Origin of the sequence: Pseudaeromonas sharmana, from assembly GCF_042649925.1 — a bacterium.
Taxonomy (GTDB): domain Bacteria; phylum Pseudomonadota; class Gammaproteobacteria; order Enterobacterales; family Aeromonadaceae; genus Pseudaeromonas; species Pseudaeromonas sharmana.
On record NZ_JBHSAF010000003.1, the window covers coordinates 168,870 to 212,674 of the forward strand.

At 57.1% G+C, this 43,805-nt stretch carries 46 protein-coding genes and 1 riboswitch (1 of these 47 only partly in view); of the genes, 25 read left to right on the forward strand and 21 right to left on the reverse strand.

Translation table 11 applies throughout. The features are described from left to right. From waaA to rfaD, 5 genes are all read right to left on the reverse strand, one after another. On the reverse strand, positions 1–294 hold the start of the coding sequence (gene waaA, locus ACFOSS_RS05685) for a lipid IV(A) 3-deoxy-D-manno-octulosonic acid transferase (protein ID WP_377151222.1). The gene continues 972 nt to the left of window position 1, outside the view; the window shows 294 of its 1,266 coding nt (coding positions 1–294); it begins with the start codon at positions 292–294; its stop codon lies off the left edge, out of view. Between the two features lie 77 nt (positions 295–371). Then, positions 372–1,418, reverse strand: a complete 1,047-nt coding sequence (waaF, locus tag ACFOSS_RS05690; RefSeq protein ID WP_377151169.1) for a lipopolysaccharide heptosyltransferase II — start codon at positions 1,416–1,418, stop codon at positions 372–374. Then, positions 1,415–2,509, reverse strand: coding sequence for a glycosyltransferase family 9 protein (locus tag ACFOSS_RS05695; protein ID WP_377151170.1), 1,095 nt, complete (start codon positions 2,507–2,509; stop codon positions 1,415–1,417). Before ACFOSS_RS05695 ends, waaF begins: the two co-directional genes overlap by 4 nt. A gap of 14 nt (positions 2,510–2,523) precedes the next feature. Continuing rightward, positions 2,524–3,573, reverse strand: a complete 1,050-nt coding sequence (locus tag ACFOSS_RS05700) for a polysaccharide pyruvyl transferase family protein (RefSeq protein WP_377151171.1) — start codon at positions 3,571–3,573, stop codon at positions 2,524–2,526. A gap of 74 nt (positions 3,574–3,647) precedes the next feature. Then, positions 3,648–4,604, reverse strand: coding sequence for an ADP-glyceromanno-heptose 6-epimerase (rfaD, locus tag ACFOSS_RS05705; RefSeq protein ID WP_377151173.1), 957 nt, complete (start codon positions 4,602–4,604; stop codon positions 3,648–3,650). Positions 4,605–4,877: 273 nt separating this feature from the next. On the opposite strand from rfaD, the gene ACFOSS_RS05710 reads away from it, so the two are divergent. After that, entirely contained in the window at positions 4,878–5,555 is a 678-nt protein-coding gene (locus ACFOSS_RS05710; RefSeq protein WP_377151175.1) for a TetR/AcrR family transcriptional regulator, read from the forward strand. 82 nt (positions 5,556–5,637) lie between these two features. Here the strand turns inward: ACFOSS_RS05710 and ACFOSS_RS05715 are convergent, their stop codons facing one another. Beyond that, positions 5,638–6,648 (reverse strand): substrate-binding domain-containing protein, encoded by a 1,011-nt coding sequence (locus tag ACFOSS_RS05715; RefSeq protein WP_377151177.1) that lies wholly within the window; start codon positions 6,646–6,648, stop codon positions 5,638–5,640. 438 nt (positions 6,649–7,086) lie between these two features. On the opposite strand from ACFOSS_RS05715, the gene ACFOSS_RS05720 reads away from it, so the two are divergent. The 7 genes from ACFOSS_RS05720 to glpG all read left to right on the forward strand — a co-directional run bounded on the left by ACFOSS_RS05720 (position 7,087) and on the right by glpG (position 13,240). Then, entirely contained in the window at positions 7,087–8,205 is a 1,119-nt protein-coding gene (locus ACFOSS_RS05720) for a branched-chain amino acid ABC transporter substrate-binding protein (RefSeq protein WP_377151178.1), read from the forward strand. A 105-nt stretch (positions 8,206–8,310) separates the two neighbouring features. Beyond that, on the forward strand, positions 8,311–9,234 hold the full coding sequence (gene livH, locus ACFOSS_RS05725) for a high-affinity branched-chain amino acid ABC transporter permease LivH (protein WP_377151179.1): 924 nt from the start codon (positions 8,311–8,313) through the stop codon (positions 9,232–9,234). Beyond that, on the forward strand, positions 9,231–10,481 hold the full coding sequence (gene livM, locus ACFOSS_RS05730; RefSeq protein WP_377151180.1) for a high-affinity branched-chain amino acid ABC transporter permease LivM: 1,251 nt from the start codon (positions 9,231–9,233) through the stop codon (positions 10,479–10,481). Before livH ends, livM begins: the two co-directional genes overlap by 4 nt. After that, the gene (gene livG, locus ACFOSS_RS05735; RefSeq protein ID WP_377151181.1) at positions 10,478–11,242 is read left to right on the forward strand and encodes a high-affinity branched-chain amino acid ABC transporter ATP-binding protein LivG; all 765 of its coding nucleotides are present in this window, start codon (positions 10,478–10,480) and stop codon (positions 11,240–11,242) included. The genes livM and livG overlap by 4 nt, the downstream gene beginning before the upstream one ends. 8 nt (positions 11,243–11,250) lie before the next feature. After that, entirely contained in the window at positions 11,251–11,955 is a 705-nt protein-coding gene (locus ACFOSS_RS05740) for an ABC transporter ATP-binding protein (RefSeq protein WP_377151182.1), read from the forward strand. Between the two features lie 128 nt (positions 11,956–12,083). Further along, entirely contained in the window at positions 12,084–12,407 is a 324-nt protein-coding gene (glpE, locus tag ACFOSS_RS05745; RefSeq protein WP_377151183.1) for a thiosulfate sulfurtransferase GlpE, read from the forward strand. Then, positions 12,404–13,240: a rhomboid family intramembrane serine protease GlpG gene (gene glpG / locus ACFOSS_RS05750; protein ID WP_377151184.1), complete on the forward strand. Its 837-nt coding sequence runs from the start codon at positions 12,404–12,406 to the stop codon at positions 13,238–13,240. Before glpE ends, glpG begins: the two co-directional genes overlap by 4 nt. A 5-nt stretch (positions 13,241–13,245) precedes the next feature. On the opposite strand, the gene ACFOSS_RS05755 is transcribed toward glpG, so the two are convergent. Next, positions 13,246–13,674, reverse strand: coding sequence for a flagellar basal body-associated FliL family protein (locus tag ACFOSS_RS05755; RefSeq protein ID WP_377151185.1), 429 nt, complete (start codon positions 13,672–13,674; stop codon positions 13,246–13,248). A gap of 96 nt (positions 13,675–13,770) precedes the next feature. On the opposite strand from ACFOSS_RS05755, the gene ACFOSS_RS05760 reads away from it, so the two are divergent. Then, complete coding sequence (locus tag ACFOSS_RS05760; protein ID WP_377151186.1) at positions 13,771–14,358, forward strand: chorismate--pyruvate lyase family protein; 588 nt, start codon at positions 13,771–13,773, stop codon at positions 14,356–14,358. 1 nt (position 14,359) lies between these two features. Further along, the gene (gene ubiA / locus ACFOSS_RS05765; protein WP_377151187.1) at positions 14,360–15,226 is read left to right on the forward strand and encodes a 4-hydroxybenzoate octaprenyltransferase; all 867 of its coding nucleotides are present in this window, start codon (positions 14,360–14,362) and stop codon (positions 15,224–15,226) included. A 107-nt stretch (positions 15,227–15,333) separates the two neighbouring features. Here ubiA and plsB read toward each other — a convergent pair whose 3' ends face one another. Beyond that, positions 15,334–17,763 carry a glycerol-3-phosphate 1-O-acyltransferase PlsB gene (gene plsB, locus ACFOSS_RS05770; protein ID WP_377151188.1) on the reverse strand — a complete coding sequence of 810 codons (2,430 nt, stop codon included), beginning with the start codon at positions 17,761–17,763 and terminating at the stop codon, positions 15,334–15,336. A gap of 158 nt (positions 17,764–17,921) precedes the next feature. Between plsB and lexA the strand changes: the two genes are divergently transcribed. Then, positions 17,922–18,548 carry a transcriptional repressor LexA gene (lexA, locus tag ACFOSS_RS05775; RefSeq protein WP_377151189.1) on the forward strand — a complete coding sequence of 209 codons (627 nt, stop codon included), beginning with the start codon at positions 17,922–17,924 and terminating at the stop codon, positions 18,546–18,548. A 21-nt stretch (positions 18,549–18,569) separates the two neighbouring features. Here lexA and trmL read toward each other — a convergent pair whose 3' ends face one another. Then, the gene (gene trmL / locus ACFOSS_RS05780) at positions 18,570–19,034 is read right to left on the reverse strand and encodes a tRNA (uridine(34)/cytosine(34)/5-carboxymethylaminomethyluridine(34)-2'-O)-methyltransferase TrmL (protein WP_377151190.1); all 465 of its coding nucleotides are present in this window, start codon (positions 19,032–19,034) and stop codon (positions 18,570–18,572) included. Positions 19,035–19,198: 164 nt separating this feature from the next. On the opposite strand from trmL, the gene fieF reads away from it, so the two are divergent. The 4 genes from fieF to ACFOSS_RS05800 all read left to right on the forward strand — a co-directional run bounded on the left by fieF (position 19,199) and on the right by ACFOSS_RS05800 (position 22,589). Beyond that, positions 19,199–20,122 carry a cation efflux pump FieF gene (gene fieF, locus ACFOSS_RS05785; protein ID WP_377151191.1) on the forward strand — a complete coding sequence of 308 codons (924 nt, stop codon included), beginning with the start codon at positions 19,199–19,201 and terminating at the stop codon, positions 20,120–20,122. A gap of 3 nt (positions 20,123–20,125) precedes the next feature. Further along, positions 20,126–20,905, forward strand: coding sequence for a serine O-acetyltransferase (cysE, locus tag ACFOSS_RS05790; protein ID WP_377151192.1), 780 nt, complete (start codon positions 20,126–20,128; stop codon positions 20,903–20,905). A 64-nt stretch (positions 20,906–20,969) separates the two neighbouring features. Beyond that, the gene (locus tag ACFOSS_RS05795; RefSeq protein ID WP_377151193.1) at positions 20,970–22,241 is read left to right on the forward strand and encodes a hypothetical protein; all 1,272 of its coding nucleotides are present in this window, start codon (positions 20,970–20,972) and stop codon (positions 22,239–22,241) included. A 138-nt stretch (positions 22,242–22,379) separates the two neighbouring features. Then, on the forward strand, positions 22,380–22,589 hold the full coding sequence (locus tag ACFOSS_RS05800; RefSeq protein WP_377151223.1) for a cell division protein ZapB: 210 nt from the start codon (positions 22,380–22,382) through the stop codon (positions 22,587–22,589). Between the two features lie 66 nt (positions 22,590–22,655). Here ACFOSS_RS05800 and rraA read toward each other — a convergent pair whose 3' ends face one another. The 5 genes from rraA to argS all read right to left on the reverse strand — a co-directional run bounded on the left by rraA (position 22,656) and on the right by argS (position 28,151). Then, positions 22,656–23,141 (reverse strand): ribonuclease E activity regulator RraA, encoded by a 486-nt coding sequence (gene rraA / locus ACFOSS_RS05805; RefSeq protein ID WP_377151194.1) that lies wholly within the window; start codon positions 23,139–23,141, stop codon positions 22,656–22,658. Positions 23,142–23,261: 120 nt separating this feature from the next. Further along, entirely contained in the window at positions 23,262–24,587 is a 1,326-nt protein-coding gene (hslU, locus tag ACFOSS_RS05810; RefSeq protein WP_377151195.1) for an HslU--HslV peptidase ATPase subunit, read from the reverse strand. A gap of 32 nt (positions 24,588–24,619) precedes the next feature. Continuing rightward, positions 24,620–25,153, reverse strand: coding sequence for an ATP-dependent protease subunit HslV (gene hslV, locus ACFOSS_RS05815; protein WP_377151196.1), 534 nt, complete (start codon positions 25,151–25,153; stop codon positions 24,620–24,622). Between the two features lie 483 nt (positions 25,154–25,636). Further along, positions 25,637–26,407, reverse strand: coding sequence for an SPOR domain-containing protein (locus ACFOSS_RS05820; protein WP_377151197.1), 771 nt, complete (start codon positions 26,405–26,407; stop codon positions 25,637–25,639). A 1-nt stretch (position 26,408) separates the two neighbouring features. After that, positions 26,409–28,151: an arginine--tRNA ligase gene (argS, locus tag ACFOSS_RS05825; protein ID WP_377151198.1), complete on the reverse strand. Its 1,743-nt coding sequence runs from the start codon at positions 28,149–28,151 to the stop codon at positions 26,409–26,411. A gap of 206 nt (positions 28,152–28,357) precedes the next feature. Between argS and ACFOSS_RS05830 the strand changes: the two genes are divergently transcribed. The 3 genes from ACFOSS_RS05830 (at position 28,358) to ACFOSS_RS05840 (ending at position 30,368) form a co-directional block, all read left to right on the forward strand. Then, a complete protein-coding gene (locus tag ACFOSS_RS05830) occupies positions 28,358–28,933 on the forward strand; it encodes an LON peptidase substrate-binding domain-containing protein (protein ID WP_377151199.1) in 576 nt (191 codons plus the stop codon). A gap of 174 nt (positions 28,934–29,107) precedes the next feature. Next, positions 29,108–29,698 (forward strand): sigma-70 family RNA polymerase sigma factor, encoded by a 591-nt coding sequence (locus tag ACFOSS_RS05835; protein ID WP_377151224.1) that lies wholly within the window; start codon positions 29,108–29,110, stop codon positions 29,696–29,698. Further along, entirely contained in the window at positions 29,691–30,368 is a 678-nt protein-coding gene (locus ACFOSS_RS05840; RefSeq protein ID WP_377151200.1) for a ChrR family anti-sigma-E factor, read from the forward strand. The genes ACFOSS_RS05835 and ACFOSS_RS05840 overlap by 8 nt, the downstream gene beginning before the upstream one ends. 162 nt (positions 30,369–30,530) lie before the next feature. Here the strand turns inward: ACFOSS_RS05840 and priA are convergent, their stop codons facing one another. Continuing rightward, positions 30,531–32,738: a primosomal protein N' gene (priA, locus tag ACFOSS_RS05845; RefSeq protein ID WP_377151201.1), complete on the reverse strand. Its 2,208-nt coding sequence runs from the start codon at positions 32,736–32,738 to the stop codon at positions 30,531–30,533. 145 nt (positions 32,739–32,883) lie between these two features. Between priA and rpmE the strand changes: the two genes are divergently transcribed. Next, positions 32,884–33,096: a 50S ribosomal protein L31 gene (gene rpmE, locus ACFOSS_RS05850; protein WP_377151202.1), complete on the forward strand. Its 213-nt coding sequence runs from the start codon at positions 32,884–32,886 to the stop codon at positions 33,094–33,096. Between the two features lie 55 nt (positions 33,097–33,151). Here the strand turns inward: rpmE and ACFOSS_RS05855 are convergent, their stop codons facing one another. Next, complete coding sequence (locus ACFOSS_RS05855; protein ID WP_377151204.1) at positions 33,152–33,772, reverse strand: tRNA-uridine aminocarboxypropyltransferase; 621 nt, start codon at positions 33,770–33,772, stop codon at positions 33,152–33,154. A 130-nt stretch (positions 33,773–33,902) separates the two neighbouring features. On the opposite strand from ACFOSS_RS05855, the gene ACFOSS_RS05860 reads away from it, so the two are divergent. Continuing rightward, positions 33,903–35,141: a malic enzyme-like NAD(P)-binding protein gene (locus ACFOSS_RS05860; protein ID WP_377151205.1), complete on the forward strand. Its 1,239-nt coding sequence runs from the start codon at positions 33,903–33,905 to the stop codon at positions 35,139–35,141. Positions 35,142–35,189: 48 nt separating this feature from the next. Here the strand turns inward: ACFOSS_RS05860 and bfr (ACFOSS_RS05865) are convergent, their stop codons facing one another. After that, on the reverse strand, positions 35,190–35,657 hold the full coding sequence (gene bfr / locus ACFOSS_RS05865; RefSeq protein WP_377151206.1) for a bacterioferritin: 468 nt from the start codon (positions 35,655–35,657) through the stop codon (positions 35,190–35,192). A gap of 10 nt (positions 35,658–35,667) precedes the next feature. Continuing rightward, the gene (gene bfr / locus ACFOSS_RS05870) at positions 35,668–36,135 is read right to left on the reverse strand and encodes a bacterioferritin (RefSeq protein ID WP_377151207.1); all 468 of its coding nucleotides are present in this window, start codon (positions 36,133–36,135) and stop codon (positions 35,668–35,670) included. A 189-nt stretch (positions 36,136–36,324) separates the two neighbouring features. Between bfr (ACFOSS_RS05870) and ACFOSS_RS05875 the strand changes: the two genes are divergently transcribed. Continuing rightward, entirely contained in the window at positions 36,325–36,558 is a 234-nt protein-coding gene (locus ACFOSS_RS05875; protein WP_377151208.1) for a (2Fe-2S)-binding protein, read from the forward strand. Positions 36,559–36,623: 65 nt separating this feature from the next. Here ACFOSS_RS05875 and trmA read toward each other — a convergent pair whose 3' ends face one another. Further along, positions 36,624–37,733: a tRNA (uridine(54)-C5)-methyltransferase TrmA gene (gene trmA / locus ACFOSS_RS05880; RefSeq protein WP_377151209.1), complete on the reverse strand. Its 1,110-nt coding sequence runs from the start codon at positions 37,731–37,733 to the stop codon at positions 36,624–36,626. A gap of 131 nt (positions 37,734–37,864) precedes the next feature. On the opposite strand from trmA, the gene ACFOSS_RS05885 reads away from it, so the two are divergent. The 4 genes from ACFOSS_RS05885 (at position 37,865) to murI (ending at position 42,909) form a co-directional block, all read left to right on the forward strand. After that, positions 37,865–39,259: a DUF5610 domain-containing protein gene (locus ACFOSS_RS05885; protein WP_377151210.1), complete on the forward strand. Its 1,395-nt coding sequence runs from the start codon at positions 37,865–37,867 to the stop codon at positions 39,257–39,259. 70 nt (positions 39,260–39,329) lie between these two features. Continuing rightward, on the forward strand, positions 39,330–39,875 hold the full coding sequence (locus ACFOSS_RS05890; protein ID WP_377151211.1) for an ATP--cob(I)alamin adenosyltransferase: 546 nt from the start codon (positions 39,330–39,332) through the stop codon (positions 39,873–39,875). Between the two features lie 22 nt (positions 39,876–39,897). Next, positions 39,898–40,093: riboswitch (cobalamin riboswitch) on the forward strand. Positions 40,094–40,141: 48 nt separating this feature from the next. Next, entirely contained in the window at positions 40,142–42,010 is a 1,869-nt protein-coding gene (locus tag ACFOSS_RS05895; protein WP_377151212.1) for a TonB-dependent receptor domain-containing protein, read from the forward strand. Positions 42,011–42,090: 80 nt separating this feature from the next. Then, on the forward strand, positions 42,091–42,909 hold the full coding sequence (murI, locus tag ACFOSS_RS05900; RefSeq protein ID WP_377151213.1) for a glutamate racemase: 819 nt from the start codon (positions 42,091–42,093) through the stop codon (positions 42,907–42,909). 13 nt (positions 42,910–42,922) lie between these two features. Here the strand turns inward: murI and ACFOSS_RS05905 are convergent, their stop codons facing one another. Beyond that, positions 42,923–43,462 (reverse strand): RNA recognition motif domain-containing protein, encoded by a 540-nt coding sequence (locus ACFOSS_RS05905; RefSeq protein WP_377151214.1) that lies wholly within the window; start codon positions 43,460–43,462, stop codon positions 42,923–42,925. A 145-nt stretch (positions 43,463–43,607) separates the two neighbouring features. Then, the coding region (locus tag ACFOSS_RS05910) for a hypothetical protein (RefSeq protein WP_377151216.1) at positions 43,608–43,805 on the reverse strand (198 nt) is incomplete at its 5' end.

Genomic DNA, 43,805 nt, shown 5'->3' on the forward strand with positions numbered 1-43,805 from the left:
CAGCCGCGCAATCTGGTCTGCACCCGTGCGCGTGGTGGTGGTCACCAGGATCGGGCGCTCCGGTTGCTCGGCTTTCAACTGACGGATCAGCGGCATCGCGGCCAGCGATTCGCCGACGCTGACGGTATGAAACCAGACCGGTGATTGCGTGGCGGGTAGCGGCGGGATCCAGCCCAGCAACTCGCGCCAGCGCCGTCCATAGCCCGGCTTGCCGCGTTGTGGCCGGAATGTCACGAACAGTACCAGCGGCGAAGCCAGATAGATCAGTAGCGTGTAGAGCAGGCGATAGAGCATGGCAGTGGCTTTGAAAGAAGGATGGCCGGCAGTATCGGCCATCCGCGAGCCAGACTCAAGCCATCCGGGCACCGGGCTTACGCCCCTGTGGTCATATCAGGACAGAGGCGCATCACTGCCTGCCAGACCCGGTCCGGAGCCAGTTCGGTCAGGCATTTGAGATGTCCAAGTGGACATTGACGCTTGAAGCAGGGACGACAACCGATATCGGTGAACAAGGATTCGACCTTGTGGCTCAACGGTGGGGTGTATTCCGTGGAGGTCGAGCCGTAAACGGCAACTAATGGGGTGCCAACCGCTGCCGTGATGTGCATCAATCCGGAGTCGTTACAGACGGCCACATCACAGGCGGCCAACAGGTCGATGGCCTCGGCTAATGACGTTTCGCCGGCGAGAATATGGCAACGGGCCTGCGTCGGCGCAGGCAAGAGGGCGCGGATGGTTGCGGCGACCTCTTTATCTTTGGCCGAGCCCATCAGCCAGACGTCGCCACCCTGTTCGAGCCAGCGCGTTGCAATCGCGGCGTAGTGCTGTTCCGGCCAGCGTTTGGCCGGGCCGAATTCGGCTCCCGGACAGAGGCCGAGTACCCGTCGCGTCCGATCTAGCTGCAGACGCTGGCATGCTGCCTGCTGCTGGGCTGTGTCGACAGACAATTGCGGATACGGAATCGGTGGCAGTGCGGAGGCGGACGTCATGCGCGCCTTGTCAAAGGCCAGCGCCATATAGCGTTGGACCATCAGCGGGAAATCGCGCTTGTTGCTGCGCAGATCATTCAACAGACCATAACGGCTCTCACCTTTCCAACCTCGGCGGCATGGGATGCCGGCAAACAGCGGAATCAATGCGGATTTGAGCGAGTTGGGCTGCACTATGGCCAGTGCATACTCCTCGTGCGCCAGGGTGCGGCCCAGCTTCCAGCGTTGAGCAAGCGCGAGGGCACCATGGCCAATCGGCATCAGGATGGTGCGATCGACTTCCGGCATCCGCGCTAGCAGCGGCAGACACCAGGCGGGAGCCATCACATGCAGTTGCGCGGCCGGATGCTGCTGTTTCAGTAGCCGGTACAGACTCTGCGACATCACCATGTCGCCGACCCAGGCCGGGCCGATAACCAGGATTTTCATGCTGTTTTCTCATCTATGCCTGTGGTGCGCTGCCACCACAGGGGAAGGCGTTGTGCCAGCTCGTCCCAGGGCAGGGTATTGATATCCTGAGGCTCGGTTGCCTGGGAGATTAGTACCTCTGCCGCGGCATGGCGGGGTCCCCAATCCTGCAAGTTTTCGGTGTCCGGGTTGTAGAGGCCAAAAACGGGTTTGTTTAGACCTACGCCGATATGCACCGTAGCCGTATCAACTGAAATCAATGCCTTGGCTTGCCGTATCTGGGCGATAGCGTCGGCGATATGCTGGCTATCCGGATAGCAAAACAGCCTGGAGTTATGCGCATCGGCGACGAGGGACAGGACTTCGTCACGGCTGTCCGGGGCAAACAACAGACAGCAATCGACCTCCGGTATTTGGGTAAGGATCAGGTCGATCAGCCGTTGTAGATTCTCTCGGGTCAGGCGTCTGGATTTGCCACTCCCGTAGCCATTTACGGCAATCACCGGTCTGTGTGTCGGCCAGAATGCAGTCACCGCCTGTTCATGTGTCGGCAAACAGGGCACTCGATAATCGGTGGTGCATGCTGTGACACCGAGGGCCACCGCCAGCTGGCGGAACTTGTCAACGAAGTGCATCCCCTGACAGCGCTTGCCCAGCTTGATATCGATGGCCTGCAAGTGATCATCTAGCCCGGCAACATGCTGGGTTCTAACCTTGCTCAGGAAAAACAGGTCTTTCATCTTCAGCTGTTTGCTGAAGTGAACCAGACACTCAATCGAACCCAGATCCCGCGCCAGTGTTGCTAACTGGCGATAGCCAGCCCGCTTCGGACATTCGTATACGTGATCAGCGCCGAGATGATCGCGAAATAGCCAGGCCATGGCCGGCGTGGTGATGACGTCCACCTGAATGCCGGGGCGAGCCTGGCGCAGAGCATCGAAGATCCAGGACGAGACGATAGCGTCTCCGAACTTAGCATCCCAGCGCACCAGCACGACGCGGCCCGGCGTTCCACGAGAGGCGCGAACCGGTTGGTCGAACAGCCAGATACCCAGCTGTCTACGCCACAGATCGCGACGGTGTTGCAGGGCATGGGATATTGCTTTCATCATCTCGGCATTCCGCTTCAGATGCCTGCTGCGCCGAAGCGCTCAAGGTATACCGCCTCGGTGGCTGCCTTGTGCTCGAGCAGCTGTTGGCTGAATTCGGAAATGTTCTCCAGACGCTCCCGGATCAGGTTGTCCAGAGTGGACAGCGCTTCGCCGACCGGAACCATGGCAGCACGGAACCCCTTGACGGTAGAGGCGCGCGGGTCATGAGCAATCATGATGCCTGGCGTCCCCTGCGATGCGCTCATGCCGATGCCGTGTACACGATGGCCGATGACGAGATCGTAGCGACCGAAGATATCCAGGTAATCTCGGGAATCGAAAGAGTAGCGCAGGGTTTGCCCCGGGAAGTCCTGCTGGAACGGGCTCAACTCATCGATGTAATGGGCAACAAACTCGATCTCATACTGATTGCCATACTGCTGCAGTATGTGGTTATAAATCCGCATCAGATAGTCGTGTGTCGCGTCTGACACGTTATTGCAGGCCACGGCAGATTTAGTGCCGTAGATTAAACCGATGCGCTTGACCTGCTTGACGACCCGTTGCTCGCGGCTGGAAAACAGCGCCGGACATGGTATCTGGTGCACCGGCAGCGGTGACAGGCTCAAGCGGGTGTCTTCGTCGCGACAGGTGATCAACTTTGCCGCTTTGAATACGCGCATCTCATCGGCGGTGAAGTGAGTTTCATCGAAGGTAAAGCGGCCGCTGGTACCGATGCCTAGAAACAGCGTTGGCAGCTGATACTCAAGAATCGAACGGTACAGCTTGTTCATGCGCAGGCCACGCCACTCCGGCGAACCGGCAAAGACCACCATATCGGCATAATCCATCGGCAGCCGATCTTTAACCGAGTTATCGAGGAATTTCTCGATGAAGTCGCGCCCGAGCAGGTTGTCGATCTTCTTGACGAAATCATGCCGTCTGGCCCGGCGGATTTGCGGGTTACGGTTGTAGATGACAGGGTTGAAATCGCCGAGGTGCTTGCGCAGCAGGTTCATACACCCCATCAGAATAAATTCATCACCTGGGTTCCACTGGCGGGTCGTTGAAAAAACAATGTTCATAGGTTTGGCTTCATCGCAGTAATTAAAGGGTCTGCTGGCGGCGTCCAGCTGGTTGTGCCGCCATCAGAAGAGGATCAAGGCTTGTTCAGCCATTCCATGTATTCCGCGACACCGTCGGCGACGGAACGGAACTGCACATCGCATCCGGTGGCTCTGAGTTTGGTCAAGTCGGCCTGGGTGTAGCTCTGGTAACGGCCCTTGAGGTGATCCGGAAACGGAATGAATTCGACCTGGCCATGCCCGTGATGTTTGACCACGGCTTCGGCCACGTTCAGGAAGGGTTCGGCACGCCCGGTACCACAGTTGTAGATCCCCGATTTGCCGGCGTTCTTCCAGAACCAGATATTGACCTTGCAGACGTCTTCGACATAGACGAAATCCCGCATCTGGCCGCCATTGCCAAAGCCATCACAGCCCTCGAACAATTTCGGATTCTGTCCGTCCTTCATCTGGTTATTCAGGTGGAAGGCCACGCTGGCCATGCTGCCCTTGTGTTGTTCACGCGGGCCGTAAACGTTGAAATATTTGAGACCGACGATCTGGCTGTTGGTGGTCGGCAGCAGACGACGTACGTATTCGTCAAACAGGAACTTGGAATATCCATAGACGTTCAACGGCTGCTCGAAACGGCGATCCTCGATGAAGTTGTCGTTGCGGCCACCGTAAGTCGCCGCGGATGAGGCATAGATGAACGGGATGCCGCGCGCCACGCAAAAGTGCAGCAGGCTCTTGGAGTACTCGTAGTTGACCTCCATGACAAACTTGCCGTTCCACTCTGTGGTGGCTGAGCAGGCGCCTTCATGGAAGATCACCTCTATTTCGTCCCACTCCTCGAAGGCATCACCGGCCATGACACGGGCGATGAACTCGTCCTTGTCGATGTAGTCGGCAATATCGAGGTCGACAAGGTTGGCGAACTTGGTGCCATCGGTCAGGTCATCTACCACCACAATATTCTTGTGACCGGCCTGATTGAGAAGTTTGATGAGATTGCTGCCGATGAAGCCGGCTCCACCCGTGACGATGATCATAAGCTGTTGCCTCGTAGTACGTCATGACGACCTGAATTGTTGAGCGCGAGTTTACCATGGCGATATCGCTACCGCGAAACCGGCAACCGTTCGCGTGCGATTTATTCAAGTTTTATTCAAGATCGCAGCGGTATTGCCGTGCGGTGCTAATATGAAAAGAGCAAGTTACCTAATAACAACTTGCGCAATAAAAAGAGCCGCTTAGAGCTCGCACAGCACAGTTTGTGGCTTGTTCTCCGGGGAGAACGCTAGCCTTTATTCATAAGGGTGAATATGAAAACTAAAGATAAGATCATCCATGCGGCGATCGAACTGTTCAACCTGCAGGGTGAACAGAACGTGACCACCAATCACATTGCGGCTCATTTGGGGATGAGTCCTGGCAACCTCTATTATCACTTCCGGAATAAAGAGGACATCATCCAGGCGATTTTCGATCGTTATGCTGAGCAACTGAATCTGTTGTTTGGCCTGGATGACAACAGCGGTAGCGAAAGCGTCGGTGGCTTGCGTACCAGTATGCGTTACATGGAGGCCGTAGTCGGCTTGATGTGGCAGTTCCGTTTCATCTACGAGAATCTGCCTGACATCCTGAGTCGCGATGTCGTTATGGCGGAGAAATACCGCCAGATTCAGGAGCCGGTCTACGGGCTGATGACTCGCCATCTGCTGGGTCTGCGGGCACAGGGTATTCTGCTGGCCAATGATGAGGATCTGGACGCGCTGTTGCATCTGATGAAACAGGTGCTGATTTTCTGGCCGGCCTATCTGCACACCCTGACGCCGGGAGGCAACATTACCAAGGCGATGGTTTATGGCGTGGTGCCGCGGGTTTTCTTTATGTTTCGGCCGTATATGGCGCCTGAGGCACTCGATGAACTCAGACAGTTGGAACAGTACTTTCAAGACAAGGCCAGCCAGAGCCGTGTCAAAGAGGGCGTTGATGCCTGACAGCTAAGAGACTGGTTTAAAAACAGCAAGACAAAGGGCGGCCCGAGAGCCGCCCTTTATTGTGTCTGGATCCCGCACCAGCTCAGTTTTGTCGCGGTGCGGCGACCGAATGTCGAATGATCAATTCCGGTTGTACGTCGACGGCTTCGGCCGTCTGCTCCTTGTTGCGGATGCGGCTGACCAGGAGTTCAACCGCGTGGGCCCCAAGCTCGGCTTTGGGGTGACGAATGGTTGTCAGCGGTGGACTGGAGAAGCGTGCCATTTCGACATCGTCATAGCCGACCATGGAGATATCCTCCGGCACCTTCAGACCGGCCTGAGTCGCCGCACAGATGGCACCGATCGCCATGGGATCATCAAACGCGAAGACGGCGGTGGGACGAGTCGGGCGCGCGATCAGGCGTTGCATGGCGTCAAAGCCGCTCTGCATCTCGTAATCCCCTTCGAGGATATTCTCCGCGGCCAGTTCGAGCCCCGCTTCGGCCAACGCATCGCGAACGCCATCCAGGCGGAGCTGAGTGGTTTGTTTGGCCAGTTGCCCAGTGATACAGGCTATCTGCCGGTGGCCTTGCTCCACCAGATATTTCCCTGCCAGATAGGCTCCAGTACGCACATTGTCATTGATGACATTGGCAAAGTCACAGCGCCCGCCCCAATCCATCACGACCTGTGGCACATGCTGGTAACTGCGTAGCAATGCCTGGATCTCGTCATCCATATCGGTACAGATCACCAAGAGCCCATCGACGCGCTTTTCCATCAACATGCGTAGATAGTGCCGCTGACGCTCCAGCTGGTTTTCGGTATTGCATAAGATCAGGCTGTAGCCCTGATTGAAGCAATAATCTTCAACGCCTTTGACCACTTCGGCAAAGAAGGGATTGGCGCTGGCCGTGACCAGCAAGCCTATGGTCCGCGTGTTGTTGACCTTCAGGCTCCGTGCGACCGAGTTGGGGGCATAGTTCAGCGCGTTGACGGCTTCCAGTACATTGCGCGTCGCCTCTTCGCTGACACGTCGTGTGTGGTTCAATACGTGTGAAACAGTCGAGATGGAAACCCCGGCGCGGGCCGCGACATCTTTGATGGTAGCCATCAGGCATCTCCGGTATGAAAAGGGTTGCAGAAATTAGCAGATATTGTACCGGAAAGTTGAGAGATAATTCTCATGCTTCCCTCTGCCGATGAATATAGGTGAAAAACCCTGAGCTGGTGCCATACGGGCGGATATCCCACCCCGCGTTCCTGCTCAGAAAATGACGGCTTGTGGCAGATTAATATCCTGCCTTTTGTCCTTTTTGTTTCAGAATAATCTGGCGTTATTTTTATTTGTTTGGTTATTACTTCTGATATTGTCGAATTTGTCAGATTTATTACTATGGTAATTACCTGAATTATAAAAGAAAATTTTCAACTCCCTCTCTTGTGTGCCTCCCGTCGCAATGATAGAAAACGCTGTAAGGGTCACTGAATCACAGCAGACTCTACCAAAAAAGCGCAAAGCACATAATCGACAAGAATCAGAGGGAAGAACATGAGTAAATGGACAAAGAATGTGCTGGCGGCCGCCGTGGCTGTTGGCTTGTCAACCGTCGCCGCTCAGGCGTTTGCCGAAGAGACCATCAAAATCGCGATCGCCGGTCCGCAGACTGGCCCGGTGGCGCAATATGGTGATATGGAGTTTGCCGGTGGCAAGCTGGCGGTGGAAGAGATCAACAAGGCCGGTGGTATCGATGGCAAGAAAATCGAAGCCGTGCTCTATGATGACGCCTGTGATCCGAAACAGGCCGTCGCGGTAGCGAACAAGATCGTCAACGATGGCGTCAAGTTTGTCGTTGGCCACCTCTGCTCTGACAGCACCCTGGCTGCATCCGATGTCTACGAGGATGAAGGCATTCTGATGATTACCCCGGCCTCGACCAGCCCCAAGGTCAGTGACCGCGGTTATGAGATGGTGATGCGTACCATCGGCCTGGATAGCGACCAAGGCCCAACGGCAGCCCGTTATGTCATCGATGCCGTCAAGCCGAAGACCGTCGCCATCATTCACGACAAGAAGCAGTACGGTGAAGGCATCGCGACCAGCGTGCGTGACGAGCTGAAGAAGGCAGGGGTCAATGTAGTCTCGTTCGAAGGGATCACCACTGGCGATAAAGACTTCTCTGCGCAGATTGCCAAGCTGAAGAAAGATAACGTCGATTTCGTCTACTACGGTGGTTATCACCCTGAGCTGGGGCTGATCCTGCGTCAGGCCGCCGAGAAGGGCCTCAAGGCCAAGTTCATGGGTCCGGAAGGGGTAGGCAACAAGGATATCTCCGCGATTGCTGGCCCGGCCTCCGAAGGCCTGCTGGTGACCCTGCCGAAGCGTTATGATCAGGAAGCGGCAAATGCCAAGCTGGTCGAGGCACTGAAAGCGAACAAGCAGGATCCGTCCGGTCCGTTCATTTGGACCACCTATGCCGCCGTGCAGTCTCTGGTCGCCGGTATCAAGCAGGCGGGTGATGATCCTGCCGCTGTTGCCAAGGCCCTGAAGGCGGGCTCAACGCCAACGGTCATGGGCGATCTGCAATGGGATACCAAGGGTGACCTGAAGGGCTTCGAATTCGGGGTCTTCCAATGGCACAAGGATGGTTCCTCTTCCACGCTGAAGTAATCGCGTTTGCGTCATCGGTGAAGGGGCGGCAGTTGGCTGCCCCTTCATTTATCGTCCCGGTTTAATGGGGCGCACCTGAATCCATCGGGTGCACAGGAATTCGCTATGTCTGAACAATTTTTTTATTTTATCCAGCAACTGCTCAATGGCCTGACCATTGGCAGTACCTATGCGCTGATCGCCATCGGCTACACCATGGTCTACGGTATCATCGGCATGATTAACTTCGCGCACGGCGAAATTTACATGATTGGCTCCTATGTGGCCTTCATGGTGATGGCTGTGCTAATGATGATGGGCCTCGACAGTGCCGTCCTGCTGATGGGCTCGGCGTTTGTGGTGTCGATCATCATCACCAGTTGCTTCGGGTGGACGATAGAGCGTGTCGCCTATCGTCCACTGCGTGGCAGCAACCGTCTGATCCCGCTGATCTCCGCGATCGGGATGTCGATCTTCCTGCAAAACGTGGTGCGTTTTGCCCAGGGCTCGCGAGACATCGCCATGCCGGCGATCATCAGTGGCGGTTTTGAGTTTGGCCCCGAGCAATTCTCGGCCAGCCTCTCATGGATGCAGATCATCATCTTCGCCGTGACGTTCATCTCCATGTATGGTCTGACCCAGTTCATCAGCCGTTCCCGGATGGGACGTGCCTGCCGAGCCTGTGCCGAGGACATCAAGATGGCCAACCTGCTGGGCATCAACACCAATAATGTCATCGCCCTGACTTTCGTCATCGGTGCGGCGCTGGCCTCGGTCGCCGGGGTTTTGCTGGGAATGTACTACGGCGTGATTAACCCCTCCATCGGTTTCATGGCGGGTTTGAAGGCGTTCACGGCGGCCGTCCTTGGGGGCATCGGCTCGATTCCTGGCGCCATGATTGGCGGCTTGATCCTCGGAGTGACCGAAGCCCTGACCTCTGGCTATCTGAGCTCGGAGTATAAGGACGTGGTCGCCTTCGCACTGCTGCTGGGCATACTGTTGTTCATGCCGACCGGAATCCTCGGTCGCCCGGAAGTGGAGAAGGTATGATGCATTTCAAACCAGCCTGTATTGCTGCGGGATTGACCCTGCTGCTGACGTTGTGGCTGTTCGGCTTCCAGATGCAGGCCGAAGGCATAGGCTTGACAGTGGTCAGTCAGTTGCAGCACAACGGCGTCGCCATCTTCACTGGCACTGCCATCGTCTTTTTCTTCCAGTTGTTTCGCGATCAGATCCTGGGATTGTTTGCGGGAATCGGTGCTCGCACTCCCAAGCTGGTGCTGCCGAGCAAGAGTAACAAACCGATGCTATATCGCATCGGCTCACTGATTATGCTGTTGTTGCTGATCGCACTGCCGTTTGTCGCCAGCCGCAGCGTTGTCGACCTGGCTACGCTGACGCTGATCTATGTGATGCTGGGTTTGGGGCTGAACGTGCAGGTCGGTCTGGCCGGTCTGCTCGATCTGGGCTATGTCGGCTTCTATGCTGTCGGTGCTTACAGCTATGCACTGCTGAACCAGTACTTCGGCCTCGGGTTCTGGGAAGCGCTGCCGTTGGCGGGTCTGTTGGCCGCAGGTTTTGGTTTCCTGCTTGGATTCCCGGTCCTGCGTCTGCGCGGGGACTATCTGGCGATCGTCACGCTCGGCTTTGGTGAAGTGATCCGCATCTTGCTGAACAATCTCAACACCATCACCGGCGGCCCGAACGGTATCTCCGGGATTCCCAAGCCGACGCTGTTTGGCCTTGAATTTGCGCGCAAGGCCGACGAAGGGGGACAAACATTCCACCAATTCTTCGGTATCAAGTATGTGGCGGATCATAAAGTGATCTTTCTCTACCTGATGGCGGTGATGCTGGTGCTGTTGACGCTGTTCATCATCAACCGTTTGTTGCGCATGCCGCTGGGGCGAGCCTGGGAAGCGTTGCGTGAGGATGAGATCGCCTGTCGTTCGCTGGGGCTGAATCCAACCTTTATCAAGCTCAGTGCCTTTGCCATCGGCGCCGCCTTTGCCGGGTTCGCCGGCAGCTTCTTCGCCGCTCGGCAGGGCTTTATCAGTCCGGAGTCGTTCACCTTCATCGAGTCGGCCATCATCCTGGCAATCGTCGTGTTGGGGGGGATGGGGTCCCAGTTCGGGATCGTGCTGGCAGCGATCGTCATGACGGTATTGCCGGAAGTGGCCCGCGAGTTCAATGAGTACCGCATGGTGATGTTCGGGTTGTTGATGGTGCTGATGATGCTGTGGCGGCCACAGGGTCTGTTGCCGATGACGCGTCAGCACATGGAGTTGCGTAAATGAGCAAGATGTTGGAAGTCTCAGACCTCACCATGCGTTTCGGCGGCCTGGTGGCGGTCAATAAGGTGGCCCTGGAGGTCGAGGAGAAGCAGATCGTCTCGATCATCGGCCCGAATGGCGCCGGGAAGACGACGGTATTCAACTGCCTGACCGGTTTTTATCGTCCTACTGAAGGGGTTATCCGTTACGCCGGCGAGGAGATTCAGGGCCTGCCGGGGCATGAGATTGCCCGTAAAGGCGTCGTCCGGACCTTCCAGCACGTGCGTCTGTTCAAGGAGATGACGGCGCTGGAGAACCTGCTGGTGGCCCAGCATCGCCATATGCATGGTGGTTTTTTGCAGGGGATTGTCAAGACGCCGGCATTTCGTCGTGCGGAGGCCGAGGCGCTGGACCGCGCTGCCTACTGGCTGGATCGGATTGGCTTGACCGAACTGGCCAACCGCCCGGCAACCGGGCTGGCCTATGGCCAGCAACGTCGTCTCGAGATTGCACGTTGCATGTGTACCCAGCCCAAGCTGCTGATGCTGGATGAACCGGCTGCAGGTCTGAACCCGAAGGAGACGCACGATCTCGACGATCTGATCCGTCAGTTGCGCGATGAGTTTGGTGTCTCAGTGCTGCTGATTGAACACGACATGAAGCTGGTCATGGAGATTTCCGACCATATCTATGTTGTCAACCAGGGCTGTCCGCTGGCCGATGGCAAGCCGGATGAGGTCAAGAGCAACCCGGCCGTCATCAAGGCCTACCTGGGCGAGTTTTGAGGTATCCGATGCTGGAATTCAAGAATGTCTCCACCTTTTACGGCAAGATTCAGGCGTTGCACGACGTCAGTCTGCATATCAATCAAGGTGAGATAGTGACACTGATCGGCGCCAATGGCGCCGGCAAGACGACGCTGCTGATGACTTTGTGTGGTGATCCGAAACCGCAGAGTGGCCAGATCCTGTTCGAAGGGCAGGATATCTCGTCATGGCACACCTCGAAGATCATGCGCGGCGATATTGCCATCGTGCCGGAAGGGCGCCGGATCTTCAGTCGTCTGACGGTAGAGGAAAACCTCTTCATGGGCGCCTTCTTCGTCGATGACAAGCAGGAACAACAGCAGTTGCTGGAAGAGGTCTATGAGCTGTTTCCGCGTCTGCGTGAACGCATGCATCAGCGCGCTGGCACCATGTCCGGCGGCGAACAGCAAATGCTGGCGATTGGCCGTGCTTTGATGAGCAAGCCACGGCTGTTACTGCTGGACGAACCGTCTCTGGGGCTGGCACCGATCATCATTCAACAGATCTTTGAGATTATCGAACGTCTGCGCGAGCGCGGGATGACGATATTCCTGGTCGAGCAGAATGCCAATCAGGCATTGAAACTGGCGGATCGCGGTTATGTGCTCGAGACCGGGCGTGTCGTGCTCGAAGGCTCTGGCGAAGCGCTGTTGGCTGATCCGGCGGTGCGTCAGGCGTATCTCGGTGGCTGATGCCTCATCCCAAACCCTGTAATAACGAACGAAGGATCACCCGGCAACGGGTGATCTTTTTTTTAACAATCGGGTACACTGGAGCCATCAGCGGAGCCGCCATCAGGCTCCTGTAGCGGAGTGACCCTATGTCCGAATTCAAACGAATCAACCTTGTTACCGCGGCCGGGCTGCTAGCGCAAGGCGGTGTCCGCCTTGTCGATATCCGTGATGCCGCCAGTTTCCGTGCCGGCCATGCCCCCGGGGCCTACCACCTGACTAACGATACCCTGATGCAATTTATGCGTGAGGTGGATTATCAGGTTCCGGTCCTGGTGATGTGTTATCACGGCAATAGCAGTCAGGGTGCGGCGCAATATCTGGCGCAGCAGGGTTACGAGACAGTGTATAGCGTCGATGGTGGCTTTGAGGGCTGGAAGTTGGCGCATCCCGTAGTTCAGGGTGACGCATGAAACAGCTGCTGGTGATCAACGATGCGCGTCTGGCGCAGAGCTTTGCCGACTATCTGGGGAGTCGCGGCTTGCATTGCGAACTGACCCAATCCGAAACGGGCATCACCGTCTGGTTGGCTGACGAAAGCCGGGTGGCTGAGGCCGAGGTTGAGGTGAAGCGCTTTCTGAAAGAGCCTTTCCACCCGCGCTATGCCGAAGCGTCGTGGCAGAGCGGAACCCCTAACCAGCGCATCGACTATCAGGCGGGCCATCATAGCCTGAGTGCGCAATTTCTGATCCATGCCGGGCCGCTGACCTTGCTGGTGATGCTGTTATGCCTGTGTCTGTTTGGTTTGCAGTTTATCGGTCTGGATATCTACGCTGCGTTGTCCTTCCATCCTGATTTGCAGCAACTCACTGGTTGGCAAATCTGGCGTTTTATCACCCCGGCCTTCTTGCACTTCACGCCTTTGCATCTGATTTTCAACCTGATGTGGTGGTGGTATCTGGGCGGCATGGTGGAGCGCAAACTGGGCAGCAGCAAGTTGTTGCTATTGCTGCTGGTGGGCGCGGCCATCCCGAACCTGTGCGAGTTTCTGGTGTCAGGTCCCGATTTCGGGGGCCTGTCTGCGGTAGTCAATGTGCTGGTGGGCTATGTCTGGATGCTGGGCAAACGTCACCCGGATGGTGAACTGCAACTGCCGGACGGACTGTTCATGTTCATGCTGGTGTGGGTGGCGATTGGCTTTAGCGGGTTGCTGGGTAGCAACCTGGCGAATACGGCGCATCTGTCCGGGTTGGTGATTGGGTTGTTACATGGCTGGCTGGATGGCCGTCGACACGCGACGGCCTGAATGGGTCACTGATACAGGTAGTTGGTGAACAGTAGGTCACGAATGACAGGCCGTCCCTCTTCCTTGGTTAACAGGGCCTCGACAGCCTTCTTGCAACGTTGCCGTAGCTCCTCGCGACCTTGTTGGCTGCGGACCTGCTCCAGTGTCTGATCGCCGAGCAGGGTATCAATGGCATCGCGCAGCAAGGGGTCGTGTTTCTTCAACAGTTCGATGTCGGCGGCGTTGTCGACCATGAGGTCAACCTTGACTCTGACGTAACCCAGCGTCGGTCCTTCGGTGTAGTAGTTGGTGATAAACTCAGGATCCAGGGTGTAGTAGCCGATGCCGGACGGGGCAGCGGCTTCGCCGCCCTCGCCACCTTCGCCTCCACCAGAAGCGAATACGGTCAGCGGCAGCAACAGGCAGATCAGCAGCAGGGATCGAAACAGCGACATAAGACATCCTGTGATAAAAAAGGGGATAGCGCCCATTCTTGAAGGTGACCTGTTGGCCGTCAAGAACAAGCTTTCTAGTATTGTGGATGGATTAAGGTGACAAGTTCAGTTTTTTTGCCGGAGTCTGTGAACACGGTGGCGTCATTTGCTCCTGCTGGTGCAGCCCTGCTGCACGCGCTGTCGAATCAGACCTGGCGCCCGCTGGCGACGATGGCCGGGCCCGTGCCGGCTGACGCAGCGCTGAGCTGGTTGAGCGAGCCGGGCTCGCTGACGGCCCGGCTCAGGGCCATGCCAGGTCAGTTTGCCCTGCACTGTCTGTGCGAGGCCAGCGTGCACAACGGAGGGGTGCGCCAGGTGTTGTTGTGCATGGATGGCAGGCCCTGGATCTGGGGTCTGACGCACATCGAGGCAGGATTGGCTGTTGCCTGCCCTGAGTTGTTGCGGCTGGGTGGACAAGCCTTGGGGGACTGGCTGTTCCATCATCCGGAGTTGCAGCGCGACGCGCTGGAGTATGCCGATCTGGGGCTATCGCCATGCTGGGTGCAAGCGATGGCGGTACTGGGGCAGCCCATTGGCACGGCCTTGTGGGCCCGGCGTTGTCGTTGGCATCTGGATGGCGCGGCCTTGACGGTCGTAGAGCTGTTTTTACCTGCAGCACCCTTGTATGCCGGTGTGGAGGAGTAATGTGAGCAGGAGTGAGGTGGCACCACAATGGCAAGCTTATTGGCAGCTGGCGCGACTGGATAAGCCGATAGGCTCCCTGTTATTGCTGTGGCCGACCCTGTGGTCTCTTTGGTTGGCGGCCGGCGGTTGGCCGGGCTGGCAATTGCTGGCCGTGTTTATCGCTGGCGTCTGGCTGATGCGCTCAGCCGGCTGTGTGATCAATGACTATGCGGATCGGCATCTGGATGGCCACGTCAAACGTACGGCGGCCCGCCCTTTGCCGGCCGGCCGGCTTGGTAGCCGACAGGCACTGGTTTTTTTCGCCGTACTGGTGCTGGCATCGTTCGTACTGGTGCTGACACTGAACCGTTACACGATCGCATTATCGCTGGTCGGTTTGCTGCTGGCGGTGGTGTACCCCTTCATGAAACGGGTGACCAACTTGCCACAACTGGTGTTGGGCTTGGCCTTCTCCTGGGCCATTCCCATGGCGTGGGCAGCGGTCAGAGGTGAGTTAGTACTGACAACCTGGTTGTTGTTTCTGGCCAATGCTCTGTGGACCGTGGCCTATGACACCTATTACGCTATGGTGGATCGCGACGATGACCTGCGTATCGGCGTCAAGTCGACGGCGATCCTGTTCGGTCGACATGACAGGACGATCATCCTGTTGTTACAGGCTGGCATGTTGGTGTGTCTGGCGGTGGTGGCCGTGATCAGCGCGCTGGGCTGGCCATTTATGCTGGCCTGGTGTGTGGCAGGCGGGCTGTTTGCCGAACAGTACTGGTCGACCCGTTTACGGGAACGGGAACGCTGCTTTCAGGCGTTTCTTGGCAATAATCGTGTTGGAGCCGTACTGTTTGCCGGCATTGTGCTCAGCTTGTTATGAGTATTGGGCCTGCTCGCCGAGCAGGCAACGTCTCGCGCTCGTTAATAAAAAAACCTCGTGCAGCAAGCTGACGAGGTTTTTTTATCTCTCCGCCTTCAGGCTGCAGTTCAGCCGAGGTGCTGTATGGTTCGGCGTACCGGATCGGGCAGCAGTGGCAGCAGGCTGCAAAGCAGTGACTCGACTGCAGTCGTGTCGACGGTCAAGGGGGCGGCATCATCCCCGGTCAACAGGCCTTGATGGCGCAGGGTCTGCAACAAGGTCCGGAAAAGCGACTGATCACTGAACTCGGGGGCGTGAATGCCATGCAAGGTTGCCAGGCGCATCGCCATCATCTGGCTGTCGGCAGCCAGTTGTTCGCCATCAATGTGCGTGCTGCGCTGCAACAGGCTGAGGGTCAGTGCATAGCGCTGCAGTGTCTCCTGCACGCTTTGCGCCAACAGCAGCAGGCGTTGCTGTTCTGCCGCGCAGACCCAAAATCCGCCTTCACGTACCTCAATGAGTCCTTCATGTTGCAAGGCCGTCAGCAGTGCATCCACGGCTTCTGGGAGGGCGTCAATGTCGTTACGCAAGAACAACTCGCGCTGCATCAGCGGATAGATACTCCGACACAGGGCGAGCAGGCCGGGGGTGTCGATGCCTTCATTGCGTTCAATCAGTGTCGCCAGTAGTCCGGGCAAGGCAAACAGGTGCAGTATGGTGTTACGGTAGAAGGTCATCAGGATGGCTTGATAGCGATCGACGCTGATGATCTGGCCGAGCCGGTCTTCGGTCACCTGGAATTTGTTCAGTTCCAGCGCTTGGTCCAACAGGGTTTCGGCGGGCAGATCGGGCACAGTACTGAAGCGGCTGTAGGGAACCTGGCGCAGCAATTTGGTGTAGAGGTCAATTTGAGCGACCAGGGCATCCCGTGGCAGCGCCTGGCGATCGCTGGCCAGCAGGGCAAGGGCGCTCAGCGTCAAGCCGTTGACCGCGGCGGCATCATTGATGCGGGTCATCAAATCCCGTGCCAGCTGATCAACGGTGTCACCCAGCCAGGTCGGTTTGTGCTGGCCGCTGGGATCCATGTCATTCCGCCACGACGGAACCTGCTGTTGCAGGAATTGGTGCAGGGTCAGCGGTTCGCCGAAGTTGACGAAGCTGCGGCCGAAATTGCGCAATTTGCCGAGGATCCCGATGACCTGCCAGACATTCTCTTTTTCCTTGCGGCTGCCTTTGAGCTCCTTGAGGTATGTGTTGACCTCCATGACATGTTCATAGCCGAGGTAGACAGGGACAAATGTCAGCGGACGGCGCACTCCGCGCAGCTGAGCCTGCAGTGTCATTGCGATCATGCCGGTCTTCGGCTGCAGCAGCCGGCCGGTACGTGAGCGCCCACCTTCGGTGAAATACTCAACGGCATATCCACGGGCAAATAGCTCGCTGAGGTATTCGCGGAAGACGGTGCTGTACAGCTTGTCCCCCTTGAAGCTGCGGCGCAGGAAGAAGGCACCACCACGCCGGAACAGAGGACCCGCTGGCCAAAAGTTAAGGTTGATACCGGCGGCGATATGCGGCGGCATCATGCCCTGGTGGTAGATGACATAGGACAGCAACAGGTAATCCATATGGCTGCGGTGGCAGGGCATATAGATGATTTCGTGTCCTTCACGCGCCAGTCGGCGCACCTCTTCTCCCCCGTGTACCGTGATGCCGCGATAGAGCTTGTTCCACAGCCAGCCGAGAAAATAATCGAGGAAGCGAATCAGACGATACGAGAAGTTGGAGCCCATCTCCTCAAGGTAGGCGAGTGCCCTGCCGCGAATGACCTCGGGATCAACCCCTTCGCTGCTGGCTTGTTCACGGATGGCCTGCACTATGTTGTCGTTGCGCAATAACTCGTTGAACAGCGCCTGTCGGTCCGGTAGACGCGGGCCTTTAGCCGCCTGACGTTGACGGCTGAAATGGATGCGCGCTACGCGTGCCAGCTTGTGGGCGACCGATTCATCGGTGCCCAGCTCGTTGACCAGTTGCCGCAATGAGACCGGTAGCGAGAAGCGCACGCGGTTTTCCCGACCATACAGCGCGACAATCAGGGCCTTGTGCAGTGCGCTCGGCGTTTTGGCGGCCGGCGGCTGCAGGCGATGGCGACGCTCACGACCTGGGGCGCGTTGCCATAACAGCGTGACCGGGACCAGTTGCACATCCAGCTCGGCATCCTGGTGGTGCAGGGCCAGCCACTCCTGAAAGGTGGACAAATTGGGCCCGTTGCGCCGTTTGATGCCGAATGGCAGCGGGGTTCGGTCGAGACAGACATAGCGCGGATGGGAGCGGCCTTGCCACAACAATGGTGTGAACGGGCTTGGTAGCCCCAGTTCAACGGCACAGAGTTCCAATGTCAGCAGATCACTGAGCGAGTCGGTGTTCAGCGCGTAGACAATCGGCCGCGCCGGATCCAGACCGAGTTGGCTGACCGGATCCTCGGGCAGACTGCGATGATTGACGAGCAGACGGATCGGCAGGCGGCAGAGGGCCCGGACCAGGCGAGAGCCAAACGACATGATAGGTGGATCCTCAACTGTTGATGCGCTGCTAGCATACCAAAACTGGCCCGACTTGTCGTGCTGGCGCCGGATGCAATCGTGGTCGTTCAGGGCTTGCTTTGCGCAAACGACTGTATATACTCACAGTATTCTGTATAAATAGACAGGCCATTGCGATGAAACATCTGACACCGCGCCAGAACGAGGTCCTTGAGCTGATCAAGGAGTGTATGCAGGAATCCGGCATGCCGCCGACCCGGGCCGAAATTGCCCTGCGCCTTGGTTTCAAATCGGCCAACGCGGCTGAGGAACATTTGAAGGCACTGGCACGCAAGGGGGTGATCCGCATCATGCCGGGTACCTCGCGCGGTATCCAGCTGTTGCAAGACGAGGAGGAACCGGTTGAGGAGAGCGGTTTGCCTCTGATCGGTCAGGTGGCCGCAGGTGAGCCGATCCTTGCCAGCGAGCATGTCGAAGCACATTACCAGGTTGACCCTGCGATGTTTCAGCCCAAAGCCGACTTCCTGTTGCGCGTGCATGGCATGAGCATGAAGAACATCGGTATTCTGGATGGCGACCTGCTGGCGGTGCACAAGACCGAACAGGTGCGCAATGGTCAGGTGGTTGTCGCCCGGGTGGGCGACGACGAGGTCACGGTGAAGCGTTTTGAACGCAAGGGCCAGCTGGTTTGGCTGCTGCCAGAAAATGAAGAGCTGGAACCCATTCGCGTCGATCTGGGTGAGCAGTCACTCTCGATTGAGGGTCTGGCGGTTGGCGTGATTCGCAACGGTGGCTGGCACTGACCTTCCCCGCCGGTGTCCGCTTCAGCGGGCACCGGGAAAGCCCAGCTGACGCCAGCTTTCGTAAACAAAAACGGACACTGCATTCGACAGATTCATGCTGCGGCTCTGCGGCAGCATCGGAATACGCAAGCGTTGCTCCGGGGGCAGACTCTCGATTATCTCGTTTGGCAAGCCTCGGGTCTCCGGGCCAAACAGCAGTATATCCCCAGCGGCAAAACGGGTATCCGATGGATACTGTTGTCCCTTGGTCGTGCAGGCATAGACCCGGCCGTCACCCAGTTCGGCCAGGCAACTGGCCAGATCCGCATAGCGCCTGACATCGGCAAACTCGTGATAATCGAGGCCGGCGCGACGCACTCGCTTGTCATCCCACGCAAAGCCCAGCGGTTCAATCAGATGCAGTCGATAGCCGGTATTGGCACACAGGCGGATGATGTTGCCGGTATTTGGCGGAATTTCTGGTTGGAACAACACGATATGCAGCATCCTGACCTCGGAACAGCGCAGATGGGACGGCAAGGATACCCAAGCTGACGCGACAGGGGAATCCCGCTCGTGCACGGGGATTGTCCTTGAGACGGCAACGGGTATGATAGTGATCCTTTTCACACTCGCAGGCAGGATGCCTGCTGTCTGTCGGGGAAGAGACAGTGACTACCCATTCCTATTCCCGTCTGGTGACGTTGGCCGGTCTGGCCTCAACCGCCACGGCCGGAATTTTGATCATCGCCAAGCTAACGGCCTGGCTGCTGACAGGTTCATCCAGCCTGTTGGCCTCGCTGACCGATTCGCTGATGGATATCAGCGCTTCGTTGATCAATCTGTTCGCCATCCGCTATGCCCTGGCGCCGGCGGATGATGACCACAGCTTTGGCCATGGCAAAGCCGAGTCGCTGGCCAGCCTGGCCCAGGCGGCCTTTATCACAGGCTCGGCCCTGGTCTTGGTGATGAATGGCTTCTCGCGCCTGATTGCGCCGGAGCCAATGCGCAACATCGATCTGGGGCTGTGGGTGACGGTGGGTTCCTTTGTCCTGACGCTGGTGCTGGTTCTGATCCAGGGCTATGTGGTGCGTCGCACCAACAGCCAGGCAGTGAAGGCCGACCGACTACATTATCAATCCGATCTGCTGTTCAACGCCGGTGTGCTGCTGGCGCTGGTCCTGTCAGCCTGGGGCTGGCTGTGGGCAGACGGTCTGTTCGCCATGCTGCTCGGGCTCTATATCCTCAAGGGGGCCGTCGAGATAGGCTATGAAGCGGTGCAGACGTTGCTCGATCGTCAATTGCCGGATGAAGAGCGGGCGCAGATTGAACAACTGGCCATTTCGGTGCCGGGGGTCAATGGCGTGCATGATCTGCGTACCCGTCAGTCAGGACAAATGAAGTTCATCCAACTGCATCTGGAGCTGGACGACCAACTACCGCTGGTTTACGCCCACGCTTTGGCGGATCAGGCGGAAGCCGCCATTCGTCAGATGTTCCCGCAGGCCGATATCATCATTCACATGGACCCGATGTCTGTGCTGGCGACCGAGGCTCCCGAAGAGGGGGCCAGGGTATTACACTCTCAAGGATGATCTATGAGCTGCATCAAGCAAGTAACGTGGGACAAAATCCGCGACGAGGCGACACAGATGATCGCCGAGGAGCCGATGCTGGCCAGTTTCTTCCACTCGACGATTCTGAATCATGAGTCGCTGCGCTCGGCACTGAGTTTTCAGCTGGCGAATAAGCTGGGTAGTGCCGTCATGCCGGCCATGGTATTACGCGAGGTGATCGAGACCGCGCTTACGGCACAACCCGAGATCCTCGATGCGGTGGCGGCGGATATCTGCGCGGTGAAAGATCGCGACCCTGCGGTGCGCTACTACTCGACACCCTTGCTCTATCTCAAAGGCTTCCATGCACTGCAGGGCTACCGTGTCAGTCACTGGTTATGGAATCAGGGACGTCGGGCGTTGGCCATCTTCCTGCAAAACCAAATTTCAGTAGTGTTCGGCGTTGATGTCCACCCGGCCGCTCGAATTGGTCGCGGCATCATGTTTGATCATGCCTCGGGCATCGTCATCGGTGAAACTGCGGTGATCGAGAATGACGTCTCTATCCTGCAAAACGTCACGCTGGGTGGTACCGGGAAAGAACATGGTGATCGTCATCCGAAGATTCGGGAAGGGGTGATGATTGGCGCTGGCGCCAAGGTGCTTGGCAATATCGAGGTGGGATGCGGCGCCAAGATTGGGGCTGGCAGCGTAGTGCTGCAGGCGGTGCCGCCGCACACCACAGTGGCTGGGGTTCCGGCCCGCGTGGTGGGGACCCCGGGTTGTGACAAGCCGTCCCTGGACATGAATCAGGGGCTGTAAGGCCACAATGGCCGTCGGCCGTGTCATGCGGCGCAGACAGGCCTCTTTGCATGGGAGTCCTGATGTGAGTCGCGCTCTGGCTGGCGTGCTGATCCTCTGTATGTGGCTGGCCGATCTGGGCCACCTGTATCTGGGCTGGAGCCAGTGGCCAGCGGCCGCGCTGGCCTGGGGGGCGACTGTGCTGCTTGGTCCTTTTCTCGACCCTGCGGCACGACGGCAATGCCTGATCCTCTATCTTTGTGCACTTCTGATGCTGGCCGTGGCGTTGCTGCAGGGTGCCCGGCTCTCCTGGTCCAGCCTGTTGCTACCGAACATCGACATGGTGACCCTGTTTGCTGCCGTCAGTTGCCTGAACCTGGCGACACAGGCGTTGGCGCGCTCCTCCGGCACCGTCACCGGTTGGCGTGGGGTAGTGAGTACCCTCGCTGCCGTCAATCTGCTCGGGGCAGTCATCAACATGTCGGTGTTGTTTGTCGTCGGCGATCATCTGGCCAGAGATGGTCGGCTGGAGCGGCGGCAGGTGATCATGCTCAGCCGAATCTACTGCTGTGCCGCGTTCTGGTCGCCATTCTTTATTGCCATGGCCGTCGCCATGACCTACGCCCCGGGCATGGTGTTCAGTGCGCTGTTGCCGCTGGGGCTGCTCGGGGCCCTGGCGGCGATGGTCTTGACGGCGCTCGAGGTCGGCCGCCTGGGGATGAGTGGTTTCGAGGGGTATCCGTTACGCCTGCGCACCTTGTTGTTGCCGGGCACGCTGGCGCTGACGGTATTGCTGGGGCACTTGCTGTGGCCTGATTTGAGTATCGTCGGCATCATTGCGTTAACGGCTCCGGTGATCTCCCTATTGCTGATGCCGGCGACCGGTCGTCGGGCGGCGCTGCGTCGGCAAGTTACCGAACGTTTTCCTGCGATGGGTAGCCAAATCGTGCTGTTCCTCGGTGCCGGGCTGCTGGCTGCCGGGATTAATGGCTTGACCCAAATCTGGTCCCCGGCGCCGTTGCTGTCCTGCTTTAGTCACTATGGGGTACTCGAGGCCGCATTGACGCTGGCGCTGATACTGCTCATCGCCTATTTCGGCGTTCATCCGATCATCACGATCTCCTCTCTGGCGCCGCTGTTGTGGCATTTGCAACCGGATCCGACCCTGCTGGGGCTGACCTTTCTTCTGGCGTGGGGGCTAGCCACCGGTGCGACGCCGTTGTCGGGAGCGAACCTGGCGCTGCTGGCCTGTTACCGGGTGCGAGCTCGGGATCTGTTGTTTTGGAATCTGGGCTATGCCGGGCGGATGTGGCTGGTCTGTGTCGGGTTATTTGCGCTCTATCTCTGGTGGTATTGATGCGCAAAGCAGCAACCGGATGCCAGATCCGCTGGCAAAGCGGCTTGCAGCCTTGTTGCCTCTGGCGGCACGGGGTATTCTGGTGGCTCGAGCCTCGGGCAAGCCCCGAAACAGATCAATGAGACCATGGGTATGACTATGTCGCTTGAAGTACTGGAACAACTGGAAGCCAAGGTGCAGACCGCGGTGGATAACATTGCGCTGCAGAAGATGGAAATCGAAGAGCTGAAAGCTCAGAACCAACGGCTCAAGGATGAGAACCAGCAACTGCGTAACGATCATCAAGCCTGGCAAGAGCGCTTGCGCGCCCTGCTTGGCAAGATGGATCAGATGGCGGACGCAGTCTGAACCGCGACAGCTGAAATAGCACAACGCCGGCTCGAGCCGGCGTTGTTATTTGTTGCCCTGGCAAACTCAGTCGAGATCCAGCGGCTCTGGTGACAGAATGATGCCGGTGGTATCGGCGTACAGATGGTCATCAGGCAGGAAGGTGACACCACCGAAATTGACCGGCAAATCGGTTTCGCCGACATCGCTGTCATCGGCACCCACCGGGATTGATGCCAGCGCCTGGATGCCGATATCCAGCTCACCGAGCGCATCGACTTCGCGTACGCTGCCGTAACAGACGATCCCTTCCCAGCCATTCTCGGTGGCTGTCGTCGCCATCTCGGCATCCAGCAGGGCTCGACGCAGTGAGCCACCGCCGTCGATCAACAATACACGTCCGATCCCGTTCTCTTTGACGAGTTCGTTAATCAGACCGTTGGCTTCGAAACACTTGACGGTGGTGATGACGCCGCCGAAGGAGTTCCGGCCGCCGTAGGAACTGAACATGGGTTCGACAACGTCGACCAGATCAGCGTAGGTGTCGCAAAGTTCAGACGTATTGTATTCCATGGCTTGTTACCGAGGTGGATACAGGTGGCACAAGTATAAGGAGAGGCGGGGGCTTTTCAAAGCAAAACCCCCGCAGGGTGCGAGTGATATCGCGATTTGACGTGGCAGTGGGTGCCGGGGTCAAAGAATGTAGCGGCTTAAATCCTCGTCTTCGATCAGGGCACCGAGGTGCGCGTTGACATAGTCGGCATTGATGACATGCGTCTGGCCGGCATGGTCTGCCGCGCTGTAGGAGATCTCCTCCATCAGGCGTTCCAATACGGTATGCAGGCGGCGGGCACCAATGTTCTCGGTCCGCTCATTCACCTGCCATGCGGCTTCGGCAATGCGTCGGATGCCGTCGGTGGTGAAGTCGACGGTCACCTGCTCGGTGGCCATCAGTGCTCGGTACTGGGCCGTCAGCGAGGCATTCGGCTCCGTCAGAATGCGCTCAAAATCATCGGTGCTGAGGGCACTGAGCTCGACGCGGATGGGCAAACGACCTTGCAACTCGGGGATCAGATCGGACGGTTTGGCAATCTGGAATGCGCCAGAGGCGATGAACAGAATGTGGTCTGTCTTGACCATGCCGTGCTTGGTGTTGACGGTGCAGCCTTCAACCAATGGCAACAAGTCACGTTGCACCCCTTCGCGGGATACGTCGGGCCCACTTGACTCACCCCGTTTGCAGATCTTGTCGATCTCGTCGATGAACACGATACCGTTGTTTTCGACAGCATGAATCGCCAGCTCCTTGAGCTCCTCGGGGTTGACCAGCCTGGCGGCTTCTTCGTCGATCAACTGTTGCAGCGCATCGCGGACCTTCAACTTGCGCTTCTTGGTCTGGCCCTGCCCCATGTTCTGGAACAGGCTCTGCAATTGATTGGTCATCTCTTCCATGCCGGGGGGGGCCATGATCTCGACACCCATCTGCGGTGCTGACAGCTCGAGCTCAATCTCTTTGTCATCCAGCTCTTTTTCGCGCAACTTCTTGCGGAAGATCTGGCGGGTGTGGCTGTTGTCTGCTTTTTCATTACCCCAGCCTTCACGTGGTGGGGGTAACAGGGCATCCAGAATCCGCTCTTCGGCCGCTTCCTCGGCGCGATAACGGTTCTTTTCCACCTGCTGTTCGCGCACCATCTTCATCGCCATATCGGTCAGATCGCGAATGATGGAGTCCACCTCCTTGCCGACGTAGCCCACCTCGGTGAACTTGGTGGCTTCAACCTTGATGAAGGGGGCATTCGCCAGCTTGGCCAGGCGGCGGGCAATTTCGGTCTTGCCGACCCCGGTCGGGCCGATCATCAGGATGTTCTTCGGGGAGACTTCCTGGCGCAGGGCCGGCTCCAGCTGCATGCGGCGCCAGCGGTTACGCAGGGCGATGGCCACGGCGCGCTTGGCGTCGGCTTGGCCGATAATGTGGCGGTCCAGCTCGTGGACGATCTCGCGGGGGGTCATCTCGGACATGTTGGTTCCTCGGATACCGGAGTACGGGCCGCTCAAGCGGTGGCGTAATCCAGCACCTCAATGATGTGGTTGTGATTGGTGAAGACGCAGATGTCACCGGCGATGGTCAACGCCTTGCGGACGATCTCCTCGGCATCGAGTTCACTGTTTTCCAGCAGGGCGCGGGCGGCGGCCAGGGCATAGTTTCCCCCGGAACCAATGGCAATCAGATCCTGTTCCGGTTGTACGACATCGCCGTTCCCCGTGATGATGAACGACTTGTTGGCATCCGCGACGGCCAACAGCGCCTCCAGACGCCGCAAGGCGCGGTCGGTGCGCCACTCTTTGGCCAGTGCCACGGCGGCGCGTTCCAGATTTCCCTGGTGGGCCTGTAACTTGGCTTCGAACCGTTCGAGCAGTGTAAACGCATCGGCAGTACCACCGGCAAAACCAGCCAGGACCTTGCCTTGATACAGGCGGTGAACTTTGCGGGCATTACCCTTCATGACGGTGTTGCCAAGAGAGACCTGGCCGTCGCCGCCGATCACTACCCGGCCGTTGCGCCGGACCGATACGATTGTAGTCACGGTGATACCTCGTTTGCTGCGGATGAATGTGCCGGCGTCGAGCACCGGGGCATGTCAGCAGTTATGGGGGTGTCAGGGAAGGTTTTCAAGGGCACAGCCCGGAATGCCGGCTCCCGACGCAGATGCTGCGGCGTGATCTGCATTATTTCCGGCAGTATGTGTTCTGCTGTGGATAGGGAATTAGAAATGTGACAACAAATAAAAACGGGATTTAAATCATCCAATTAGCTGAAGTCGTTGTCAGGTGACAACGAATTAGCCGGTGTACCGAGGCGATATTTAGCGCCGCCTGTCATCGTTAGCAGGGGATAAGACAAATAGCACCACCGGCCACAAGCCAGGGCGGATTACCCAGCCGTCATGGCGGCCGGTCGCCTTGCTCCAGGACGCCGTCAGCCCCTATGCGAGGGCAGGCGGCAGCCGCGCCACCTGCAATTGGTCTCAATAGGTGCTTTATGCCGCCTGGGCATGAGGGCCGGTGGCTTATTTCATCCAGATGGTACAGTTGTCGACCAGATGTTTGGCCTTCATTGCCGCCCGCTGGCTCTCGGCTTCCGCCTTGCTGGCAAACGGACCCAGGATCACCTTGTACCAGGTACTGCCGTTGACCTGTCCCTGCTGAACTTGGGCGCTGTGCCCCTGGAACGCCAGACGTAGCTTCATCGATGCCGCCTGATCGTTGGTGCGGAAGGCACCACACTGCATCAGATAACCCCGGCCGGCCGGCGCTGTGCTGGCTGCCGGCGTGGCGGTCGGTTGTTCGCTGACCGGTTGTCCGGCCAGCAGCGCCGCCGCACGTTCGGCATCGCTTTGCGGCAATACGGCCGCCCCGCTTTGTTGCTGGGCTTTGAGTCGAGCCTGTTCCAGCTTTTTCTTTTCGGCCTCAGCCTGCGCCAGCAGGCGTTTTTGCTGCTCAGGGTCGACGCTAAAATCGGTCGGTTCCGCGCCGCTGGGCAGTTCGACATTGACCTCCTTGTTCTCCAGCAAGGTCATGTAGTCGAACTTTTCTTTGGCGGGCCGCTGGTCTTCGATCGGGATCGGTTTGGCCTGCGGCGCGGCGGCCGGTTCTGGCTTGGGTTCGCCGGCGCTGCCCTTGAGAATGTAGAGGAAGACGCCGAAACCGATCAGCAGTACCAGTGCCAGTACGGCACGGAACACCGGAAATGGAGCCCGTGCCGGCTGCCGGCCAGGACGACTGGCCGGTTTGCGTTTGGGACGTGCAGGGCGAGCCTTGCGGACGTAATCCTGACTCATGTTACATGCGCTCCAGAACCTGGATACCCAGCAGATCCAGACCCTGGCGCAGCACCTTGGCGGTGGCATCGCACAGTGTCAGGCGGCTGGCCTTCAACTCGGCGCTGACGCCGTCCTTGTTGATCGGGCAGGCCTCGTAGAAGGTCATGAACAGCCCGGAGAGCTCATACAGGTAGGTACACATCAGGTGCGGCATGCCCTTGGCGGCAACAGCCTGAACCGCATCGTTGAATTGCATCAGCTTCTGCGCCAGCGCCTCTTCGGCTGGGGCGTCCAGCACAACGGCACCCGGTCGGGCGTCAGCGCCGGCACGACGGAAGATGGACTGGATGCGGGTGTAGGCATACTGCAGGTAGGGGGCCGTGTTGCCCTCGAACGCCAGCATGTTGTCCCAGTCGAAGATGTAGTCGGTGGTTCGGTTCTTCGACAGGTCGGCATACTTGATGGCACCCATCGCCACGGCGTGCACTACGGCGGCCTGTTCGTCGGCCGCCAGGTCGCTGTTGCGACTCGCCATCAGGTCGCGAGCACGCTGCTCCGCTTCATCCAGTAACTCAGCCAGTTTGACGGTGCCACCGGAGCGGGTCTTGAACGGCTTGCCATCCTTGCCCAGCATCATGCCAAAGGCGGCGTGCTCCAGCGAAACCTGCTCCGGGACATAGCCGGCCTTGCGGGCTATGGTCCAGGCCTGCATCAGATGCTGATGCTGACGGGAGTCGATGAAATAAAGCACGCGATCGGCACCCAGCGTCTCGACGCGGTACTTGGCACAGGCGATGTCGGTAGTCGTGTACAGATAGCCACCATCCTTCTTGCGGATGATGACGCCCATGGTCTCGCCATCTTTACCTTTGTATTCGTCGAGGTAGACCACCAGGGCGCCATCGTCTTCGACGGCCATGCCCTTGGCCTGCAGGTCGCTGACGATCTGCGGCAACATGGGGTTGTACAGGCTCTCTCCCATCACGTCTTTGGCGCTCAGGCTGACGTTCAGGCGATCGTAGATGCGCTGGTTCTGCGCCATGGTCAGATCGACCAGCTTCTTCCACATGGTGCGGCAATATTCATCGCCACCTTGCAGCTTGACGACATAGCCACGAGCGCGCTCGGCAAAAGCCTCGTCTTCGTCGTAGTGCTTCTTCGCCTCGCGATAGAAGGCTTCCAGATCCGCCAGTTCCATATCACTGGCGTGCTCGTTCTCCATCTTCTCCAGATAGGCGATCAGCATGCCAAACTGGGTGCCCCAGTCGCCGACGTGGTTGGCACGGATCACGGTGTGGCCGAGGAACTCCAGCGTGCGCGTGGCGGCGTCACCGATCACGGTAGAACGGATGTGGTGAACTGCCATCTCCTTGGCAACGTTGGGTGCCGAGTAGTCCACCACTATGGTTTGTGCGGGGATTGCAACCTTGACACCGAGACGCGGGTCGGCGGCCAGCGCCTGTACCTGACGCGCCAGCCATTGGCTGTCGAGGTAGAAGTTGATGAAGCCGGGACCGGCGATCTCGACTTTGGCCACCCGTTCGGAGTCCGGCAGCGCATCGATGATCATCTGGGCCAGTTCACGCGGATTCTTACCGGCCGGCTTGGCCAGCAGCATTGCCAGGTTGGTGGCCAGATCACCGTGAGCCTTGTCTTTGGTGTTGTCCACCTGAATGCGGGGGGCGACGTCGGCCGGTACCACGCCCGCGGCGATCAGGTTGGTCACACACTGCTCCAGCAGCTGGTGAATATGCTCTTTCATCTCGGTCCACCCAATTAAAAACACATGCTGTACGAAAAATCGAAGGGCGGAAATTTTACTCCGAATAGCGGCGGCTGACTACCTTCCGACCGCAGATGGGTGTTGGCCAACTTTATGCTTGCTGTCGGGATGATTCTGTTGCCGTAGCGATCCGGCGGTCGTCATCGACCGTAATGCGTGATAGCGAAGCACATTAAGGAGGATCTATGCGTCTACCCCTGTTTCCGCTGTCGATCCATCTGTTTCCCGGCGGCATCATTCCACTGCGCATCTTTGAACCGCGGTATCTGCGGATGCTCACATTGAGTCAAACGAACGGTTTTGGCCTCTGCCTGCTGGGGCGAACGCGAGATGATGGACAGACGCCGATGCTGTCATTAGGCACCCGAGTGGAAGTAATTGATTTTAATCAGCTTGAAGATCAGACCCTGGGCATCACGGTTCGCGGTATCGAGCGCTATCGGCTGAGTCAAATCGAAGTCGAAGACGATGGTTTGCTGTTTGGCGAAGTCAACGCCTTACCAAATTGGACGATCACCGAGCTGGCTCCGGAGCAGGATGTGCTGGCGCGCAGGCTCGGTGAGCTGTTTGCCGAGCACCCGGATTTTGCCGCGTATTACCCGCAGCCTGAATGGTCGAACGCCTGCTGGGTCGCCCAGCGCTGGTTAGAGGTATTGCCATTGGCAGGAGAAGAAAAACTCCCGTTGCTGGAGAGTTCCGATTGCAGTGATGCGTTGCGTTTCTTGATGGAGGTGGTACACGAGCCGGTGCGGTCGCATTAACCGGGACACTGCAATTTGCAGCTGCGGGTTATGCATTTTGCAAAATGCACGCAGTGATCCAGCCGCAGATCGGCAACGTAGTACAGAAGATCCTGTTGTGAAACGGAGACGCAGATGGGGCAGAGTACAATCGGGTATACTGGCGAGACCGTCATCCACTCATCCCGGAGTCCGATGCGTACTGCGTCCGAAAGCTCTGAACAGGATCTCAAGCAGATGACCGACTGGCTCACCGCCGTGGCGCAACAACGGTGTCGTGATGCTTATCGGCAGCTGTTTCACTATTTTGCACCCCGGATCCGTGCCTATGGTTTGCGTCACCTGCGCAGTGAGGCGCAGGCCATGGAGCTGGTCCAGGATACCTTGCTTGCTGTCTGGCAGAAGGCCCACCTTTATGTGCCAGAACGAGGTACCCCCTTGACCTGGGTCTTCACGGTCATGCGTAACCAGTGTTTTGACATGTTGCGTCGGCAAATGAACAGCCGGGAACAATTGCTGGCCGAGGATCTGTGGCCTGTGCTCGAACCTGTCGATGGTAGCCAACAGGATGAGCGGGGGGAGCAGCAGATCCTGGCGCGGCAGTTAGCTCATTATGTCCATCTGCTGCCTGCGGCGCAGCAGGAGGTGGTGCGCGGTGTATATCTGCAGGAGATGACTCTGCAGGAGTTGGCTGATCGGCTGCAGGTTCCGCTGGGGACCATCAAGTCCCGTTTACGGTTGGCGCTGGAAAAACTTCGCGAGCAGGTAGGTAAGCAAGATGATTAGTTACCATCCCGAATCTAGCTGGCTGCGCGCATTTGCCGCAGGAGAGCTGCCACCGTCACTGGCACTGGCGGTGTCGGTACATGTCGAGTTGTGTCCGGTATGCCAGCGTCATCTAGCGGCACTGGAAGCAGAGTTGGCGAGCCTGGCCTTGACTGAGCCTGCGCTAGAGCCCGAACTCGAGGCCCCTGGCGGACCAGATTGGGATGCCATGCTGGCTGCCATCATGGCCACGCCGCAGGGCGTGGGCAAACCCTCGGCCCAGGCTTGTCCGCCGCTGCAGGTCGACTGGCAAGCGTCGGCCATCGCGCTGCCGCGCGCCATGCGTCATCTGGTGGTGCCAGAGTGGCAACAGGTGGGGAAGGTGGCGCGAGCCCGGCTCGATATTGCCGCCAGTCAGCATGAACGCACCAGCCTGCTGTCGATCGCCCCGGGGGCGGTGATTCCTGAACATACGCACAAAGGCTACGAGCTGACGCTGTTGTTAGCCGGTGACATGACGGATGCAGAAGGGACGTATCGTGCGGGTGATTTTCTGCTGCTGGATCGGCGACACGAGCACAGCCCCTCGACCCACGCCGGTTGTCTGTGTCTCACCGTGTTGGATGCGCCGGTGCACTTTACCCGCGGCTTGCCGCGGTTGCTGAACGGTTTCTCCGGACTGCTGTACTGACGGAGCTACGTAGCGGTTGCGAATAGCGGATCACCCATTACAGACGCAGGGTATCGTTCCACTGAGCCTCAGTGTCAAGGATGGGGGGTTGGCACCATGGATAGGTTTACCGCGTCTTAGCGTGTGCCACCTGGCCACTGTCGCATCATCAGGCGCAGGTATTTAGAACAGCTCCTGTGGGTCGACATCCAGTGACCAACGCACCAGCTTGGCGGAGCTGAGTCCCTCCAGAGGCGGCAGCCACTGTTCCAGACAGCGGGCCAGCCCCGCTCTTTGACCTGCTTGCAGCAGCAGTTGCATCCGATACTTGCCGGCCCGGCGTTCCATCAGGGCGGACACCGGCCCTATGCACAAGACACCCGGGTGCAATGGCCGCAACTGTTGCATCAGGCCGGCTGCCTCGAGCATGAAATGTTCTACTCGTTCACGCTGTACTGCTTCGGCCCGCAATAACGCCTGAAAACTGAAGGGGGGCAATCCCAGGGCTCGCCGTTCGTCGAGGCAGGTCCGGGCGAAATGGCCATAACCGTTGTGCACCAGATCTTGCAACAGCAGATGTTCCGGATGATGGGTCTGCAGCACCACCAATCCCGGTTTACTGGCCCGTCCGGCACGCCCTGCGACCTGAGTGTAGAGCTGGGCCAACCGTTCGGTGGCGCGAAAATCCTGTGAAAACAGGGCACCGTCAACATCCAGCAGGCCGACCAGCGTCACGTTGGGGAAGTGGTGCCCTTTGGCCAACATCTGGGTACCGATCAGGATCTGGTAGTGTCCATCCCGGATCCCCTGCAGATGACTCTCCAGCTCACCTTTACGCCGGGTGCTGTCTCGGTCGATACGCACAGTGCGCCATTGAGGAAACAGCTCGGCCAGCGCGCTCTCCAGTTGCTCGGTGCCGATGCCGGTACCCACCAGCTCATGACTGCCACAGTGAGGACACTGGTGCGGGATGGCGCGTTGGCTGTCACAGTGATGGCAATGCAGACGGCGGCTGCCTTGATGCCAGGTATAGTAGGCGTCACAGCGCTCGCAGCCGGCAATCCAGCCACAGTGATGACAGAGCAACGCCTGTGCATATCCGCGCCGGTTGAGAAACAGCATCACCTGATTTCCCGCCTGCAGATGCTGTCGCATCACTTGCTGCAACTGCGGTGAGACGCCAGCGACCAGAGGCACATGCTTGATATCCAGTACCTCCTGTCGTGCCGGTTGTGCGCCGCCAGCCCGACGGGTGAGTGTCAGCCGCTGGTATTTACCTGTGCCGACGTTGTGCAGCGACTCCAGCGACGGGGTGGCCGAGCCCAAGACCACGGGGCAGGACTCGAGTCTGCCGCGCAAGATCGCAAGATCGCGGGCATGGTAACGGAACCCTTCCTGCTGCTTGAAGGAGGCATCATGTTCCTCGTCAATCAGGATCAGCCCTAGCTTGCGGAAAGGGGTGAACAGTGCGGAGCGAGTGCCGATCAGGATGGCGGTGTCACCGCTGCGACAGGCGAGCCAGGCATCGAGTCGTTCCCGATCGTTCATGGCCGAATGCAGTGTCAGGACAGGGGCGGCGAAGCGCCGCCGAAAGCGTTTCAGGGTCTGAGGTGTCAGGCCGATTTCTGGCACCAGCACCAGCACCTGCTCACCGCGCGCCAAAACCGGAGCGATCAATTGCAGATAGACTTCGGTTTTCCCGGAGCCGGTGATGCCTTCCAGCAAGAAGGCGGCAAACTCGCTCTGGGCCTGGTTGATCGCCGCTACCGCCAAGGCCTGTTCGGTATTGAGCTGGTGGCGGTCATCGGCGTGCTCGAGCAGGGTATCGCGCCAGTCTTCCTGCATGGCGAGCAGATCCACCTTTTCGGCGAGCCCCTTCTCTGCCAGCCGTTGCATCACACTGCTATCGATGCCTTGTTCGCGCAGCTCGGCCGCACTCAGGGGGCCATCTTGCAATAGTTGCATCGCCTGTTGCTGGCGTGGGGCCCGGGGGATGGCGGGTGGCATGCTGCCATCACACAGACGCCAGCTTTCCAGCGGACGCCGTAAGGCCGGCTCGCCCTGGCGCAGCAGGACAGGCAGCGCGTTGTCGATCACCTCGCCGAGCGGGTGCTGGTAATAACGGGCGCTCCAGTGCAGTAACTGCCACAATGGTTCGGGAAACAGCGGCGCCAGATCGAGGTGCGAGTCGATTACCCTGAGCCGATCTCTGCTGATATCACTCTGTTGCGGATGCTCTATGACGATCCCCAGCAGTGACTGCCGGCCGAATTGCACGCGGACGCGGCTACCGATCGCGGGCCTGGGAGGCGGCGCAAGGTAGTCGAAGGCGCGGCGCAGCGGGAGAGGTAGCGCGATGCGTAGTAGGTGCAACTCGGTTTCGGTGGTCACGGCTTGTCTGTTTTTTCTGCGATCGGGCTTGCGACTGAGGGGATCGATCCTATATTATTCGCACCCTTAAAAACATCCGTTTCAACTCGTGTGGTGTTCGGCGTGAGGCTGGATGGCGACACGGCCTACTATGCAGAGGTTCTCCATGAAAGAAGGTATCCACCCAGAGTACAAGCTGATCAACATCAAGTGCTCTTGCGGTAACGAATTCCAAACCCGTTCTACCGGTTCTGATCTGAGCCTGGACGTTTGCTCCTCTTGCCACCCGTTCTTCACCGGCAAGCAGAAGATCGTTGACACCGGCGGTCGTGTTGATCGTTTCAACAAGCGTTTCGGCGCGCTGGGCACCAAGAAGTAATCGCCCTGACGATCGAAAAAAGCGCCCCACGGGGCGCTTTTTTTATGTCTGCATATCAGTCGGATGGTAGATAACGTGATCGGATCGTTGCGGGGAGATGTTGCAGTTCGGCGGCGATCCAGTTGTCAAAACAGGTCAGCATTGAGTTGGCAGCCTCGTGATCCCAGTGCGCCAGTAGCGTGGCTGCGGCTTCAAATGTGGATAGGCTATCGGCACGAGGTGCCTTGCGAATAAGGTAGCCGGACGCCCGCATCGGCGTCAGCTTGACCCGGGGCAAGGTGAGCAAGAGCGGATGGCTGTGCAGCAGGCGCAAGCTTTGACGCCAAGTGCCGTCCAGGAGAATAAAACAATATTCGCGACCGGCAGGGGCAGGGGCCAGCGCAGCCGGCGTCTGCGCCGATTCCCCGGGATAAACCAGGATGCAGTAGCGGCCTGGGTCGCGCAGCAACTCATCAAGCTGGTTATGTTGGCTAAAATCCTGCGTGGTCCAGCACAGCACTTGTGGCAGGCAATGTCTCAGTAAGGGGACCGTGTTCTTGGCGGTGCCCGCTTCACGGTGATCCTGCAATACAACCAGTGGCCACGGCAGTGAATGCCGGTGAACATGGCGACAAAAACAACGGTTTTGCAGTTGCTGGCACTGTGGACAGCGCGGCCGGTGTATCGTTTGTGTCATCTGTAGTGCTACCGGCAATAGTATTTATCTGAATTGGACTCGAACAGCCCTTGTCTGGTGAGGCAACGGGGCTATGATCGTGGAATCATACCTGATGCAACCTCATAGCCTGCATCATCAAGGAGTTTCTATGTCTGAACTGCGTCAGCAAGCGCTGGATTATCACGCTTTCCCGGTGCCAGGTAAAATAGCGATACAACTAACCAAGCCGGCTGAGACGGCCCATGACCTGACGTTGGCCTACAGTCCCGGTGTCGCCGAACCGGTACTCGAGATTGCAGCGAACCCAGACGAGGCCTATCGCTATACCGCCAAAGCCAATCTGGTTGCGGTGATCACTAATGGCACCGCTATTCTCGGACTTGGCAACTTGGGCCCTTTGGCAGCCAAACCGGTGATGGAGGGCAAAGCACTGCTATTCAAGCGCTTTGCCGGCATTGATGCCATCGATATCGAGGTGTCTCATCGTGATAACGACGATTTCATCCGCACTGTCGCCAACATTGCCGACAGTTTTGGCGGCATCAACCTGGAAGATATTAAGGCTCCGGAGTGCTTTGTCATCGAACGGGCATTGATTGAGTGTTGCGATGTGCCGGTATTCCACGATGATCAGCACGGCACCGCTATCGTGACTGCGGCCGGTTTGCTCAATGCGCTCGAGATTCAGGGCAAGTCATTACCCGATGCGCGTATTGTCTGTCTTGGCGCCGGTGCAGCAGGGATCGCCTGTATGGATTTATTGATCGCCTGTGGTGCCCGTCGCGAGCATATTTTCATGATTGATCGTCATGGTGTTATCCGTTCCGAGCGTACGGATCTGAATGGTGAGAAACCACGTTTCATCAATGATAGCGGCCCGCGGACCCTGCATGAGGCCATGCAACAGGCCGACGTGTTTGTCGGCGTATCGGGCCCGGACTTGGTTTCCGATGCCGATGTGGCGGCGATGGCGCCACGCCCGGTGATCTTTGCCTGTTCCAATCCTGATCCGGAGATTTCTCCAGAACGGGTACGCGATGTGCGTAGCGATGCCATCATGGGGACGGGACGATCTGATTATCCTAATCAAATCAATAACGTACTCTGTTTCCCGTTCTTATTTCGCGGCGCCTTGGATGTTCGTGCCCGCCGTATCAATACCGAGATGAAAAAAGCGGCCGTCGATGCGCTGCGCCTACTGGCACATCAACCGGTGCCGATTGAGGTGCAGGCAGCGGCAGGCGTTACGGATCTGACATTTGGGCCGGACTATGTGATTCCCAAACCGATGGATCCCCGGTTATTACCTGTTGTGGCACGCGCAGTGGCTCAAGCCGCCGTCAGTTCGGGGGTGGCTCGTCTAAGCCTTCCTGATCGATATCGTTAAGCCGTCACAGTCAGCAAAACGGCGCCTGATGGCGCCGTTTTGCTTTGATTACATCTGCGACTGCAAGTAGTTGGGCAAACCAATCAGATCGATGAGGCGTAGTTGTTTCTCGAGCCAATAGGCGTGATCGTCTTCGGTATCGTCCAGTAGCTGCTCCAGAATCTCGCGCGTTTGGTAATCCTGCTGTTGTTCACACAGCGCTATGGTGGTTCGCAGCGCCGTGACGACGTCGTATTCGAGCTGCAGGTCATTCTTCAGCATTTCGGGCACATCCTTGCCGACGTGAATCGGATCGCGCGTCGTCAGATCAGGTGTGCCTTCAAGGAACAGGATGCGTTCAATCAGCGCCTTGGCATGGCTTTTCTCGTCATCGAACTCATGTGCAATGCGTTCGTATAACTTGTTGAGCCCCCAGTCCTGATACATCTCGGAGTGGATAAAGTACTGATCCATGGCAGAGAGCTCGCCGGCCAGCAGACGGTTGAGGGCAGTAATGACTTCCGGTTGACCTTTCATCGGGATCTCCTTACTCGAGCATACTTTGCAGATAGTTAGCGAGGCCGGTGCTGGCGATCAACTGTTGCTGGGTTTCAAGCCAGTCCACATACTCCTCCTCTTCTTCCAGAATGTCCTCCAGCAGGTCTCGGCTGACATAGTCCGCGGCCTGTTCACACTGGGCGATGGCCTGTTTCAATAACGGTATCTGCTCCAGTTCGAAAGTCATGTCACAAGCCAGACGCTCTTCCGGGGTTTCACCGATCTTGAGGTGACCGAGTTGCTGAAGGTTAGGCAGCCCTTCCAGGAACAGAATCCGCTCAATCAGGGCATCGGCCTGTTTCATGTCCTTGATGGATTTCTTGTAGGCGCAATCATTGAGTTTCTTCAATCCCTGGTGGCGCCATAGCCTGGCATGCAGGAAGTACTGGTTGATACTGGTCAGCTCGCTGGTCAGTACACGATTAAGAAACTGTATGACTTGTTTGTCTCCTTGCATCTTGCCTCCTCACATACCCACAAAAGCAGTAACAGAAATTCAACATTTCAACTTAAGCACTGCACACCGTTTAAATAAAGTGAAAAGAGGTGATTGAGGTGGAAATTTGCTGGGAAAATGAGCGCACAGACTTGCCTTTGCAGGCACTGATAATTATTATCATATGATAATCGTTATCAGGAATGCGCCATGTATATCTGTTTGTGCCAGGGCGTAACGGATCGCGACATCACTGACTTGTTGCAACAGGGTGGGGTTGGCATGCGACAGTTGCGTCAACAATTGAAGGTGGGATCCCAGTGCGGGCGTTGTACCTGTACAGTGCGACAGATGGTGAATAGCTTCTATCAGATCGCAGAACCCGGGGAGTCTAGTGTGATTCCGCTGTCCTCGGCGCAGCCACCGCGACAACGTGTTGCCTGAACGGCGGGAAAAATCAGAAGCGTGCATAGAGAACGGGCGGAATTACCGCCCGTTCTCTATTGGGTTCACCCGTTAGCGCGACGGCGAAGCCAGACGCCACTTTCGACGTGGTGAGTAAACGGAAATTGATCAAATAGTGCGCAGCGAATAATGTCATGGGTAACAGTTAACGCGCGCAGGTTCTCCTGCAAGGTTTCCGGATTGCAGGAAATATAGAGTATCTGCCGATATTCCTGCACCATCGCCAGCGTCGCAGGATCCAATCCTGCGCGTGGTGGATCGACAAGAATGGTGTCACAGTCATAACTGGCCAGATCGATGCCCTCCAGACGCTGAAAACGGCGTTCCTGTCGAATGGCCTGAGTGAACTCTTCTGCAGACATGCGCAGAATCTGTACGTTTTCGATCTGATTTTCACGAATATTGAACTGGGCAGCATCTACCGAAGATTTGGCGATTTCCGTAGCCAGCACACGGCGGAAATTGGGTGCCAAGGCCAGCGAGAAATTACCGTTACCACAATAGAGCTCCAGTAGATCGCCTTTTGCCTCTTGCGTTACATCCAGCGCCCAGCTCAGCATCTGCTCATTCATCATGGCATTAGGCTGGGTAAAGCTGTTTTCTACCTGCAGGTAACTGAGCTGGCGAGTGCCTACCTGCAGGCGTTCGATAACATGATCTCGCTCCAATATCCGCTTCTGTTTATGTGCGCGGCCAACAATATCGACACATACCCCCTCTGCCCTGAGTTGCGCGCGTAACGTCTGAGCGGCCTGCTGCCAGTGATTATCCAGTTTCTTGTGATACAACAGCGAGATCAGGGCCTCGCCGCTGAGCGTGGTCAGAAAATCGACCTGAAACAGTTTGTGTTTGAGCTCGCTGACGCCGCGAACGCCGTCAAGCAGACGGGGCATCAGACGGTTGATCAGGGTGCTGGCAGCAGGAAACTGGTCAACGCGATAACGTTGCCGGGTCGCAGGATCGAACATGACATAGTAGAGGTCGTCACCGTCATGCCAGACACGAAACTCGGCGCGCATACGATAATGGTTGGGGGCCGAGGCAAAAACCTCCAGCGACGGCGCCGCAAAATCGGCGAAAAAGGTCTGCATCCGCTGCTGTTTATCTAGCAGTTGCTGCTGATATTCCTCAGGTTGACGTAACGGCGTGTACATGGTGTCTCTCGGCTTTCTCTCTGAAGGGCCGAGATTGTATGCGGCACTGCTGGATTGTCCAGAAAAAACTGGTCAAGTTTTATGCGTTCAGGCCGATAGTCTGATCAACCCGGGGTGTCGGAGCAAAGATCATGAAAGTTGAAAAGAGTCCTGAATATACGCTGCTGCAAAGGCGACAGTTAGAAGCGGCAAGCCGCCAGAATACCGCGAGTGGTGCCAACAGCCAGAGCGAAGAGGTGGCTTTGACACAGCCTGTTCGTGTTGGGCAGACGGTATTGTATGTCTCATTGAGCAAGACGTTGTCGTTTGCTGAAACATCGTTTCGGAACTCAGATAAAACCAGTGCCTCGACCAGCGATGAGGACACCGTCGAGCCCAGTGAGGATAACCCGCTGGGATTTGACTACAAGAAAGTCGCAAAAAATGTCCTGGGGTTTGTGACCGGTTATATCCGCAAAGCGCAGGCAGAGGGGGCCGATGAGGATAAGCTGAATTCGCTACTGGAGCAGGCTCGCAAAGGTATCGACAGCGGCTTTGGCCAGGCGCGGGATGAGCTCAAGGGCATGGGGTTGTTCAGCGAAGATCTGGATAAAGGCATCACCAAAAGCTACGACCGTATTCAGGATGGCCTCCAGGAATTTGAAGACGAGTTGTTTGGCAAAGGTGATGAGACGCTAGACGACGCGAATGCTGTGGCGCAAACGACTACGCCTGCGGATGGAAAAGCGCAGACCGGAGGAGTCAGCTCCTTGCTGGATGTGGCGCTGGGTAATCGGAATCAAGCCAGTGTCGATCTGGTCACCAAGGACGGGGATAAGGTCACCATACGTTTTGATGACAAGGAGAGCTGGCGTTATCAACAGTCAACAGGAGTACAGCGCAAGGCGCTGGCGGCCTATGGTTCCACCGAACGTAGCACCGGCAGTGAGGCGGGCAATTTCAGCCAACGTCTTGGCGGTAGCCAGAACAGTAGTAGCTTCTATTATTCTCACACCTCCTCATTCAGCTTTGCGGTGGAAGGGGAACTGAATCAGGATGAGCTGGGCGCCATTGGTTCAATTGTCGAGCAGATGGGATCGCTGGCCGATCGTTTCTTCAGCGGTGACATAGAGGGTGCGCTTGAACAGGCTAAGTCATTCAATCTGGACGATCGTCAGGTAACCTCACTTGCGCTTAATTTGCATCAACAGCAGACATTGACTGCCGGTGTGGGTGAGCAACATAAGACTGCTTCCAACACGGCAAGCGATAACGCCGATGCAGTGCAAAGCAGTAGCGAGAGTGAAACGGCAGATAGCGGCATGGCAGGGAGCGATTTGTCGACTTTGGTTGGGCCTTTCGCCGACTATCTGCAGCATCTGCAACAGATGATTGAGCAAGCCAACACCCTGTTCGATCCCGAGGCGCAGTCCGCCTTGGGTGTCTGGATGCTGAATCAACGTGACGAGTCTGTTGAACAGGGGCAATCCTTCCTCGATTTCAATGACCAGCTTCAGGAGATGATGCGTCAGCTGACTACCGCCTGAGTGTCAATTGCCAGCCTGGTGACAGGCTGGCACACTGCCGGTTATCGATGTTAGCCGCTGGAAACATGAAATGGCCCTTTCCAAAAGCCCGGATATTCGGGAGCTGTGTTATCCCTTCATTTTTGAAAGCAAACCGACTTGCGATTACGAAATTATGACCGACGAGCTCTGTTGTCAGGTCGGCATGGTACTGGCACATCTGGGCGACGCTTGGCCATCGCTACGCGAGGACCTGCTGCATTTGCAGACACTGATCTATCATCTCAACGGCTCGGTACGCGGCAAGAATGGCATTTTCGACTCCGACATCGACTGGTTGAAGTACCGATATGACTGCTATCAGCAGGCGGTATCTGGGCGCGTCAGTGGTTTCGTGTTACCACAGGGACCCATGCCTGTCCCGGCTCTGCATCTATGTCGTTGCCAGGCGAAGAAGGTGGTGCGCATGTTGGTCCGCCTGGATGAGGCCGGAATTAAGGTACCGCCCACACTGCCGCGATTCGCCAATTTGCTGGCAAACTTCTTTTTTGTGCTGACGGTGGTCGTCAAGTCGGACCTGAATGTCCAGGAGGTTCCCTATGTCAGCATTAATTACCCTGCGCCACGTCCGTCATGACTAGTCATACCGGCGGCCTGTCCCTATAATCGCCGGGCCTGGTGCGACACGCTTAATAGGGAATCCGGTGAGAATCCGGAGCTGACGCGCAGCGGTATGGTGGGTATAAGACTGGCACGCTCGAGTTGATCGAGCAGACACTGTCCGCAAGGATGGGAAGTCGCCGGTTCATGTTGTTACCACCGAGCCCGAAGACCTGCCAGATGCCAATGCCGGTTGACAATCCGGTCACAACTGCATCGACACTACGCGAATTAGGGAATGCTATGAAAAACACACTTCTGGTGGCAGGGCTGCTACCAGTTGCGGCTATGGCCGCTTCTTCTTCCGATACGTCTCCACAACAAATTGTTGTTACGGCCACACGCTTTGCCGAGCCGGAAGCCTCGATTTTGGCTCCAGTGAATATTGTTACGCGGCAAGAGATTGACCGATTGCAAGCAAAGAGTGTTACCGATGTCGTACGCACTCTGCCGGGCGTGGAAACCATTAGTTATGGTGGCAAAGGACAAAGTAGCTCGACAGCTGTGCGTGGCGGCACTTCGTCCCAGACGTTGGTGCTGATAGATGGCGTCCGCTTCAATTCCGTCACTTCTGGCGGTGCTGACCTGAATGCGTTGCCATTGAATCAGGTAGAGCGAATTGAGTATGTGCGCGGTGCTCGGGCTTCTATTTATGGCGCGGATGCGATTGGTGGTGTTATCAACATCATTACTCGTCCAGATGCCGGTACCAATGCGCATAAGTTCTCGGCCGGCGTCGGCTCTCGTGATGAGCGCGAGGCCAGCTGGAGCAGCAGCGTGCAGGTCTCCGATGTGGGACAGCTGAAAGCGGCGGCCGGATATCAGGATGAAGAGGGATATAACGTACATCCTGTTGCAGGTATCAACGACGGTGATACGCATGGATACACGGGGTACAACGCGCTGTTGGACTATCAGCACCAGTTGAATGAGCAATGGGGACTGTTCGCTGGTGGACGGTGGTTCCGCAACAAAGCGCAATATGATAATTCATATGACAATGCTTGGGGCTCCCAGCACCAGCGCAGTGAAACTTGGTCAGACAACCAAAGCTATCAGCTGGGTGGCCGCTATCACCAAAATAATTACCAGAGTGAATTACAAGGGAACTTCGGTCGCGAGAATATCTATAACTACCCAGATGGCCAGAGCCGCAGTGAGTCCCAGAACCAGACATTCATTCGACAGTACAATGTGAGCTGGCTGCATGATCTGAATCTGAATGATGCCTGGCGTCTTGGGGCGGGAGTGGACTGGCGTAGAGAAAAGCTGGACGACGACTCAATTTCCGATGGCAATGCCTATCCAGAGGCCACTCACGGCCGGGATAACACGGGCGTATATTCGTTATTGCAGTACCAATTGCAGGCTTGGCAGGCTGAATTAAGTGGCCGCAGCGACGATAACGAAGAGTATGGCCGACACAACACATGGCAGACTGGAGCTGGCTGGCGTTTCTTGAACGATTATCGTCTTTCCGTGCGCTATGGCACCGGCTTCCGTGCGCCATCATTTAACGACTTGTACTACCCTGACCCCTATATGCCCGGCAATCCCGATCTGCAGCCTGAAGAGTCGCGCAATCGAGAGGTGATGTTGGATGGTATCACTGGATTGCTGACTTGGCGGGTGACAGGTTACCGCAATGATATTGATCAGATGATCCAATGGGCCCCGAATAGCAGTGGCTTATGGCGTCCGGAGAACGTAGGTCAGGCACGTATCGACGGCCTGGAGCTTGAAGGGGAGTTTGATACAGGCTGGTTGGCCCATCGGCTTTCTGTGGAATTCAAAGACCCGGAAGACCGCGCCAGCGGTAAACAATTACAACGCATCGCGCGACGCAGTGCAAAATGGGTCGCGCAAGGCGACTGGATGCAATATTCCGGCTCACTGAGCTGGATCTATCAGGGTGAACGCTATGATGATGCCAGCAACAGCGTAACGTTGGGTGGTTACAGCCTCTGGGATCTGGCTTTAGCCTACAAGCCGGGCGCAGATTGGAAGCTCAATGGCAAGATTGCCAACTTGTTGGATAAGGAATACGAGACTGCGCAGGGATATCCTGCGGCTGGACGTGGCTTCTACGTATCAGTTGATTACTCGTTGTAATGTCAAACGAGGAAGGAGGAGACTCCTTCCTCGCTTCGCGACAAGGGGGTATCATAACCATCCTTGCGCGGGGGAGTTTTGTGGCAAAGCATGTTCTGATTTTTGATTCTGGCGTTGGTGGATTATCTGTATATCAGGAAATCCGCCATCTTTTACCAGATATCAGTTACACTTATCTGTTTGATAATGCGAAATTTCCTTATGGAGAACTCTCCAGCGAGGAGCTGATTCCGCGTTGCTGTAGCCTGATTCAAAACCTGCTGGTGCAACAGCCCGCCGATTTAGTGGTGATTGCCTGTAATACGGCGAGTACCCAAGTGCTGCCAGCGTTGCGTAGCCTCTTGTCGATCCCGGTTGTTGGTGTTGTCCCGGCGATCAAGCCAGCGGCCCAACTCACGCGAACGGGTTGTATCGGGTTGCTGGCGACACCGGCGACAATTGCTCGCCCCTACACGGATAAACTGATTCGCGAGTTCGCCAGTGATTGTACCGTGTTACGCCTTGGCTCAACCGAGTTGGTTGTAGAGGCTGAACGTAAACTGGGTGGACTAGAAGTAGATCTGGACCGTATCACCACTATATTAGCACCTTGGCTGCAAGCACCTCGGACACCAGATGTGCTGATTCTGGGGTGCACGCATTTTCCACTACTAAAAGCAGAGCTACACCACGTATTACCCACGGCACAACTTGTGGACTCGGGCCCAGCCGTTGCGCGCCGTGTGCGTTCACAATTAGAGTTGGTAGCGGTGCGCAACGTACCGCAGATTTCCGAGAATGGGGTTGCGTATTGCAGCAAACTGGACCAGACGGCGATGCGTCTGGTGCCAGCGTTGCAATCATTTGGATTCATGACATTGCGGGAGCTGAAAATCGAGGGCCCTATCGCCATCGGTTGATGGTATCGGGTGTTTATTCGAAATTCTCTCCCTGTTCTCGTTTTTCGTTGGCCTCTCTTACCTTCAACGTCCGCTGTAGATATTCGCTTTCATTCAAGGCTGCGATGGCCTGCATAGCATCTTTTTCTGGCATCTCTACAAAGCCATAACCACGTCGTTTCCCTGTTTCTTTGTCCTTGACCAAACGCACTGACAGCACCATGCCATGCGCTGCGAACAGTTTGCGGATTGCAGCCTCGTTGGCTCGGTATGGCAAATTACCGACGTATAGTGTCTTGGCTATGCCGTTATAGATATCCGTGGATGTTGGCATTTCTGCTATGTCCCCAGATTTGGCAGACACAGTAGATGCGCTTGAATTGTTGCCGTTCGTGCTGTGGCGAACCATTTCTGGCTTGCTCACCCACGAGCTAACAACACTAGCTGCGAAAACCAGTACAGCAATCAGTACGGGTGGTAGCGATTGTAAGGATGCTAAAACAAAAGCTACGACAGCTAATACAAGCGCTACGAGCAGAATTCGAGGATAACCACTAGAAGAAGATGTACTCATCGCAATAATCACCATTTAGAAGATGGAGTATCAGTAAGCAATTTAATAAACGCAGAGGTATGTTAGTGACTTGTAGCTGCCACGGCTAATCCCGTCTCCTCTTTACGCTAGCCAGTTAACATTTTTCCTTAACGAAACAAGTGGTTCACAGTATTGGGCCGGGCAAAAAAGCACCGCCCTGTGGATTGTTCTGTTGATAATTTGTAGCCGGCCTGGGAATAAAAGAAATATTCGAATTTTTAAACAAAATTAATGTCTTTTTGCTTGCCAGCGAGGCTGATATCCCTATAATGCCGCCTCGCTGACACGGCAAGGCCCGCACTCCTCGGAGCAAGCGCCACGC

Excerpts from the sequence above, each read along its gene's own strand:
- waaF (WP_377151169.1), bottom strand. The coding sequence starts at position 1,418 with ATGAAAATCCTGGTTATCGGCCCGGCCTGGGTCGGCGACATGGTGATG.
- ACFOSS_RS05695 (WP_377151170.1), bottom strand. The coding sequence starts at position 2,509 with ATGATGAAAGCAATATCCCATGCCCTGCAACACCGTCGCGATCTGTGG.
- ACFOSS_RS05700 (WP_377151171.1), bottom strand. The coding sequence starts at position 3,573 with ATGAACATTGTTTTTTCAACGACCCGCCAGTGGAACCCAGGTGATGAA.
- rfaD (WP_377151173.1), bottom strand. The coding sequence starts at position 4,604 with ATGATCATCGTCACGGGTGGAGCCGGCTTCATCGGCAGCAATCTCATC.
- ACFOSS_RS05710 (WP_377151175.1), top strand. The coding sequence starts at position 4,878 with ATGAAAACTAAAGATAAGATCATCCATGCGGCGATCGAACTGTTCAAC.
- ACFOSS_RS05715 (WP_377151177.1), bottom strand. The coding sequence starts at position 6,648 with ATGGCTACCATCAAAGATGTCGCGGCCCGCGCCGGGGTTTCCATCTCG.
- ACFOSS_RS05720 (WP_377151178.1), top strand. The coding sequence starts at position 7,087 with ATGAGTAAATGGACAAAGAATGTGCTGGCGGCCGCCGTGGCTGTTGGC.
- livH (WP_377151179.1), top strand. The coding sequence starts at position 8,311 with ATGTCTGAACAATTTTTTTATTTTATCCAGCAACTGCTCAATGGCCTG.
- livM (WP_377151180.1), top strand. The coding sequence starts at position 9,231 with ATGATGCATTTCAAACCAGCCTGTATTGCTGCGGGATTGACCCTGCTG.
- livG (WP_377151181.1), top strand. The coding sequence starts at position 10,478 with ATGAGCAAGATGTTGGAAGTCTCAGACCTCACCATGCGTTTCGGCGGC.
- ACFOSS_RS05740 (WP_377151182.1), top strand. The coding sequence starts at position 11,251 with ATGCTGGAATTCAAGAATGTCTCCACCTTTTACGGCAAGATTCAGGCG.
- glpE (WP_377151183.1), top strand. The coding sequence starts at position 12,084 with ATGTCCGAATTCAAACGAATCAACCTTGTTACCGCGGCCGGGCTGCTA.
- glpG (WP_377151184.1), top strand. The coding sequence starts at position 12,404 with ATGAAACAGCTGCTGGTGATCAACGATGCGCGTCTGGCGCAGAGCTTT.
- ACFOSS_RS05755 (WP_377151185.1), bottom strand. The coding sequence starts at position 13,674 with ATGTCGCTGTTTCGATCCCTGCTGCTGATCTGCCTGTTGCTGCCGCTG.
- plsB (WP_377151188.1), bottom strand. The coding sequence starts at position 17,763 with ATGTCGTTTGGCTCTCGCCTGGTCCGGGCCCTCTGCCGCCTGCCGATC.
- lexA (WP_377151189.1), top strand. The coding sequence starts at position 17,922 with ATGAAACATCTGACACCGCGCCAGAACGAGGTCCTTGAGCTGATCAAG.
- trmL (WP_377151190.1), bottom strand. The coding sequence starts at position 19,034 with ATGCTGCATATCGTGTTGTTCCAACCAGAAATTCCGCCAAATACCGGC.
- cysE (WP_377151192.1), top strand. The coding sequence starts at position 20,126 with ATGAGCTGCATCAAGCAAGTAACGTGGGACAAAATCCGCGACGAGGCG.
- ACFOSS_RS05800 (WP_377151223.1), top strand. The coding sequence starts at position 22,380 with ATGTCGCTTGAAGTACTGGAACAACTGGAAGCCAAGGTGCAGACCGCG.
- rraA (WP_377151194.1), bottom strand. The coding sequence starts at position 23,141 with ATGGAATACAATACGTCTGAACTTTGCGACACCTACGCTGATCTGGTC.
- hslU (WP_377151195.1), bottom strand. The coding sequence starts at position 24,587 with ATGTCCGAGATGACCCCCCGCGAGATCGTCCACGAGCTGGACCGCCAC.
- ACFOSS_RS05820 (WP_377151197.1), bottom strand. The coding sequence starts at position 26,407 with ATGAGTCAGGATTACGTCCGCAAGGCTCGCCCTGCACGTCCCAAACGC.
- argS (WP_377151198.1), bottom strand. The coding sequence starts at position 28,151 with ATGAAAGAGCATATTCACCAGCTGCTGGAGCAGTGTGTGACCAACCTG.
- ACFOSS_RS05830 (WP_377151199.1), top strand. The coding sequence starts at position 28,358 with ATGCGTCTACCCCTGTTTCCGCTGTCGATCCATCTGTTTCCCGGCGGC.
- ACFOSS_RS05835 (WP_377151224.1), top strand. The coding sequence starts at position 29,108 with ATGCGTACTGCGTCCGAAAGCTCTGAACAGGATCTCAAGCAGATGACC.
- ACFOSS_RS05840 (WP_377151200.1), top strand. The coding sequence starts at position 29,691 with ATGATTAGTTACCATCCCGAATCTAGCTGGCTGCGCGCATTTGCCGCA.
- rpmE (WP_377151202.1), top strand. The coding sequence starts at position 32,884 with ATGAAAGAAGGTATCCACCCAGAGTACAAGCTGATCAACATCAAGTGC.
- ACFOSS_RS05855 (WP_377151204.1), bottom strand. The coding sequence starts at position 33,772 with ATGACACAAACGATACACCGGCCGCGCTGTCCACAGTGCCAGCAACTG.
- ACFOSS_RS05860 (WP_377151205.1), top strand. The coding sequence starts at position 33,903 with ATGTCTGAACTGCGTCAGCAAGCGCTGGATTATCACGCTTTCCCGGTG.
- bfr (WP_377151206.1), bottom strand. The coding sequence starts at position 35,657 with ATGAAAGGTCAACCGGAAGTCATTACTGCCCTCAACCGTCTGCTGGCC.
- bfr (WP_377151207.1), bottom strand. The coding sequence starts at position 36,135 with ATGCAAGGAGACAAACAAGTCATACAGTTTCTTAATCGTGTACTGACC.
- ACFOSS_RS05875 (WP_377151208.1), top strand. The coding sequence starts at position 36,325 with ATGTATATCTGTTTGTGCCAGGGCGTAACGGATCGCGACATCACTGAC.
- trmA (WP_377151209.1), bottom strand. The coding sequence starts at position 37,733 with ATGTACACGCCGTTACGTCAACCTGAGGAATATCAGCAGCAACTGCTA.
- ACFOSS_RS05885 (WP_377151210.1), top strand. The coding sequence starts at position 37,865 with ATGAAAGTTGAAAAGAGTCCTGAATATACGCTGCTGCAAAGGCGACAG.
- ACFOSS_RS05890 (WP_377151211.1), top strand. The coding sequence starts at position 39,330 with ATGGCCCTTTCCAAAAGCCCGGATATTCGGGAGCTGTGTTATCCCTTC.
- ACFOSS_RS05895 (WP_377151212.1), top strand. The coding sequence starts at position 40,142 with ATGAAAAACACACTTCTGGTGGCAGGGCTGCTACCAGTTGCGGCTATG.
- ACFOSS_RS05905 (WP_377151214.1), bottom strand. The coding sequence starts at position 43,462 with ATGAGTACATCTTCTTCTAGTGGTTATCCTCGAATTCTGCTCGTAGCG.